The 56,895-nt window shown below is 54.7% G+C and carries 53 protein-coding genes (1 of these 53 only partly in view); 34 read left to right on the forward strand and 19 right to left on the reverse strand.

Translation table 11 applies throughout. The annotated features are described in order from the left end of the window. The 3 genes from celB to LH23_RS15100 form a co-directional block, all read right to left on the reverse strand. Positions 1-378, reverse strand: partial view of a PTS cellobiose transporter subunit IIC gene (celB, locus tag LH23_RS15090; protein WP_039292684.1) — the 5' end (the start) only. 990 nt of this gene lie to the left of the window's left edge; 378 of the gene's 1,368 nt are visible here — the first part of the coding sequence; it begins with the start codon at positions 376-378; its stop codon lies off the left edge, out of view. A gap of 91 nt (positions 379-469) precedes the next feature. Continuing rightward, entirely contained in the window at positions 470-1,771 is a 1,302-nt protein-coding gene (locus LH23_RS15095; RefSeq protein ID WP_039292686.1) for a 6-phospho-beta-glucosidase, read from the reverse strand. Positions 1,772-1,787: 16 nt separating this feature from the next. Beyond that, a complete protein-coding gene (locus tag LH23_RS15100; RefSeq protein WP_039292689.1) occupies positions 1,788-2,093 on the reverse strand; it encodes a PTS sugar transporter subunit IIB in 306 nt (101 codons plus the stop codon). Positions 2,094-2,342: 249 nt separating this feature from the next. Here LH23_RS15100 and LH23_RS15105 point away from each other — a divergent pair, with 249 nt between their 5' ends. Further along, entirely contained in the window at positions 2,343-3,458 is a 1,116-nt protein-coding gene (locus LH23_RS15105) for a MurR/RpiR family transcriptional regulator (RefSeq protein ID WP_052050251.1), read from the forward strand. An 88-nt stretch (positions 3,459-3,546) separates the two neighbouring features. Beyond that, the gene (locus LH23_RS15110) at positions 3,547-4,215 is read left to right on the forward strand and encodes a DUF3313 domain-containing protein (RefSeq protein ID WP_039292692.1); all 669 of its coding nucleotides are present in this window, start codon (positions 3,547-3,549) and stop codon (positions 4,213-4,215) included. A 53-nt stretch (positions 4,216-4,268) separates the two neighbouring features. On the opposite strand, the gene LH23_RS15115 is transcribed toward LH23_RS15110, so the two are convergent. Further along, positions 4,269-5,168: a DMT family transporter gene (locus LH23_RS15115; protein WP_039292695.1), complete on the reverse strand. Its 900-nt coding sequence runs from the start codon at positions 5,166-5,168 to the stop codon at positions 4,269-4,271. A gap of 172 nt (positions 5,169-5,340) precedes the next feature. Between LH23_RS15115 and LH23_RS15120 the strand changes: the two genes are divergently transcribed. Continuing rightward, a complete protein-coding gene (locus LH23_RS15120) occupies positions 5,341-6,213 on the forward strand; it encodes a helix-turn-helix domain-containing protein (protein WP_039292698.1) in 873 nt (290 codons plus the stop codon). On the opposite strand, the gene LH23_RS15125 is transcribed toward LH23_RS15120, so the two are convergent. Further along, complete coding sequence (locus tag LH23_RS15125) at positions 6,193-7,359, reverse strand: benzoate/H(+) symporter BenE family transporter (RefSeq protein WP_039292702.1); 1,167 nt, start codon at positions 7,357-7,359, stop codon at positions 6,193-6,195. The genes LH23_RS15120 and LH23_RS15125 overlap by 21 nt on opposite strands. Positions 7,360-7,453: 94 nt before the next feature. Here LH23_RS15125 and LH23_RS15130 point away from each other — a divergent pair, with 94 nt between their 5' ends. The 11 genes from LH23_RS15130 (at position 7,454) to LH23_RS15180 (ending at position 18,661) form a co-directional block, all read left to right on the forward strand. Next, positions 7,454-7,993 carry a helix-turn-helix domain-containing protein gene (locus tag LH23_RS15130; protein WP_039292707.1) on the forward strand — a complete coding sequence of 180 codons (540 nt, stop codon included), beginning with the start codon at positions 7,454-7,456 and terminating at the stop codon, positions 7,991-7,993. Between the two features lie 71 nt (positions 7,994-8,064). Further along, the gene (locus tag LH23_RS15135) at positions 8,065-10,029 is read left to right on the forward strand and encodes a peptidase U32 family protein (RefSeq protein WP_039292710.1); all 1,965 of its coding nucleotides are present in this window, start codon (positions 8,065-8,067) and stop codon (positions 10,027-10,029) included. A 372-nt stretch (positions 10,030-10,401) separates the two neighbouring features. Beyond that, complete coding sequence (gene arnB, locus LH23_RS15140) at positions 10,402-11,541, forward strand: UDP-4-amino-4-deoxy-L-arabinose aminotransferase (protein ID WP_039292712.1); 1,140 nt, start codon at positions 10,402-10,404, stop codon at positions 11,539-11,541. Between the two features lies 1 nt (position 11,542). Continuing rightward, positions 11,543-12,523, forward strand: coding sequence for an undecaprenyl-phosphate 4-deoxy-4-formamido-L-arabinose transferase (arnC, locus tag LH23_RS15145; protein ID WP_039292715.1), 981 nt, complete (start codon positions 11,543-11,545; stop codon positions 12,521-12,523). Then, positions 12,523-14,505: a bifunctional UDP-4-amino-4-deoxy-L-arabinose formyltransferase/UDP-glucuronic acid oxidase ArnA gene (gene arnA / locus LH23_RS15150; RefSeq protein ID WP_039292718.1), complete on the forward strand. Its 1,983-nt coding sequence runs from the start codon at positions 12,523-12,525 to the stop codon at positions 14,503-14,505. The genes arnC and arnA overlap by 1 nt, the downstream gene beginning before the upstream one ends. Next, positions 14,502-15,398 (forward strand): 4-deoxy-4-formamido-L-arabinose-phosphoundecaprenol deformylase, encoded by an 897-nt coding sequence (arnD, locus tag LH23_RS15155; protein WP_039292721.1) that lies wholly within the window; start codon positions 14,502-14,504, stop codon positions 15,396-15,398. The genes arnA and arnD overlap by 4 nt, the downstream gene beginning before the upstream one ends. 4 nt (positions 15,399-15,402) lie before the next feature. Then, positions 15,403-17,064: a lipid IV(A) 4-amino-4-deoxy-L-arabinosyltransferase gene (gene arnT / locus LH23_RS15160; protein ID WP_039292724.1), complete on the forward strand. Its 1,662-nt coding sequence runs from the start codon at positions 15,403-15,405 to the stop codon at positions 17,062-17,064. Further along, positions 17,061-17,384 carry a 4-amino-4-deoxy-L-arabinose-phosphoundecaprenol flippase subunit ArnE gene (arnE, locus tag LH23_RS15165; protein WP_039292726.1) on the forward strand — a complete coding sequence of 108 codons (324 nt, stop codon included), beginning with the start codon at positions 17,061-17,063 and terminating at the stop codon, positions 17,382-17,384. The genes arnT and arnE overlap by 4 nt, the downstream gene beginning before the upstream one ends. Continuing rightward, entirely contained in the window at positions 17,384-17,779 is a 396-nt protein-coding gene (gene arnF, locus LH23_RS15170; protein ID WP_039292729.1) for a 4-amino-4-deoxy-L-arabinose-phosphoundecaprenol flippase subunit ArnF, read from the forward strand. Before arnE ends, arnF begins: the two co-directional genes overlap by 1 nt. 55 nt (positions 17,780-17,834) lie before the next feature. Beyond that, positions 17,835-18,419, forward strand: a complete 585-nt coding sequence (locus tag LH23_RS15175) for a flavin reductase family protein (RefSeq protein WP_039292732.1) — start codon at positions 17,835-17,837, stop codon at positions 18,417-18,419. After that, on the forward strand, positions 18,419-18,661 hold the full coding sequence (locus LH23_RS15180; RefSeq protein WP_039292735.1) for a DUF2164 domain-containing protein: 243 nt from the start codon (positions 18,419-18,421) through the stop codon (positions 18,659-18,661). Before LH23_RS15175 ends, LH23_RS15180 begins: the two co-directional genes overlap by 1 nt. A gap of 31 nt (positions 18,662-18,692) precedes the next feature. On the opposite strand, the gene LH23_RS15185 is transcribed toward LH23_RS15180, so the two are convergent. Beyond that, complete coding sequence (locus LH23_RS15185) at positions 18,693-19,619, reverse strand: LysR substrate-binding domain-containing protein (RefSeq protein WP_197062487.1); 927 nt, start codon at positions 19,617-19,619, stop codon at positions 18,693-18,695. A gap of 142 nt (positions 19,620-19,761) precedes the next feature. Between LH23_RS15185 and LH23_RS15190 the strand changes: the two genes are divergently transcribed. Genes LH23_RS15190 through LH23_RS15200 form a run of 3 tightly spaced genes read left to right on the forward strand, consistent with a single transcriptional unit; the run spans position 19,762 to position 22,892 of the window. Next, positions 19,762-21,297 carry an MFS transporter gene (locus LH23_RS15190; protein ID WP_231560132.1) on the forward strand — a complete coding sequence of 512 codons (1,536 nt, stop codon included), beginning with the start codon at positions 19,762-19,764 and terminating at the stop codon, positions 21,295-21,297. Positions 21,298-21,327: 30 nt separating this feature from the next. Continuing rightward, on the forward strand, positions 21,328-22,446 hold the full coding sequence (locus LH23_RS15195; RefSeq protein ID WP_156108044.1) for an alkene reductase: 1,119 nt from the start codon (positions 21,328-21,330) through the stop codon (positions 22,444-22,446). A 17-nt stretch (positions 22,447-22,463) separates the two neighbouring features. Continuing rightward, the gene (locus tag LH23_RS15200; protein WP_039292746.1) at positions 22,464-22,892 is read left to right on the forward strand and encodes a hypothetical protein; all 429 of its coding nucleotides are present in this window, start codon (positions 22,464-22,466) and stop codon (positions 22,890-22,892) included. 33 nt (positions 22,893-22,925) lie between these two features. On the opposite strand, the gene LH23_RS15205 is transcribed toward LH23_RS15200, so the two are convergent. The 3 genes from LH23_RS15205 to LH23_RS15215 form a co-directional block, all read right to left on the reverse strand. Next, entirely contained in the window at positions 22,926-23,741 is an 816-nt protein-coding gene (locus LH23_RS15205) for a MetQ/NlpA family ABC transporter substrate-binding protein (RefSeq protein ID WP_039292750.1), read from the reverse strand. Positions 23,742-23,836: 95 nt separating this feature from the next. After that, positions 23,837-24,505 carry a methionine ABC transporter permease gene (locus LH23_RS15210; protein ID WP_039292753.1) on the reverse strand — a complete coding sequence of 223 codons (669 nt, stop codon included), beginning with the start codon at positions 24,503-24,505 and terminating at the stop codon, positions 23,837-23,839. After that, the gene (locus LH23_RS15215; protein WP_039292757.1) at positions 24,498-25,520 is read right to left on the reverse strand and encodes a methionine ABC transporter ATP-binding protein; all 1,023 of its coding nucleotides are present in this window, start codon (positions 25,518-25,520) and stop codon (positions 24,498-24,500) included. Before LH23_RS15215 ends, LH23_RS15210 begins: the two co-directional genes overlap by 8 nt. Before the next feature lie 503 nt (positions 25,521-26,023). Here LH23_RS15215 and LH23_RS15220 point away from each other — a divergent pair. Together LH23_RS15220 and btsR are read left to right on the forward strand one after the other, a co-directional pair. Then, positions 26,024-27,712, forward strand: a complete 1,689-nt coding sequence (locus LH23_RS15220; protein ID WP_039292760.1) for a sensor histidine kinase — start codon at positions 26,024-26,026, stop codon at positions 27,710-27,712. Further along, positions 27,706-28,425, forward strand: a complete 720-nt coding sequence (btsR, locus tag LH23_RS15225; RefSeq protein ID WP_039292764.1) for a two-component system response regulator BtsR — start codon at positions 27,706-27,708, stop codon at positions 28,423-28,425. The genes LH23_RS15220 and btsR overlap by 7 nt, the downstream gene beginning before the upstream one ends. A gap of 10 nt (positions 28,426-28,435) precedes the next feature. On the opposite strand, the gene yjiA is transcribed toward btsR, so the two are convergent. The 3 genes from yjiA to LH23_RS15240 are packed head-to-tail and all read right to left on the reverse strand — an operon-like array spanning position 28,436 to position 31,828. After that, positions 28,436-29,401, reverse strand: a complete 966-nt coding sequence (yjiA, locus tag LH23_RS15230) for a GTPase (protein ID WP_039292767.1) — start codon at positions 29,399-29,401, stop codon at positions 28,436-28,438. 13 nt (positions 29,402-29,414) lie between these two features. Then, the gene (locus LH23_RS15235) at positions 29,415-29,618 is read right to left on the reverse strand and encodes a YbdD/YjiX family protein (protein WP_008460696.1); all 204 of its coding nucleotides are present in this window, start codon (positions 29,616-29,618) and stop codon (positions 29,415-29,417) included. A gap of 56 nt (positions 29,619-29,674) precedes the next feature. Further along, entirely contained in the window at positions 29,675-31,828 is a 2,154-nt protein-coding gene (locus LH23_RS15240) for a carbon starvation CstA family protein (protein ID WP_039292770.1), read from the reverse strand. A gap of 697 nt (positions 31,829-32,525) precedes the next feature. Here LH23_RS15240 and LH23_RS15245 point away from each other — a divergent pair. From LH23_RS15245 to cueP, 5 genes are all read left to right on the forward strand, one after another. After that, complete coding sequence (locus LH23_RS15245) at positions 32,526-33,311, forward strand: hypothetical protein (protein ID WP_052050494.1); 786 nt, start codon at positions 32,526-32,528, stop codon at positions 33,309-33,311. Positions 33,312-33,354: 43 nt separating this feature from the next. Further along, positions 33,355-33,840: a CS1 type fimbrial major subunit gene (locus tag LH23_RS15250; RefSeq protein ID WP_039292776.1), complete on the forward strand. Its 486-nt coding sequence runs from the start codon at positions 33,355-33,357 to the stop codon at positions 33,838-33,840. A gap of 120 nt (positions 33,841-33,960) precedes the next feature. Further along, positions 33,961-36,453, forward strand: coding sequence for a CS1-pili formation C-terminal domain-containing protein (locus LH23_RS15255; RefSeq protein WP_231560133.1), 2,493 nt, complete (start codon positions 33,961-33,963; stop codon positions 36,451-36,453). After that, positions 36,453-37,727 (forward strand): hypothetical protein, encoded by a 1,275-nt coding sequence (locus LH23_RS15260; RefSeq protein ID WP_039292779.1) that lies wholly within the window; start codon positions 36,453-36,455, stop codon positions 37,725-37,727. Before LH23_RS15255 ends, LH23_RS15260 begins: the two co-directional genes overlap by 1 nt. 153 nt (positions 37,728-37,880) lie before the next feature. Further along, positions 37,881-38,429, forward strand: a complete 549-nt coding sequence (cueP, locus tag LH23_RS15265) for a copper-binding periplasmic metallochaperone CueP (protein WP_039292782.1) — start codon at positions 37,881-37,883, stop codon at positions 38,427-38,429. A gap of 42 nt (positions 38,430-38,471) precedes the next feature. Here cueP and LH23_RS15270 read toward each other — a convergent pair whose 3' ends face one another. Next, complete coding sequence (locus LH23_RS15270) at positions 38,472-39,020, reverse strand: helix-turn-helix transcriptional regulator (RefSeq protein WP_231560134.1); 549 nt, start codon at positions 39,018-39,020, stop codon at positions 38,472-38,474. Positions 39,021-39,737: 717 nt separating this feature from the next. On the opposite strand from LH23_RS15270, the gene pgaA reads away from it, so the two are divergent. Genes pgaA through pgaD form a run of 4 tightly spaced genes read left to right on the forward strand, consistent with a single transcriptional unit; the run spans position 39,738 to position 45,979 of the window. Further along, the gene (gene pgaA, locus LH23_RS15275; protein ID WP_039292788.1) at positions 39,738-42,179 is read left to right on the forward strand and encodes a poly-beta-1,6 N-acetyl-D-glucosamine export porin PgaA; all 2,442 of its coding nucleotides are present in this window, start codon (positions 39,738-39,740) and stop codon (positions 42,177-42,179) included. Positions 42,180-42,187: 8 nt separating this feature from the next. Continuing rightward, positions 42,188-44,203 (forward strand): poly-beta-1,6-N-acetyl-D-glucosamine N-deacetylase PgaB, encoded by a 2,016-nt coding sequence (gene pgaB, locus LH23_RS15280; RefSeq protein WP_039292791.1) that lies wholly within the window; start codon positions 42,188-42,190, stop codon positions 44,201-44,203. Continuing rightward, positions 44,196-45,524, forward strand: a complete 1,329-nt coding sequence (gene pgaC, locus LH23_RS15285; protein ID WP_039292794.1) for a poly-beta-1,6-N-acetyl-D-glucosamine synthase — start codon at positions 44,196-44,198, stop codon at positions 45,522-45,524. The genes pgaB and pgaC overlap by 8 nt, the downstream gene beginning before the upstream one ends. Next, a complete protein-coding gene (gene pgaD / locus LH23_RS15290) occupies positions 45,524-45,979 on the forward strand; it encodes a poly-beta-1,6-N-acetyl-D-glucosamine biosynthesis protein PgaD (protein WP_039292796.1) in 456 nt (151 codons plus the stop codon). Before pgaC ends, pgaD begins: the two co-directional genes overlap by 1 nt. 43 nt (positions 45,980-46,022) lie before the next feature. Here pgaD and LH23_RS15295 read toward each other — a convergent pair whose 3' ends face one another. Then, on the reverse strand, positions 46,023-46,928 hold the full coding sequence (locus tag LH23_RS15295; RefSeq protein WP_039292799.1) for a LysR substrate-binding domain-containing protein: 906 nt from the start codon (positions 46,926-46,928) through the stop codon (positions 46,023-46,025). Between the two features lie 119 nt (positions 46,929-47,047). On the opposite strand from LH23_RS15295, the gene LH23_RS15300 reads away from it, so the two are divergent. After that, a complete protein-coding gene (locus tag LH23_RS15300; RefSeq protein ID WP_039292802.1) occupies positions 47,048-47,674 on the forward strand; it encodes a LysE family translocator in 627 nt (208 codons plus the stop codon). 4 nt (positions 47,675-47,678) lie between these two features. On the opposite strand, the gene LH23_RS15305 is transcribed toward LH23_RS15300, so the two are convergent. Together LH23_RS15305 and LH23_RS15310 are read right to left on the reverse strand one after the other, a co-directional pair. Next, positions 47,679-47,993 (reverse strand): hypothetical protein, encoded by a 315-nt coding sequence (locus LH23_RS15305; protein WP_039292804.1) that lies wholly within the window; start codon positions 47,991-47,993, stop codon positions 47,679-47,681. A 2-nt stretch (positions 47,994-47,995) separates the two neighbouring features. After that, positions 47,996-49,084, reverse strand: coding sequence for an AbrB family transcriptional regulator (locus tag LH23_RS15310; RefSeq protein ID WP_039292807.1), 1,089 nt, complete (start codon positions 49,082-49,084; stop codon positions 47,996-47,998). Positions 49,085-49,275: 191 nt separating this feature from the next. Here LH23_RS15310 and LH23_RS15315 point away from each other — a divergent pair, with 191 nt between their 5' ends. Continuing rightward, positions 49,276-49,887: a TetR/AcrR family transcriptional regulator gene (locus tag LH23_RS15315; protein WP_039292811.1), complete on the forward strand. Its 612-nt coding sequence runs from the start codon at positions 49,276-49,278 to the stop codon at positions 49,885-49,887. 7 nt (positions 49,888-49,894) lie between these two features. Here LH23_RS15315 and LH23_RS15320 read toward each other — a convergent pair whose 3' ends face one another. Further along, on the reverse strand, positions 49,895-51,034 hold the full coding sequence (locus LH23_RS15320; RefSeq protein WP_039292814.1) for a DSD1 family PLP-dependent enzyme: 1,140 nt from the start codon (positions 51,032-51,034) through the stop codon (positions 49,895-49,897). A 93-nt stretch (positions 51,035-51,127) separates the two neighbouring features. Here LH23_RS15320 and LH23_RS15325 point away from each other — a divergent pair, with 93 nt between their 5' ends. After that, positions 51,128-52,033, forward strand: a complete 906-nt coding sequence (locus LH23_RS15325) for a LysR family transcriptional regulator (RefSeq protein WP_039292816.1) — start codon at positions 51,128-51,130, stop codon at positions 52,031-52,033. 2 nt (positions 52,034-52,035) lie between these two features. On the opposite strand, the gene LH23_RS15330 is transcribed toward LH23_RS15325, so the two are convergent. Further along, a complete protein-coding gene (locus tag LH23_RS15330) occupies positions 52,036-52,887 on the reverse strand; it encodes an MBL fold metallo-hydrolase (protein WP_039292819.1) in 852 nt (283 codons plus the stop codon). Positions 52,888-53,123: 236 nt separating this feature from the next. On the opposite strand from LH23_RS15330, the gene LH23_RS15335 reads away from it, so the two are divergent. The 3 genes from LH23_RS15335 to LH23_RS15345 all read left to right on the forward strand — a co-directional run bounded on the left by LH23_RS15335 (position 53,124) and on the right by LH23_RS15345 (position 56,169). Further along, on the forward strand, positions 53,124-54,026 hold the full coding sequence (locus LH23_RS15335) for a LysR substrate-binding domain-containing protein (protein ID WP_039292822.1): 903 nt from the start codon (positions 53,124-53,126) through the stop codon (positions 54,024-54,026). 455 nt (positions 54,027-54,481) lie between these two features. After that, complete coding sequence (locus tag LH23_RS15340; RefSeq protein ID WP_231560135.1) at positions 54,482-54,976, forward strand: GIY-YIG nuclease family protein; 495 nt, start codon at positions 54,482-54,484, stop codon at positions 54,974-54,976. 710 nt (positions 54,977-55,686) lie between these two features. After that, positions 55,687-56,169, forward strand: a complete 483-nt coding sequence (locus LH23_RS15345; RefSeq protein ID WP_039292824.1) for a glutathione peroxidase — start codon at positions 55,687-55,689, stop codon at positions 56,167-56,169. 287 nt (positions 56,170-56,456) lie between these two features. Here LH23_RS15345 and LH23_RS15350 read toward each other — a convergent pair whose 3' ends face one another. Next, positions 56,457-56,750: a YciI family protein gene (locus LH23_RS15350; RefSeq protein WP_039292827.1), complete on the reverse strand. Its 294-nt coding sequence runs from the start codon at positions 56,748-56,750 to the stop codon at positions 56,457-56,459. Positions 56,751-56,895 lie beyond the last annotated feature (145 nt).

The following is a 56,895-nucleotide window of genomic DNA, read 5'->3' on the forward strand; positions in this document are numbered from 1 at the left end:
GGTAAACATAATGTTCTGCGGGATGGTCATGATAAAGGCGACCAGCGACACGGCCCCGGCGGTAAGCGGGTCGATGGTGCGGTATTTTTCGGCCAGACGATAGGCGATCCCGAAACTCGAAATAATTGCCATGATGTCATAGGTCGCTTTGACCGGATAAAGCAGCTTGGTCTGCCACGTGGCACCAAACAGATCGGTCATTAGCTGGGGGTAACCCGGCACCGGCAGATAAGCGAAAATCAGGAAGAACGAGCCAATCAGCATGAACGGCATGTTCAGAATGATCCCGTCGCGGACGGAAAGCACGTGCTTTTGCCCGGCGATTTTCAGCGCCACCGGAAGCACATATTTTTCAAGAAACGATTTCTTTGCGGACACGGTTACCCCTGTCCCGGCGCATGGCCGGGCATTATTGTTATTGATTTCTGTTGTGGGGTGGGCGTACAGCGTCACCCACCGGTAAGCGGCGCTAATTAAACTGCGGCAGCCACGCCTTGTTGCTTGCAAGCACTTCGTCGAGCAACGCCTGAGCGATATTCACGTCAGCCACCAGCGGGTTCGCTATCAGCGCCAGGAGCGCCTGCTGCTTATCGCCGTGAACCGCTGCTTCAATCGTTAGCCGTTCAAAGTCTTTCACCTGCTGGGTCAGGCCATTCATCAGGGGAGGAAGTTTGCCGAAGGCCAGCGGATGCGCCCCCAGCGCATCGATCACGCAGTTGGTTTCGATCACCGCGTCGTCCGGCAGTCCCTGAATAGCGCCGTTGTTGGCGGTATTCACCACCATCTGTTTGCCGAGGTTGTTGTGCAGGGCGTCGATAAGTTCCAGGGCCACTTCCGAATAGAACGAGCCGCCGCGCTGGCTCAACTGCTCTGGCTTTTTGTCGAGCTGTGGGTTGGCATACAGTTCAAACAATTCGGCCTCGACTTTCATCACCTGTTCAGCGCGGGTGCCTTTCCCGTTAGCCGCATCCGCCAGCTCGTCTTTGAGCATGGTGCGGGTTTGCCAGAAGTAACGATGGTACGGGCAAGGGATTGCTTTCAGGGCACGCAGCAGGGCCGGCGGCCACGGAATCGCTTTAATGTTGTTCATCGACAACTGCTCGCCGTCGCACAACATCTCAATGACTTCGGCGGTCGCGTCACGGCCATCGGCAATCACTTCGTGCACCCATACCATGTGGTTGAGTCCGGCGAAGCGCAGCGTAACTTTGTCGTAAGGCAGCTGTAGCATGTCAGCGATGGTGTGGTGCATGGTCACCGGCACGTTGCACAGGCCAACAATGTTGGCGCTGCTGTAGCGGGAAACCGCCTCGGTGACGATCCCTGCCGGGTTGGTGAAATTAATAATCCACGCGTTCGGGGCCAGGCGCTCAACGCGTTTAGCGATGTCCAGCATCACCGGAATAGTCCGCAGTGCTTTGGCAAAACCGCCGACGCCGGTGGTCTCCTGGCCCAGCAGCTCGTGGCTTAGGCCCAGGCGTTCGTCGGCGGCACGTGCGGGCAGTTGCCCCACGCGAAGCTGGGTCAGCACGAAGCTGGAACCCGCAATCGCGGCGTCTGGTTCGTAATGCACCGTCACTTTGACCTGCTCCAGCCCTTTGCTGTCGAACATGCGGCGAGCCAGCGCGGCGATGATTTCAACCTTCTGGCGGCCCGCTTCTACATCCACCAGCGCCAGCTCCGTCATTGGCAGGGCGGCATGGCGCAGAATCAGGCCTTCAATCAGTTCCGGGGTGTAGCTGCTTCCCCCGCCCACAACGGTAATTTTCATTGGTTTCTCCCGGTTGTCAGGCCATCAGAGTCATGGCTTTATCCAGTACGCGGTCGCCGCGCATGGTGCCGTAATCCATCATGTCGATCACCGCGACTGGTTTGCCGAGCGGGGCTGAAAGCTCGGAAAGGCGTGCCAGTTCGAACTGCACCTGAGGGCCGAGCAGCACCACGTCGGCGCTCTGGAGGTGGCTTTCAATTTCGGCCACAGAGACAGCGTCAATTTGAACGTCCAGGGCGCGTTTCGTGGCCTCGGCGCGCATTTTCTGCACCAGCATGCTGGTGGACATTCCCGCGGCACAACACAACATGATCTTTTTCATTACCTTTATCCTTCAAATTGAAAACGTGTTTCAAACAACAGCGCGTTTATTCAGCATGTATGAAAATTATTTTCATGACCGTGATCTGCGTTGGATTATTGGTTTCCCGAATGTTAAAGGAATAACAAGGCTTTTACGGAAGGGGACGAAACTGCGGCAAGGCAACGCGGCAAAGTTAATTGAAAAATAATTTCAACGCATTATGATGATTTATCCGCCTGCGACGCAGACACAAGGAACCTTTCAGCGATGGATATTGTTTACCACCTGGTCCATGGGTTAGCCGACTCTTCTCCCCAGGAAACGCGGCTGGCCCGCTTTTTTCTGGAGAATTTCTTCCAGCTACCGGATGCCACCATGGAGCAGCTGGCGGCGCGCGCGGGTGTCAGTCAGGCTACGCTCCAGCAGTTCGCGCGCACTATTGGCTGCAGCGATATGAATGATTTCCTCGGCCAGGTTCGCCACCAGCAGCACGACAGCCGGGTACAGGATTTGCTGGCAGCGCCGTCCCAAATGTTGGGAGATGCCGCCTGGGTGGATAACGACACGCTGCAGTTTCTCGCCAACCGGGGCGGCGTGGCTAAAGATGTTCTGGAGCGTTTTTCTCATTCCATCGGACGGGAGACTGAGGGCGACATTATCAGCCGGATCCGTCAGCGGCTGGCGGAGTTCAGTCAGCAGGAAGCGAGAGTTGCGCAGGCTATTTTGCAAGATCCGGGCTTTGCGTCGTCGGCAACAATCGACCAGCTTGCCCAGGCTGCGGGCGTCAGTCCGGCTACCATCACACGCTTTGCCAGAGCCGCAGGCTGCGACGATATTCGCGATTTACGCATGAAGCTGGCGCAGGCCAGCACCGCCATACCGGGCAGTGAGCTGCCTGCTGCCTGGCAGCAGCGGTTAACCGGCATTCAGCAGGCGCTAACTCAGCAACTGGAAACGCTTCCGGAAGCCAATGTTTCGCGCGCCGTTTCGCTGTTGAAGCAAGCGAAAGCGATTCATATTTTCAGCGCAGGCACGGCAGACACGCCTTTTGCCAGCCTTTTGCAGTACCGGCTGCTGACGCAGGGGCAGCCCGCCAGCGTCTGTTATGACCCGGCACTGATGAGCTTCACCGCCTCCATGTTGAATAGCGAGCAGGCGATGATCGTCTTTGCCAGCTCGACGCCGGACAGCGCGCTGCTGGCGGCGGTGCGGCAGGCCCGGCGGCAGGGCGCAGCCATCATTATGGTGACGAAAGATCCCGCCAGCGTTGCCCATACCGGAGATGTCTGGCTGCCACCCGGTGAAGGGCATTATGGCGCGTTATTGATTGTTGACCTGCTTTGCGATGGGCTTACCGCCCCCGGCGATGAGCGCAAGATCTGAGTTTTGACATCAAGGCGGCTTAACCCCCACACAATGTATCGTTTTTTGCTATACCTGAATGGCTTATACCCACAAACAGGATCAAACGATGCGTAGCAAAACGTATTTTAAAGTGGCTTGTCTGGCAGGTTTATTAGCGCTGGCGGGGTGTGCTTCTAAAACCACCGCGCCGGAAAAATACTCTGGTTTTTTAAAAGATTATTCCGGTCTGCAGGAGACAAAATCGGCAACCGGTAAAACAGTCATGCGCTGGGTTGACCCGAACTTCAAACCCGACAATTACGACAGCCTGGTCTACAACCCGGTGGTCTACTATCCGACGCCAAGGCCCACGACCCAAATAGGCCAGAACACGCTGGATGGCCTGCTCACGTACACTAATACAAAGCTAAAAGCCGCGGCGGCGCAGCGTAAACCGCTGGTCACGACGCCAGGCCCGCACAGCCTTATTTTCCGGGGCGCGATAACCGGCGTGGACAGCACCAAAGAAGGGCTGCAGTTCTATGAGGTGATCCCGATTGCGATGGTCGTTGCGGGCACGCAAATGGCCACCGGCCACCGCACAATGAATACCGATCTCTATTTCGAAGGCGAACTGATTGATGCGGCGACCAATAAGCCCGTTTTACGCGTGGTGCGTAAGGGCGAAGGGAAAGCGCTCAGCAACGAAAATGCCAAAGTTACTGTCGATACGCTGAAACAAGTAGTGGATGATTTGGCCACCGACGCCACGATGTTTGACGTGCCGAATAAATAACGCTTTTTTTGCAAAAACAAAAACCGCAGCCCTGAACAAGCTGCGGTTTTTTATTATGCAAGCTTTCTCCGCCACGGCAGCCACTGTTCTGGCTTAGCGAACATCACCAGGTTGCCCAGCAGGATCATCACCAGCCCCAGCACGGCGTTAGCGTGCCAGACATACCCTTCGTAGAGCGTCGACAGCGTTAGCGCCACCAATGGGAAGAGTAGCGTACTGTAGGCAGCCTGGCTCGCGCCGATGCGGCCTACCAGCGTGAAATAGGCGCCAAAGGCTATCACCGAACCAAAAATCGCCAGGTAAAGCAGGGAACCAATGTAGCGCGCGGTGAAATCCGGCATAAACGACTCGCCGCTTGCCAGCGCCACGATGCCCATAATCGCGGTGCCGTAAAACATCGCATAAGTATTGGTCGATAGCGTTTCCAGGCCACGGCTTTGATGGCGGGCGCTGATCATATTCCCAAGCGAAAAACCAAAGGTGCCAAGCGCGCTAAGGCCGATGCCGATAAGTAGTGAAGGTGCCATTTGCGTGGCCGCAAGGTCGTGCCAGAATAAGGCCACGATGCCGGCAATACCCAGCGCTGCGGCGGGCAGTACGCGGGGAGAGGGCTTCTTGCGGAAGAACAGAAAATTGTTGAAGGCGTTGAACAGCACCGCCATCGAGAAAATCACCGACTCCAGGCCGGAGCTGATATAGGCCGCCGCGTGGTAGAAGCAGAAAAAGTTGAAGCCGAAAACGCAGGCACCCTGCAGGACGCAAAACAGGTGGTCTTTGAGTCCGATGCGCTTCAGGCGGCCCAGCGCGAGCAGCACCACGAGCATCACCACCGCTGCCACGGCAAAGCGCCAGAAAATAGACACTGGGACGGAAACGACTCCCTGTTGCATGTAAATGGCTATCCAGGTCGTCCCCCAAATCACCACCACCAGAATATAAAGCAAAGCGTTCATTGTTGTTCTCGTCAGTCAAAACCAGATGACGAGTCTCCTTTTTTTCCGACTCTGCGGCTTTCATCCGGGCCAGCGACTTGCATATTCTTGCGGTTTTTTTTCACGGCGGCAGTGGCGACGGCGGCGCGCAGTCCTTACACTAGCCATTATGTTCCAGAAGCCGACTCCCGCTATGACCGCGCCATACCACGCCTTTGAAAACCTGCAGCAGCACAAAGCCCGCCTGAACGGCAGCGTTCAGCTTGGTTCAGGGATTCAACTTGCCGCCTGGTCCAACGGAAATGACTGCATTACCCAGCGCTGCGATCACCACACGCTGAGTCTGTACGTGACCGAAGGGTACGAAACGTACCAAAAGACGGCGTCAGGCTGGCGCAACGGCGGCGGGCCGGATCGCTTCTGCATTATGCCGGAAGACAGCGAATCAACCTGGGACGTTCGGGATGACTTCTCGTTTGTGCACCTGTACTGCACTGACGAGCATCTGAAAGAGATTGCCGCGCAGATTTGGGACCGCAGCCCGGCGGCCATCAACCTTGATGAAAAAACCTTTGCCGACGACCCGCGCATAACCCAGCTTTATCGCCACTTCCTGCTGAGCAGCGATTGGCAGCAGCGAGCGAATCACCTGACGTTGAGCACGGCTTCTACGCTGCTGTTGACGCATCTGGTGCAGCATTACAGTAGCGTACAGTGGAAACTGCCGACGGTGCGCGGCGGGCTGGCCCCTGCGGTACTGCGCAATACACAGGCGTATATCGAACAGAACCTTAGCGAGGCGCTGACTCTGGGCGAACTTGCCCGGCTGGCGGATCTCAGCGAATACCACTTTGCACGTATGTTTAAACAGTCCACCGGCCTGGCGCCACACCAGTACGTGATGCAGCGCAGAATGGCGAAGGCGGAAACCCTGGTGCGTCAGGGGAAACTGCCGCTGACGGAGATCGCGATGGCCTGCGGGTTTAGCTCGCCCAGCCACTTCAGCACCCGCTTTAAAAGCGTCTTCGGCGCTACGCCGTCACAGCTACGCGCGCTTCAGCCTTAAAAGCGCGGTGTAGCAAATCCCCCCGGCGATCACGCCCCAAAATGCAGAGCTGACGCCCAGCAGATTGACCCCGGATGCGGTGACCAAAAACGTCACAATGGCGGCGTCCCTGTCGCGCTCGTGGTTCAATGCCTGGTGCAGGCTTCCGGCAATGGTGCCCAACAGGGCAAGTCCGGCAAGAGTATGGATCCAGGCGAGCGGCAGCGCCGTCAGCAGCGTCGAAATCGCTCCGCCAAACGCCCCTGCGAGTAAATAAAACACCCCTGCAGCCGCGGCGGCAAGCCAGCGTTTGTCTTTGTCCGGATGGGCTTCGGCGCTCTGGCAAATGGCGGCGGTAATGGCGGCAATGCAAACCGAAAACACCCCGAACGGTGCCAGTAGCAGGGCGATTAACGCCGTGACGACAATCAGCGGTGAAACCGGGATGTTGTAGCCGGAGGCCGCCAGCGTGGCGACGCCGGGGGCATTTTGCGAGGCCATCGTCACCAGGAAGAAGGGCACGCCGATGCCCAGCAGGCTGGCGAGACTAAACGAGGGGGCTATAAATTCAGGCACAACGACAGCAACCGGGACGCTCCCGACGTGAAGTTCGCCGCTGATAAAGCAAATCAACAGGCCAACCAGCATGGCGACAACCACGGCATAGCGCGGCGCAAATACTTTTGCCAGCAGCCAGCCGGCCAGCATACTGATGCACAGCAAAAAGTGACCCTGTAACGATGTAAAGGTGTCGAGGCCAAACCGCAGCAAAACCCCGGCCAGCATGGCGGCGGAGAGCGTAGGGGGGATCAGGCGCATCAGCCTGGCGAACAGTCCGGTGACGCCGCAAATCAGGATCAGCAGCGAAGCGAAAATAAAAATGCCTACCGCCTCGTTCAGGCTGTAGCCTGGCAGGCTGGTGGCCAGCAGCGCCGCGCCCGGCGTTGACCAGGCCGTCAGGATAGGCGCGCGATACCACAGCGTTAATCCCAGGGTGCTGATCCCCATGGCGATACCCAACATCGTCAGCCAGCCAGCGATTTGGTGCGGGTTAGCGCCTGCGGCATCTGCCGCCTGCCAGATAATGGCGGCGGAACTGGCATAGCCGACCAGGACGGCAACAAAACCGGCCAGAACGGCGGGAAACGGCGGAAGATAAAGGCGCATGGTTGACTCGCTGTGCGTTATAACGTCCGGGGAATATAGCATCGTGCGTTATAGCGCACAAGGCGCTATACTGCGCCCTCAACGGGAGGAGAGAATGGACATAGCGCAACATCTGGCGAACACTCTGAAAAGCCTACGTCAGGCCAGAGGCTGGAGCCTGACCTTCGCGGCGGAACAAACCGGCGTGTCGAAAGCGATGCTCGGGCAGATCGAACGCAACGAATCCAGCCCGACCGTCGCCACATTATGGAAAATTGCCACCGGCTTTAACGTGCCGTTTTCGGTGTTTCTTGAAGCCGGTTCTGCGCCCGTTCGCCCGGTCTTTGACCCGCAGCACAGGGAAATGGTGGTGGTGCCGATTTTTCCTTACGATCCGCTCCTGCGGTTTGACCACTTTTCTATTCATCTGGCCGCTGGCGCGCTCAGCGAGTCGTCGGCGCACGACAGCGGCGTTATCGAGCATGTGGTGGTGATAAGCGGCGTGCTGGATATGAATGTTGACGGAGAATGGCAGACGTTGCAGGCCGGAGAAGGCTTAAAATTTCACGGCGATCGTCCCCACGCTTACCGTAATTCAGGCACCGATGAGACGCATTTTCATTCGCTGATTCACTATCCGGCGACGACGGCATAATCCCTCTATTTTTGCGCGGGGGAAGTGACTACAATAGCCGCCTTTCGCCATTACAGAACACGACAAATTTTATGCGCCTGCACGCAAATCAACTTGAATTACTCAGCCCTGCCCGTGATACCGCCATCGCCCGCGAAGCCATTCTCCATGGCGCGGATGCGGTTTACATCGGTGGGCCTGGCTTTGGCGCTCGCCATAACGCCGGTAACAGCCTGCAAGACCTGGCCGAACTGGTGCCGTTTGCCCACCGCTACGGGGCGAAGATTTTTGTTACCCTGAACACCATTCTGCATGATGACGAACTGGAGCCCGCGCGCTCGATGATCGTCGACCTGTACGAAGCCGGGGTTGATGCGCTGATCGTGCAGGATATGGGCGTGCTGGAAATGGACCTGCCGCCGATTGAGCTGCACGCCAGTACCCAGTGCGACATTCGCAGCGTCGAAAAAGCGAAGTTTCTGTCCGATGCGGGTTTCTCGCAAATCGTGCTGGCGCGCGAGCTGAACCTGCAGCAAATTGCCGCTATTCACCAGAATGTTGATGCGACGATTGAGTTCTTTATTCACGGCGCGCTGTGCGTGGCCTATTCCGGGCAGTGTAATATTTCCCACGCCCAGACCGGGCGTAGCGCTAACCGCGGCGACTGCTCTCAGGCCTGCCGCCTGCCGTACACGCTGAAAGACGACCAGGGCCGCGTCGTGGCCTATGAAAAACACCTGCTGTCGATGAAAGACAACGATCAGAGCGCCAACCTGGCGGCGCTGGTCGAGGCGGGCGTGCGCTCCTTCAAAATTGAAGGGCGTTACAAAGACATGAGCTACGTGAAAAACATCACCGCGTACTACCGCCAACTGCTGGACGAGCTGATGGAAGGGCGCAGCGATCTGACCCGCGCATCTTCCGGCGTAACATCGCACTACTTTATTCCGTCCCCGGATAAAACGTTCCACCGCGGCAGCACTGATTATTTCGTGAACGAGCGCAAAATAGACATCGGTGCGTTTGACTCGCCGAAATTCGTTGGTCTGCCGGTGGGTGAAGTGCTGAAGGTGAGCAAAGATCACCTCGACGTCACCACCACCGACACGTTGACTAACGGTGACGGCCTGAACGTGCTGATCAAGCGTGAAATTGTCGGTTTCCGCGCCAATACCGTAGAAAAAACCGGGAAAAATCAGTATCGCGTTTGGCCAAACGAAATGCCGGAAACGCTGAAAAAGGTGCGCCCTAACCACCCGCTGAACCGGAACCTCGACCACAACTGGCAGCAGGCGCTGCTGAAAACCTCCAGTGAACGTCGCGTGGCGGTGGATATCGAACTTACCGGCAGTCAGCAGCAACTGGTGATGAAAGCCACCAGCGAAGAGGGCGTCAGCGTCAGTCAAACGCTGGTCGGCCAGTTTGATGTCGCCAATAATCCGCAGAAAGCCTTCGACAGCCTGCGTGACGGCCTGACCAAACTGGGCCAGACCATGTACTCCGCGCGGAAAGTGAACATTTTGCTGGAAGAGGCGCTGTTCGTGCCAAACGCCCAGCTTAACCAGCTGCGCCGTGATGCCATTGAGGCCCTGACGGAAGCACGCCTGCAAAACTACCAGCGTGGAACCCGTAAAGCGGTCAGCGTGCCGCCGCCGGTCTACCCGGACAGCCATTTAAGCTTCCTGGCGAACGTTTATAACCATAAAGCTCGTGAGTTTTATCACCGCTACGGCGTGCAGCTGATTGATGCTGCCTATGAAGCGCATGAAGAGAAGGGCGAAGTGCCAGTGATGATCACCAAACACTGCCTGCGCTTTGCGTTCAACCTTTGCCCGAAACAGGCGAAAGGGAACATCAAGAGCTGGAAAGCGACCCCGATGCAGCTGGTGCACGGCGACGAGGTGTTGACGCTGAAATTTGACTGCCGACCTTGCGAAATGCACGTCATCGGCAAAATGAAGAACCACATTCTGAAGATGCCGCTGCCGGGAAGCGTGGTCGCGTCCATCAGCCCGGATGATTTGATGAAAACGCTGCCGGGCAGAGCGAAGCGTTAATTTCCCTGCTTATTATTTAAAACCGTCTATCGCAGGCGGTTTTTTTTTAATCACTGGTAAGGGATTAATTATTATTTGTCACATACGGAATTATTCCGCTATTAAACAAAAAAAAGATTAAAGCGTGACATTCAGGTGACAAATTTTGTCCTTGTCAGCCATTTTTTCAGCCAGTGATGCTTAACTTCACGATTTTTCGTTATATCTCATTTTCTTAATACTGTTCTAAGATTTCTTTGTTAAATTCTTTTCATTGATAAGTTGTTTAGCTAAACAGGCCGTACTTCCTGAGTGTTGTGCTTTTATTTAATTAGCCTGATTCATTATCCCGTCAGCTTTTGGCGTTTAGCGATTTAATAAGGAATCCACGTAATGAGTGATTTTCTGCCTTTTTCACGCCCGGCGTTAGGTGCGGAAGAAATTGCAGCGGTAACGGAAGTCATGCAATCCGGCTGGATCACCACCGGGCCGAAAAACCAGGCGCTTGAGAAGGCATTTTGTGACTTAACCGGCAACAAACACGCGATTGCGGTAAGTTCCGCAACGGGTGGGATGCACGTTACCCTGATGGCACTGGGGCTGCAGGCAGGTGATGAGGTGATTACACCTTCACTGACGTGGGTTTCCACGCTCAATATGATTGTGCTGTTGGGCGCCGAACCGGTGATGATTGATGTCGATCGTGACACGCTGATGGTCACGCCAGAAGCCATTGAAGCGGCCATTACCCCACGAACTAAAGCCATTATCCCGGTGCATTACGCGGGTGCTCCTGCTGACATCGACGCTATCCGTGCTATCGGCGAACGTCACGGTATTCCGGTGATTGAAGATGCTGCTCATGCGGCCGGCACCGAATATAAGGGCAAGCACGTTGGCGGCAAGGGGACGGCTATCTTCTCATTCCACGCCATCAAGAACATGACCTGCGCCGAAGGCGGCCTGATCGTTACCGACGACGATCAGTTTGCCAACCGCATTCGTAGCCTGAAATTCCACGGTTTGGGCGTAGACGCCTTTGACCGTCAGACGCATGGCCGCGCGCCGCAGGCTGAAGTTATCTCTCCGGGGTTCAAATACAACCTTGCGGACATCAACGCGGCTATTGCGCTGGTGCAGCTGGGCAAGCTGGAGCAAATCAATACCCGCCGTCAGGAAATTGCCGAACGCTATCTCAAGGAACTGGCCGACACGCCATTCCTGCCGCTTGCCACTCCGACCTGGCAGCACCGTCATGCCTGGCATCTGTTTATCATCCGCGTGGATGAAGCCACCTGCGGCATTTCCCGCAGCGGCCTGATGGAAGCGCTGAAAGAGCGTGGCATCGGCACCGGCCTGCACTTCCGCGCGGCGCACACCCAGAAATATTACCGCGAGCGCTATCCGCAGCTTCAACTGCCGAACAGCGACTGGAACAGCGAGCGCATTTGCTCCATTCCTCTGTTCCCAACCATGACCGACGATGACACTTCCCGCGTCATTACCGCTTTACGTGAAATAGCAGGACTTTAAGATGACGACCCCGGAACCGATCAAGAAAGTTTCCGTTGTGATCCCGGTGTACAACGAACAGGACAGCCTGCCTGAACTGCTGCGTCGTACCACTGAAGCTTGTCAAAAGCTGAACCGTGATTACGAAATTCTCCTCATTGATGATGGCAGCAGCGACGAGTCTGCCGCCATGCTGACCCGTGCGGCAGAAGCCCCGGACAGCCACATTGTCGCGGTATTGTTGAACCGCAACTATGGCCAGCATTCGGCAATTATGGCGGGCTTTAGCCACGTCACTGGCGACCTTATTGTCACCCTGGATGCCGACCTGCAAAACCCGCCGGAAGAGATCCCGCGCCTGGTTGAGAAGGCTGATGAAGGCTATGACGTGGTGGGCACCGTGCGCCAGAACCGTCAGGACAGTTGGTTCCGCAAACGCGCGTCAAAAATGATCAACCACCTGATCCAGCGTACCACCGGTAAAGCGATGGGCGACTACGGCTGTATGCTGCGCGCCTACCGCCGTCACATCATCGACGCGATGCTGCACTGCCACGAACGCAGCACCTTTATTCCAATTCTGGCAAACACCTTTGCCCGTCGGGCCATTGAGATCCCGGTGCACCACGACGAGCGTCAGTTTGGCGACTCGAAGTACAGCTTCATGCGCCTGATCAACCTGATGTATGACCTGATCACCTGTCTGACCACGACGCCGCTGCGTTTGCTCAGCGTCGTCGGCAGCATTATTGCACTGTCCGGCTTTGCGCTTGCGGTGCTGCTGGTGGTGTTACGTCTTGCTCTTGGCCCGCAGTGGGCGGCGGACGGGGTGTTTATGCTCTTCGCCGTTCTGTTCACCTTTATTGGTGCCCAGTTCATCGGAATGGGGCTGCTGGGTGAGTACATTGGCCGTATCTATAACGACGTGCGTGCTCGCCCTCGTTACTTTATTCAACGCGTAGTTAGCAGTGAAACCGCTTTATCTTCAGAGGAAAATCAATAATGAAAGCAGTTGTTTTCGCCTATCACGATATGGGCTGTGTGGGTGTTCGTGCCCTGGTTGAAGCAGGCTATGACATTGCAGCAATTTATACTCACCCGGATAACGCCGCTGAGAATAACTTCTTCGGTTCTGTGGCCCGCACGGCGGCAGAATTCGGCATCCCGGTTTTTGCTCCTGAAGATGTGAACCACCCGCTGTGGGTTGACCGCATTAAAGACGCGCAGCCTGAAGTGATTTTCTCCTTCTACTACCGCAACCTGCTGAGCGAAGAGATTCTGGACTGTGCTTCCGTCGGGGCATTTAACCTCCACGGTTCTCTGCTGCCTAAATTCCGTGGTCGTGCGCCGCTGAACTGGGTGCTGGTGAAAGGTGAAACTGAAACCGGCGTTACCCTGCATCGCATGGTGAAACGCGCGGACGCGGGCGACATCGTTGCTCAGGAACGCGTGGCAATTGCCGCAGAAGATACTGCCCTGACTCTGCACCACAAACTGTGCGAAACCGCGAAGTCCCTGCTGGCGAAAAGCCTGCCGGTAATCAAAACCGGTCACTTCCCGCAGACCGCTCAGGATGAATCCAAAGCGACCTATTTCGGCGGCCGTTCACCTAAAGATGGTGCGATCAACTGGGAAGGCACTGCAGCAGAAGCTAACAACCTGGTACGTGCGGTTTCCGAACCGTGGCCAGGTGCGTTCAGCTACGTGGGCGGCGGCAAATTCATTATCTGGAAAAGCCGCGTGCTGGAAAGCAACAACGGCGCGAAAGCCGGGACCGTGCTCTCCGTTAATCCGCTGGTGATTGCTTGTGGTACCGGTGCTCTGGAAGTGGTCACCGGCCAGGCTGAAAACGGTGTGTACATGCAGGGCTCCCAGCTCGCGCAGTCCCTGGGCCTGGTCAGCGGCGCGATTCTGAGCAGCAAACCGGTTTCCGCTATCAAGCGTCGTACCCGCGTGCTTATCTTGGGCGTGAACGGTTTCATCGGTAACCACCTGACTGAACGCCTGCTGCGTGATGACAACTTCGAAATCTTCGGCCTGGACATCGGTTCCGACGCGATTTCTCGCTTCATCGGCAACGAGCGTTTCCACTTTGTCGAAGGTGATATCAGCATTCACTCCGAGTGGATCGAATACCACATTAAGAAGTGTGACGTAGTGCTGCCGCTGGTAGCCATCGCGACGCCAATCGAATACACCCGTAACCCGCTGCGCGTGTTCGAACTCGACTTCGAAGAGAACCTGAAGATCATCCGCGACTGCGTGAAATACAAAAAACGCATTATCTTCCCGTCCACCTCCGAAGTTTACGGCATGTGCACCGACAAGTCGTTTGACGAAGATAACTCCCCGCTGATCGTTGGGCCAATCAACAAACAGCGCTGGATCTACTCCGTGTCCAAGCAGCTGCTTGACCGTGTTATCTGGGCTTACGGCGAAAAAGAAGGGCTGCGCTTCACGCTGTTCCGTCCGTTTAACTGGATGGGCCCTCGTCTGGACAACCTGAACGCCGCGCGTATCGGTAGCTCCCGTGCAATTACTCAGCTGATCCTCAACCTGGTAGAAGGTTCCCCGATCAAGCTTATCGACGGCGGCAAGCAGAAGCGCTGCTTCACCGACATCGGCGACGGTATCGAAGCGCTGTTCCGCATTATTGAAAACAAAAACAATAACTGCGACGGCCAGATCATCAACATCGGTAACCCGGACAACGAAGCAAGCATCAAACAGCTGGCAGAAATGCTGCTGGAAAGCTTTGAGCGTCATCCGCTGCGCAACCAGTTCCCTCCGTTTGCCGGTTTCCGCGAAGTGGAAAGCAGCGCGTACTACGGCAAAGGCTATCAGGACGTTGAGCACCGTAAGCCAAGTATCCGCAACGCCCAGCGCCTGCTGGACTGGACGCCTGAAGTCCACATGGAGAAAACCATCGATGAAACGCTGGACTTCTTCCTGAAAACCGTTGAGCTGACGGACCCTGCTTCATGAGAAAAGTCGGCCTGCGTATTGATGTCGACACCTGGCGAGGCACCCGTGAAGGGGTGCCAAACCTTCTGGAGACGCTGAGTTTACACTCGACTCAGGCAACCTTTTTCTTCAGCGTTGGGCCGGACAATATGGGGCGCCACCTGTGGCGCCTGATCAAGCCTAAATTCCTGTGGAAGATGCTGCGTTCCAACGCAGCATCGCTGTATGGCTGGGATATTCTGCTGGCGGGTACCGCGTGGCCGGGACGCGTGATTGGCGCAGGCAACGCAGAGGTTATCGCGGCGGCGGCGGACCACCATGAGGTGGGCCTCCACGCCTGGGATCACCATGCCTGGCAGGCCTGGGCAGGCGTCTGGGAACAGGACAAGCTCGAACACCAGATTCGCCTCGGCCAGGATGCGCTGCAGAAAATTGTGGGTCAACCTGTTAGCTGCTCAGCGGTAGCGGGCTGGCGAGCAGACCAGCGCGTGGTGAAAGCGAAAGCCGCTTTCCCGTTCCAGTACAACAGCGACTGCCGTGGTACCACGCCATTTATCCCTGTGCTGTCTGGCGGTCGCGAAGCGGCGGTGCAAATTCCCGTGACGCTACCCACCTGGGACGAGGTAATTGGGACCGAAGTTAGTAAAGAGAACTTTAACCGCTTTATCCTGGATAAAATTCACCAGGACAGCGGCACACCGGTTTACACCATCCATGCCGAAGTTGAAGGGATGGTGATGCGAGATTCCTTTAGTGAATTGCTGGCGATGGCCGCAGCCGAGGGGGTTCAGTTCTGCCCGCTAAGCGAGCTTCTGCCGGACGATTTATCCACGCTGCCGAGAGGCAAAATTGTGCGCGGGACAATTCCAGGCCGCGAAGGCTGGCTGGGTTGCCAACAACTTATAGAGTCGTGAACCGATGAAATCTGCAAAATATGGAATGACCCTTCTGGTCTGTTTTGCCTTGCTTTACCTTGTACCCTTGGAGTTTCGTCACCTGTGGCAGCCGGATGAAACGCGCTATGCGGAAATCAGCCGCGAAATGCTGCTGTCTGGCAACTGGATCGTTCCTCATTTCCTTGACCTGCGCTATTTCGAAAAGCCGGTGGCGGGGTACTGGATCAACAACATCAGCCAGTTCATTTTCGGTCATAACAATTTTGCCGTGCGTTTTGGTTCCGTATTTTCAGTGACCCTGAGTGCGCTGCTGACTGCCTGGCTGGCGTTCCGTCTGTGGCGCGATAAAACCATCGCGGTGCTGTCTGGGGTTATCTTCCTTACCTGCCTGCTGGTCTACGGCATTGGCACGTATTCCGTGCTCGACCCGATGATCACCCTGTGGCTGACGGCGGCGATGTGCAGCTTCTGGCTGGCCAGTACCGCGCAAACCACCGGCGGTAAAATCGGCGGTTACGTGCTGCTGGGTCTGGCCTGCGGTATGGGCGTGATGACCAAAGGGTTCCTGGCACTGGCGGTGCCGGTGATTGGCGTGCTGCCGTGGGTGATTGCGCAGAAACGTTGGAAAGAGGTGTTGCTGTTTGGGCCGCTGGCGGTGTTGAGTGCCGTGCTGATTACGCTGCCGTGGGCGATTGCGATCGCCAAAGCCGAGCCTGACTTCTGGCACTATTTCTTCTGGGTGGAGCATATTCAGCGCTTCGCCGAGAAAGACGCGCAGCACAAAGCTCCATTCTGGTACTACATTCCGTTCCTGATTGCAGGTTCTCTGCCATGGCTTGCTCTGCTGCCGGGCGCGCTTAAGAGCGGCTGGAAAAGCCGGGGCGAGCAGGGCGGTGCGTTCTACCTGCTGGGCTGGGTTGTGATGCCGTTGCTGTTCTTTAGCATCGCCAAAGGCAAACTGCCGACCTACATTCTGCCTTGCTTTGCACCGCTGGCGATCCTGATGGCGCGCCACGCCGTTGAACTGGCGAAAAGCGGCTCAGCTGTTTTACGCGCCAACGGCTGGATTAACCTGCTGTTTGGGTCGGTCTGCGTGATTACTGTGGCCTTTTTCCTGGCGCCGTGGGGCCTGGCAAGACATCCGGTCTATGCCGCCAATGAAACGCTGAAAGTGGTGCTGGCGTGCGTGGCCTTTGCCGTCTGGGGGCTGTTCGGTCTTTTGACCCTGAGCCAGGCCGCGAAGCGCTGGTACTGGGCGGCGCTGTGTCCGCTGGGTCTGGCGCTGCTGGTGGGCGTAGTCATTCCATCGAAAGTGGAAAATTCCAAGCAGCCGCAGGCATTCATCCATGAGATGCGTCCGCAGCTGGAAGACAGTCGCTACATCTTCACCAACAACGTTGGCATTGCCGCCGGGGTGGCGTGGGAGCTGAAGCGGAGCGATATCAATCTTTATAATCAGGCGGGCGAGCTGCGCTACGGCCTTGATTACCCGGATGTGTCTAACCGCTACGTGAATGGCACTGACTTCGAATCCTGGCTGGCGGAACACCGCAAGCAGGGCAAAGTGTCGCTGATGCTGCTGGTGTCGAATAACACCGATCTCAATGACCTGAAGCTGCCGGAGCCGGATCACCGGGCCAACAGCGGGCGCTTCGTGCTGTTTGAGTACGACGCGCAGCCATGAATATTGCGCTGATTATTCTGGCCAGTTTGCTTAGCTGCGGCGGGCAGCTGTGCCAGAAGCAGGCGGCTCAGGGGGCGGGGCGCCGCCACCTGATGCTGTGGCTTGGGCTAAGCGTGATGCTATTAGGGCTGGGGATGCTCGTCTGGCTGCTGGTGCTCCAGCACGTCGAGGTGAGCATCGCTTACCCCATGCTGAGCCTGAACTTTATCTTTATCACCCTTGCCGCGCGCTGGATCTGGAAAGAGCGGATTTCAGCGCACCACTGGCTGGGCGTGATACTAATCATTCTGGGTATTATCGCGCTGGGAGGGCACGCCTGATGGGGTATCTCTGGGCGTTAATGAGCGTGCTGCTGGTCAGCGGGGCACAGCTCAGCATGAAATGGGCGATGATTCAGTTTCCTCCCGCAGCAGTGAGCCTTGAATTTATCAAGGCGGTGCTGTTCGGCGGCTACGGGCTATTGGCGCTGATTGGCGGGCTGGCGGCCTATGCATTTTCCATGGGCTGCTGGTACATGGCGCTGAAGCGCATTCCGCTCAGTAAAGCGTATCCGCTTTTAAGCCTGAGCTATGTGCTGGTGTGGTTCGCTGCCATTAACCTGCCGTGGCTTAACGAAGAGTTCAGTCCGGGCAAGCTTCTCGGCGTGGCGGCGATTTTCGTCGGCCTGGTGCTGATTTGCCTGCCTCATCAGCTACGTCACAAAAAGGAAAAGTAATGCGCTAGTTGTTCAGGCAAACTGACGGCAACCTGATGAAAACCGGATGTGAAGTATGAACCCACATATCATTGAAGTGCCGTTAGAAAAGTCTTATCGCCTGATCAACCACGGTCCAACCGTGCTGGTGTCTGCCCACCACAATGGTGTGGACGACGTGATGACCGCCGCCTGGGCCTGTGCGCTGGATTTTACCCCGTCCAAACTGATGGTTGTGCTGGATAAAATCACCGCCACCCGCACGCTTATCGAAAACAGCGGCACCTTTGTCATTCAGGTGCCCTGCGCCGCTCAGCTCAAAATGACCCATTTTCTGGGTACTCACAGCCTGAAAGAGATGCCCGACAAGCTTGAGCAATCCGGCGTGGAATTGTTCCGCGCTCCTGGCTACAGCGTGCCGCTGGTCGCAGGCTGCACGGCCTGGATGGTGTGCAAACTTATCCCCGAGCCGCATAATCATCAGGCCCACGATCTGTTTATCGGTGAAATTATTGCTGCCTGGGCTGACGACCGTGTGTTCCAGAACGGCCACTGGTCGTTTGAATCGTCCCCGCCGGAATACCGCAGCCTGCACTACATTGCCGGCGGTCAGTTCTACGCCATCGGCGAATCGCTGGTGGTGCCGGACGTGGAGGCATAATGAAAAAGATTGAGCTTCCCGCAGAGGAGTACCGCCAACTGAGTGATTTCATCACCGACTGGCTGGACGACAAGCACGACCTGCAAATAGGGCAGTTTGAAGCTGAATTCTTCCTGGATGAGCTGGTGAAAAAAATGGCACCCGTGCTCTACAATAAAGGACTGGAGGATGCGCTGGCAGTAGCCCAAAGCAACATGCTAACGCTGGAAGAGTTGCTGGATCTGGAAAAGATCGTCGATTAGTTTTACCAGGGGCAGGTGAGGCCTTTCTGCTCTACCTGCCGTTTTCTGTAAGGTTGTTTTGCCGCTGTGCCAGAATAAAATCGCTGATAAAGTCGACAAAAACGCGGATCTTCGACGAAAGCTGTTTCCCCGAAGTCCAGACCATCTGGAATTGCCCTGGCGCCTTCAAATACTCACCCAGCAGCGGGTGCACAACACCGCTCGCCAACTGGGGTTCAATCATAAAATCAGGTACGGCTCCGACACCCAGGCCATTAATAATCGCGCTGCGCACCATCTCCATGTTGTTCGAACTGAACACGGTGCGGGTGCGAACGTCCGCCAGTTCCGATAAGTCGCGCAGCGGCCAGGGCTGCAGCTTGCCGGTGTTCACATAGCGGAAACGAATTCCGCAATGCCCCTCCAGTTCCCGGGGCGATTGCGGCACGCCATGCCGGGCAAGATAGGCCGGGGAAGCGCAGAGAATAAGCTGCAAAGAGGGCAGCGCGCGACGCATCAAGCGAGAATCCGGGAGTTCGCCGGTTCGGATAGCAATATCCACGTCCTCGTCAATCAAGTTCACCAGCCTGTCGCTGAAATCCAGATCGAGATCGATGTCCGGATAACGGCGAACGAAAGCGATAATGGCTGCTTCAAACAGGATGTGGCTGGCGGCGGGCAGGCTAACTCGCAGGCGGCCTCTGGGTGTTTCACTGGCATGGGAGAGCAGGGCATCCGCCTCATCCAAATCCTGCAAAATGCGCCGGCAGCGTTCAAAGTAAACCCTGCCTTCGGACGTCATCTGCAGGCTGCGGGTGGTGCGGTGAAAAAGCCGCACCCCAAGTTGTTCTTCAAGTCTCGTAATCCCTTTTCCTACCGCCGAAGCGGAAAGCCCCAGAGCTTGCCCGGCTCGGACAAAACTGCCCAACTCTGCGGTGCGGACAAAATAGGTCAGGCTGGACAGGCGATCCATAGTCATACCTCTATTCGAGCGTTTTATTCCGTAATGTTCGGACGTTTTATCATTTTTGTCACTGAAAAACACCCGCTACTCTGCACGCTATCCCACCTGCTTACTGCAGGCCCAGTTTTGAGATTGTAACTTTCCGCTGAGGATATGAATGATGGCCGTTACCCGTTCTCACCCGTCGCAAGAACAGCTCCTGACGCTGGTTGCCGTGTGTCTTGCTTCGATCACTATGCCTTTTAATTTTACCGCCGCTGCCGTGGCCTTACCCGCTATCGGGCAGACGTTCCACGGCTCTGCTATGGCGGTGAACTGGGTGGCTAATGCATTTATGTTGACCTTTGGCAGTTGCCTGATGCTGGCGGGCGCACTTGCCGACAGCTACGGGCGTAAGCGGATGTTTGCCGGAGGGATTGCGGCCTTTGCGTTACTGTCAGCCGCGCTGCTTGCTGCGCCAAACTTGTTTGTTTTCGACCTGCTGCGTGGGGCACAAGGCATTGCCGCCGCTATCGCGTTTTCCGGCGGGATGTCGGCATTAGCGCAGGTTTTTGACGGAACCGACAGGATGCGTGCTTTCAGCTTCGTCGGCTGTAGTTTCGGTATTGGCCTGGCTTTTGGCCCCGTGGCTGCGGCGGTAATGATCGATCTCTTCAATTGGTCAATTGTCTTTATTTTACTGACGCTGGTGGCAGGCATTGCCTGTTTTCTGTCCTGCCGCTATATGCCCGAATCCCGCAATCCAGCGGCAAACGGTATCGACTGGGCCGGAGCCGTGGTGTTTACGTGGACGCTGGGTGTTTTCACTTATGCCGTGCTGCGCGTGCCGGAGGTGGGTTGGGGGAATGCCTTTAATCTGGCACTGTTTGTGGTGGCCACGATTTCACTGCTGGTATTTATTCGCATTGAACTGCGCGTTCAGCAGCCGATGCTCGACCTGACTTTATTCAAGTTTCCCCGGTTTGTTGGCGTTCAGCTCCTCGCGGCTGCCCCGGCCTATTCCTTTGTTGTTCTGCTTCTGCTCTTACCGCTGCGCTTTGTTGGCGTGGAGGGGATGCCGGTGCTTGAGGCCGGACGGTTAATGATTGCGCTCTCTGCCCCGCTGTTGTTCATGCCGATTATTGCCGGTTCCCTGACTCGCTGGTTCTCTGCTTCCGTCCTGTGCGGGGTTGGGTTGCTGGTTTGTGCGGTCGGATTATTGTGGCTCAGCCGCATTCCGGGCGGGGCATCTGCGTGGCAGTTTGCCTTACCGATGTGGACGATCGGCTGCGGGATAAGCCTGCCCTGGGGATTGATGGATGGCCTGGCGGTGAGCGTGGTGCCCCGCGAAAGGGCTGGCATGGCAACGGGTATTTTCAGTACCACGCGGGTGGCTGGGGAAGGGATTGCGATGGCTATTGTGAGCGCGCTGCTCTCTTCACTGATGGCAAATAACCTGCACCAGGTGGTGTCCGGCAGCCCTCAGCGGCTGGCACATGCCGCGCAAAGCGTTGTTACCGGTGATGTCGCCACCGCAACCACCTCGCTGCAGGGCGTGACGTATAAGACGATTGCTGCCAGCTACGACGCGGCATTCAGCGACCTGTTGCTGCTGTTGATGAGCATCACATTGCTGGTCGCACTGGTGGTGTTTTTATTTCTGGACAAAGGACAAACCGGGGATGAAACCCGGCCACAAGCGACGGCGAGTTGATCGCCATTTTAAGCCAAGAGTGAGAGTGTAATGATGACCACACATGTCAAAGATCTGTTCAGCCCGCTGCGGGCAGGCAGGCTCAGTTTACAACATCGGGTAGTGATGGCGCCGCTAACCAGAATGCGTGCATCCGGGTCAGAAGGCGCGCCTGACGCGCTTAACGCCGAATACTACGGCCAGCGTGCCAGCGAAGGCGGCCTGATTATTACCGAGGCGACGAATATTTCGCTGCAGGGGAAAGGTTTTCCGCAAACGCCGGGCATCTATAGCGATAGTCAGCAGGCAGGCTGGAAGCAGGTTGTGGAAGCCGTGCATCAAAAGGGCGGCGCTATTTACCTCCAGCTCTGGCACACGGGGCGCATTTCTCATCAGAGTCATCACCCTGAAACCCCGTCGATTGCTCCCTCGGCTATTCGTCCTGCGGGTGAAGCTCTGGATGCTAACTTTACATCTCAGCCGTTTGCCACACCGGCAGCCCTTGAACTCTCGGCCATTCCTGCGGTGATTGAGGAGTATCGCGAGGCGGCACGGCGAGCGAAGGCTGCGGGTTTCGACGGCGTGGAGTTGCATGCGGCGAACGGTTTTCTCATTGATCAGTTTTTGCAGGACAAAACTAACCAGCGCACGGACGAATATGGCGGCAGCATAGCAAACCGAATGCGTTTCATGCGCGAAGCGCTTGCGGCGCTGCGTGAGGTTTACTCCGCTGGGGAAATCGGCGTCAGGCTTTCCCCGTTCGGCAAGCTGGGAGACATTGGCGACAGTAACCCGATGGCGCTGTTTACGGACGTTGCCAGCTGGCTTTCAGAACAGCAGATTGGCTACCTGCATCTGGTGGAGCCGCGAGTCAACACCGGGCTAAATGAAGAGCAGGATATGACGCAGCCAGCTTCTGTTGCCGCATTGCTACGGCCTTATTTTGACGGCGCTATTATTGCCTCAGGGGGTTTTACCCGCGAATCAGCAAATGCGCTTATTGCCGCAGGAAATGCGGATGCCGTGGCCTTCGGGCGAGCATTTATTGCTAACCCCGATCTGCCGTATCGGCTGTCCGTAAATGCGCCTTTAAACGCCTATGACCGTTCAACGTTTTACGCCGGGGATGCCCGCGGTTATACCGACTACCCGACCTTGCCACGCCACTGACCTTTCAGGAGAGTTCTATGTTATTTAACGACACCGCATCCCCCGTTCTTGATGTACAGGGGCCGCCACCCTGGCTGGCTATCCTTGCTGATGAGGCGAGCCTGCAAGGCGTGGTGCTGAAAGCGCCGGTTCACGGCAAAACGGCGATTCTGGAGATCCTGAAAGCGGCCATTCCGCTGTATGACTTCCAGCGCTTTACTTACCGGGATTATGTCAACGAACGGTTTTTTATGGAGTCTTACCGCGCAAGCGTGGACGGCGTGGCCGTGGAGTGCGCAGTGTGGGTGCATATCAATGAGCAAGGGCAGGCAAATTCGCTGATGATTCACCATCATCCGCTGCCTGCGGCGCTCTATTTTTCCCAGCGGATGTGGCAGCAGGTTGATGAAAAGTATCGTGAACTTTACCTCAGCCCGGAGGAATATGCGGCGCTAACTCGTGGGTAAGAAGAGGGGCGCACAGCGCCCCTTTTTTTCGTATTACTGATTAACCGGCACAACCGCGCCGTGATATTTCTCGTTGATCCAGTCCTGAATCTGCTTAGAGTGCAGGACTTTCACCAGTTCGACGATGTCATGTTTTTTCACGTCGGCGCTGTGAACCGTGATGATGTTGGCATACGGGTTGCCTTCGGTGCTTTCGACGGCAATCGGATCTTTGATTGGGTTCAGACCTGCATCAAGCGCGTAGTTGGCGTTGATCACCACCGCATCACCTTCGTTGTTGGCGTACATTTGCGGCAGCAGGGCGGCTTCAATGTCCGCTTTGAACTGCAGATTTTTCGGGTTGCTGGCGATGTCGCTGATACGTGCGTTAACCGGCTTCACGCCTGGCTTCAGAGTGATCACACCTTCGCGCTGGAAGATGGCCAGAATGCGGCCTTCTTCGGCCACCGAGTCACGCAGAATGATTTTGCCGTTCTGTGGCAGATCTTTCAGGCTTTTATACTTCTTCGAGTAGATGCCGATAGGCTCCACGTGGATAGCCCCGGCGCTGACGAAATCGTAGTTTTTATCGCCTTTATGATCCTGCAGGACTGAATCCAGATAGGGCTGATGCTGGAAGTAGTTGGCGTCAATCTCATGCTCGGCCAGCGCCGTATTCGGCAGGATATAATCCTGGAAGGTTTTAATCTCAAGATCGATGCCTTCTTTCGCCAGAATCGGCTTCGCCTGCTCGAGAATTTCCGCGTGTGGCACGTTGGAGGCGCCCACAATCAGTTTTTCAGCGGCGTTGGCGTGAAGACTTAACGCAGTTAAAGAAGCCAGAGCTAACATCATAAACTGTTTTTTCATTATTTCGTCCAGTCGTGATCGGTGATTAAAAGTGCATTGCCGTGGAATTCCAGGCGGCAGAGTGCGTCTCTGTCGCCCGAAATATGTTGAAATCGTTAGCGCTTATCGAGCAGGTTGGTGATGCGGTCGCCGATAAACTGAATAATGAAAACGATCGCTAAGATAGTGGCCGTGGCCACCAGCGTGACGTCGTTATGGTTACGCTGGAACCCTTCCAGGTAGGCGAGGTTGCCTAAACCGCCTGCGCCGATAACCCCGGCCATGGCGCTGTAGCTCACTAGCGCAATCAAAGTCACGGTCATCCCGGAGACCAGTGCAGGGGAGGATTCAGGCAGCAGCACGCGGAAAATCAGCGTGTGGGTTTTGGCCCCCATCGAACGCGTGGCTTCGATGACCCCTTTATCGACTTCGCGCAGTGCAATTTCCACCAGGCGAGCGTAGAAAGGTGCCGCCCCGACGATCAGCGCCGGCAGCGCGGCATTGGTACCCAAAATAGTGCCGACCAGCGTCTTCGTGAACGGGATCAGCAGGACGATCAGAATGATGAACGGAATCGAGCGGAAGACGTTGACCAGCACGGTCACCACCGAATACACCAGACGATTCTGCAGCAGCTGGCCACGAGAGGTGAGAAACAGCAGCACGCCGAGAGCGATACCGAACACGAACGTTGCCACTCCCGACCAGGCCGTCATGTAGAGCGTTTCACCCGTGGCAGCCCACAGTTTGTCGAGTTTTAAATGCGGGAAGTATTGCTCAAGCATGTCGAATAACCTCAGTCTCTACCCGCTTTTGATTCAGGTATTGCACAATATTTTCTAGCTGGCTGGCGTCATCCATATGGACATACAGCTCGCCAAACGCACCGTCTACCGTCTGGGTGATGTTGCCGTGCAGGATATTCAGCGCGACGTTGAAATGCTGAATGACATCGGCAATCACCGGCTGCCTGGCTTCTCCGCCGGGGAAAATCAGCTTCAGAATGCTGCCGCTGATGCCCTGAACCCAGAGCGGATTAAACGGTTCGCTGGGCGTATTCTGCCCCGCAATCTGACGCACAAATGTTTGCGTAATGGGTTGCTTCGGGTGAGTGAAAATATCCAGTACCGGGCCTTCTTCAACGATTCTGCCGTTTTCCATCACCGCCACGCGCTGGCAAATTTTGCGTACCACATGCATCTCATGGGTGATGAGGACGATGGTTAAATTGAGCTGGCGGTTAATGTCGAGCAACAGATCGAGAATCGCGTCGGTCGTTTGTGGATCCAGCGCCGAGGTGGCTTCGTCACACAGTAAAACGTCCGGATTATTGGCCAGCGCGCGGGCAATGCCGACTCGCTGCTTTTGGCCGCCGCTAAGCTGAGCAGGCCAGGCATTTTCGCGCCCCTCCAGCCCCACGAGCTTAATAAGTTCGTCAACGCGTTGCTGAATCTGGCGTTTATTTACACCGGCAATTTGCAGGGGGAAGGCAATATTCTCGGCAACGGTTCGGGACCACAGCAGATTAAAGTGCTGAAAGACCATGCTGACTTTTAGACGAGCCTGACGGAGCTGTTCTCCTTTGGCCTGGGCAATATCCTGGCCTGCGACAACGATCGAGCCAGAAGTGGGTTTTTCAAGCCCATTTAATAATCTGATTAATGTGCTTTTACCCGCGCCGCTGTAACCAATAATGCCGTAAATCTGCCCTTTATTGACGCTGATATTAATATTGTCTACGGCGGTAATTGCGCCATGCTTGCTGGCAAATATTTTTGATACGCCCGAAAGAACGATCATTATCCTGGTCCTTAACTGCTGAAAATTTTCACAACGTAACAGCATGATATGCTGCTGGTTAGCGCGTACATGCGGTGTTATGGCGTTGGGCCATTATTATTTGGCTGATACTACCTGCTAATGGCGCTGGTCAGAAGAATATAAAAATATGACTTATAGCCATAAGAAATATAAATAAGTGATGGCAGTTTTTTGCTCGAAATTAATACTCTTTAGCAAAAATATGGCATTGCTTATGTTTAAATTGGTTAATTAAGTACGTTGAAATAACCATCAGCATCGAAGTGGATGATAAATAATTGACGGGTTATTGAGGGTCTTTATTAATGCCCATGCTCTGGTTGATAATTGTGCACCTTGGTTTTTTTAGTTTTAAATCTGAGCTTCTGGGGCTGTTCTGGCTCTTATTTTTCTTCCCAAATTTAACAAATCTGCGCCATGCCCCGGAAATTTTATTCTCATCACGGTATCTTTCCCGCCTCGAGAGCGGAGATTGTCTGAAGATGTACGAATTCAATTTAGTCTTGCTGCTACTGCAGCAGATGTGCGTGTTCCTGGTCATAGCCTGGTTAATGAGTAAAACTCGACTGTTTATCCCCCTGATGCAGGTGACCGTGCGCTTACCCCACAAGCTGCTGTGCTACATCACCTTCTCGGTTTTCTGCATTATGGGTACCTATTTTGGCTTGCATATCGAAGGGTCCATTGCCAATACGCGTGCCATCGGTGCCGTGATGGGCGGCCTGTTAGGTGGGCCAGTGGTGGGCGGGCTGGTTGGGCTGACTGGTGGGCTGCATCGCTACTCTCTCGGCGGGATGACGGCGCTGAGTTGTATGATTTCCACCATTGCGGAAGGGCTGATTGGCGGCTTAATCCACAGCGTTTTAATCCGGCGAGGCAGAACGGACAAATTGTTCAGCCCGCTGGTCGCCGGAGCGACGAGTTTTGTCGCCGAACTGGTGCAGATGATCATTATCTTGCTTATCGCCAGGCCTTTTGAGGACGCGCTCCACCTGGTGGAGAGCATCGCTGCGCCGATGATGGTCACCAACACATTAGGGGCCGCCATGTTTATGCGTATTCTGCTGGATAAACGCGCGATGTTTGAGAAATATACTTCCGCGTTCTCTGCCACCGCGCTGAAGGTCGCGGCCTCGACCGAAGGGATTCTCCGGCAAGGATTTAACGAACAAAACAGTCTGAAAGTGGCGAAGGTACTGCACCAGGAACTGGATATCAGCGCCGTGGCGATCACCGACCGGGAAAGGCTGCTGGCGTTTATCGGCACCGGGGCCGACCATCACCTGGCGGGCAAGCCTATTTCGTCCGGTTACACCTGGCAGGCCATCGAAAATAACGAAGTGGTTTACGCTGACGGCAATGAGGTGCCTTATCGCTGCTCGCTCCATCCGAACTGCAAGCTGGGGTCGACGCTGGTTATCCCGCTGCGGGGTGAAAATCAGCGGGTGATCGGCACCATAAAACTCTATGAGGCGCGCAACCGGCTGTTTAGCTCGATCAACCGCACGCTCGGCGAAGGGATTGCGCAACTGCTGTCGGCGCAAATCCTGGCCGGGAAATTTGAGCAACAAAAAGCGCTGCTGGCCCAGTCCGAGATCAAGCTGCTGCATGCGCAGGTAAACCCGCACTTCTTATTTAACGCGCTGAACACGCTTAAGGCGGTTATCCGCCACGATGGCGACAAAGCCGGGCAACTGGTGCAGTATCTCTCGACGTTTTTCCGCAAAAATCTCAAGCGCCCCTCTGAAATCGTCACGCTTTCCGATGAAATTGAGCATGTGAATGCCTATCTGCAAATTGAGCTGGCGCGTTTCCAGACGCAGTTGGCGGTGGAGTGGCAGGTGCCAGACGAGTTGGCAAATCAGCGTTTACCGGCCTTCACGCTACAGCCGATTGTGGAAAACGCCATTAAACACGGCACCTCCCAGCAATTAGGCCACGGAATGATTACTATTCGTGCCCGTACCGAGGGACAAGACGTGCTGGTGGATGTTGAGGATAACGCCGGGTTGTACCGGCCAAAAGAGAACGGTAACGGACTGGGAATGAATCTGGTAGACAAGCGGCTGCGGGCGAAGTTTGGCGAGGATTATGGCCTGGATGTGAGCTGTGAACCCGATCGTTTTACCTGTATCACCGTGCGTCTGCCCGCCGAGGAGTTGGTATGTTGAGAGTATTGATTGTGGATGATGAACCGCTGGCGCGTGAGAACCTGCGCGTCCTGCTTGAGAACGATAGTGAGATTGAGATAGTCGGGGAATGCGCTAATGCGATAGAGGCGATTAGCGCGGTGAACAAGCTGCGCCCGGACGTGCTGTTTCTCGATATCCAGATGCCGCGCATCAGCGGGCTGGAAATGGTAGGTATGCTCGACGAACGCCACCGCCCGCGCATTGTGTTTCTCACCGCTTTTGATGAATACGCGGTGCAGGCTTTTGAGGAATGTGCTTTTGACTACCTGCTAAAACCTATCGAGGCGCAGCGGCTACAAAAAACGCTGGCTCGCCTGCATCAGGAGGCCGAAGCACAGGATGTTTCCCGCCTGCCGGAAAGCCAACAGCCGCTGAAATTTATCCCGTGCAGCGGCCACAGCCGCATCTGGCTGTTGCAGATGGAAGAAGTGGCCTATGTCAGTAGCCGGCTGAGCGGGGTGTATGTCACCAGCCGCGATGGCAAAGAAGGTTTTACCGAATTAACGCTGCGTACGTTGGAAAGCCGCACGCCGCTGCTGCGCTGCCACCGACAATATCTGGTGAACATGAATTATTTGCAGGAGATCCGCCTGGAGGATAACAGCCAGGCGGAACTGCTGCTGCGGGATGGCCGCACCGTGCCGGTGAGCCGCCGCTATTTGAAGTCGCTGAAAGAGGCGGTGGGGCTTTAAGGTTAGTCCTCTACGCGGCAGGCTTTAATCCGGCAAAAGCGTCGCGGATTTCAGCCTCCGGCAGAGAAATGCCAATAAAGACCAGCGTACTTTCCGGCGTCTCATCCGGCTGCCACTCTCGGTCCCAGTCGGCGCTGTAAAGGCGCTGCACGCCCTGGAACAGCAGGCGACAGGGCTGGTCTTCAATCCACAGCATCCCTTTGTAGCGAAGCAGGTTGTTGGCAAAGCCGGAAAGCAGGTTCTCCATCACGGCAGACACGGCGGACAGCGCAACCGGGTAGTCCAGCGTTACCACAATGGATGAAACCTCATTTTGCTGCGGAGCAATGCGGTGGAAGCGAGGCTTAGTCGCCACAACGTTTTCTTCCAGCATAAAGCCGCGGGTGTTAAACAGCAGCGCAAGGTCGATATTGCCGTGCAGAATAGGGTAAACCGGCGCGCGTGCGTTAATGCGCTGCAGGCGTTCGATCAATGCAGCAGATTCACCGGCCACATCGGTTTTGGTCAGTAAAATGCGGTCGGCGTAGCCGATTTGCGACTGGGCGAGCGGGAACTGATCCAGCTGGGAGTCGGCATGTACCGCGTCAACCAGGGTGATTACGCCATCGAGCAGGTAACGTTCGCAGATGATTTCATGGGCGAAAAAGGCCTGCAGGATAGGGCCAGGGTCAGCCATTCCCGTGCATTCGACGATGAGCCTGTCGAAGTGAATTTCACCTTTGTCCCGGCTCTCTAGCAGATCCAGAAGCGCATCTTCCAGCTCGCTCGACCGCGTGCAGCAGATGCAGCCGTTGCTCAGGGTGGTGATGCGGGTGGCGCGGTCACCAATCAGCTGACTGTCGATAGGCGTTTCGCCAAACTCATTTTCAATAACGGCAATCTTCTCGTCCTGTTGGGTATGCAGGATATGACGCAACAGGGTGGTTTTCCCTGCGCCCAAAAAGCCAGTTAATACGGTTACTGCAATCGGTGTCATCGCGTCCTTCCTGTTAACAGCAGCGCATGCCGCCTTTACCGTCTCCGCCGTAGCGCGCCTGCTGGCGTTCGCGGAAGAATTCTTTGTAGGTCATGGGCGGCTGATCCGGGTGGTTCGTCTGCATATGCAGCACATAGGTATCGTAGTCCGGAATGCCAACGAGCATTCTTGCCGCCTGGCCGAGGTACTTTTTTGCAGCCCCTAAGTTATCAAACATTAGTCGCTCCTTTAGTGATTTAAGCCCCGCTAATGCGGGGCTGTCGTATGAAGCGATCAGTGGCCGGAAGAAATCTTAATGCCTTCCTTCGGTACCGGCTGATAAGGCGTTTCTTTGTCCGTTGGCTGGTCGGATTTACGCGCCTCTTTCCAGGCCTTAATGCCGTAGAAAATGATGCTGTAAACCACCACCAGGAACAGAATACTCAGGCCCGCGTTGGTGTAGTTATTGACGACGATGTGGTTCATGTTGGCGATTTCTTGCGCCGTCAGATCCGCACCACCGGCGGCGATTCGCGCCTTATACTGGTTGGCCATGAAGAAGAAGCCTTCCATCTGTGGGTTGCTGCTGAACAGCTTCAGGCCCAGCGCCCAGGTGGTGCAGATAAGCAGCCAGACCGCAGGTACCACGGTGACCCAAATGTACTGGGTACGCTTCATCTTCACCAGGACCACGGTGGCCAGCACTAATGCCACGGCCGCCAGCATCTGGTTGGAGATGCCAAACAGCGGCCACAGGCTCTTCACGCCGCCAAGCGGATCGACCACGCCCTGATATAGCAGGTAGCCCCAAAGCCCAACGCAGCCTGCGGTACCGATGATACCGGCTACCAGCGAGTCGGTTTTCTTCAGGAACGGGATAAAGTTACCCAGCAGATCCTGCAGCATAAAGCGGCCTGAACGGGTCCCGGCATCCAGCGCGGTAAGAATAAACAGCGCTTCAAACAGGATCCCGAAGTGGTACCAGAACCCCATGTCGGCGACAGGCACAATTTTGTGGAACACATGCGCAATCCCGACGGCAAGCGTAGGTGCGCCACCTGCGCGGTTAAGCACGGAAGGTTCACCGATGTCTTTCGCCGTTTGCAGGATTTGTTCCGGAGAAATCACGAAGCCCCAGGAACTGACGGTGGCGGCCGCGTGCGCGGTCACTTCTTTCAACTGCGCCATAATCATCGGGGCGTTTTCCCCGCCCAGCTCGTGCAGGTTTGGCATGGTAAAGCCCAGACCCGCCGGTGGCGTATTCATGGCAAAGTACAGACCCGGCTCAATGATGGACGCCGCCACCAGGGCCATAACGGCCACAAATGACTCCATCAGCATGGCGCCGTAGCCGATAAAGCGAGCATCGGTTTCACAGGCCAGCAGTTTTGGCGTGGTGCCGGACGCGATAAGCGCGTGGAAACCGGATACGGCGCCGCAGGCGATGGTGATAAACAGGAACGGGAACAATGCGCCTTTCCACAGCGGGCCGGTACCATCCACGTACTGAGTAATGGCCGGCATTTTCAGCTCTGGGTTGAGGATAACGATGCCAATCGCCAGACCGACGATAACGCCGATTTTCAGGAAGGTTGCCAGGTAATCACGTGGCGCGAGGATCAGCCAGACCGGCAGCAGGGCAGAAACAAAGGCATAGCCGATAAGCGTAAAGGTAATGGTGGTGTCTTTAAAGGTCAGCGCCGGGCCCCAGTACGGGTCGTGGGCAATCACGCCGCCAAAGTAAATCGAAGCGACCAGCAGCACAATCCCGATCACGGACACTTCACCAACCCGACCCGGGCGAATAAAGCGCATATAAATGCCCATAAACAGGGCAATCGGCACCGTCGAGCAAACGGTAAAGACGCCCCACGGGCTTTCGGCCAGCGCTTTCACCACGATAAGCGCCAGCACGGCCAGGATAATAATCATGATCAGGAAGCAGCCGAACAGGGCAATAGTGCCCGGCACCGGCCCCATCTCTTCTTTGATCATCTCGCCAAGGGAAGCTCCGTTTCGGCGCGAGGAGATAAACAGCACCATAAAGTCCTGCACCGCCCCGGCCAGCACAACGCCCGCCAGCAGCCAGAGTACGCCGGGCAAATAGCCCATCTGTGCCGCCAGAACCGGGCCGACCAGCGGCCCCGCACCGGCTATCGCCGCGAAGTGGTGGCCAAACAGAACGTTACGGTTGGTTGGGACATAGTTCAGGCCGTCGTTATTGATGACGGCCGGTGTGGCACGCGTAGGATCCAGCTTCATCACCTTCTGGGCGATGTAGAGGCTGTAGTAGCGGTAAGCCACCAGATAGACCGACACCGAGGCGACGACGATCCACAGGGCGCTGATGTGTTCCCCCCGTCGCAGGGCGACGACGGCCAGACAGCAGGCCCCGATGATACCCAGAATCACCCAGGGTATATGTTTGAGAAATTTATTTTTATTCATAATTCATCCGTTTGTCAGCCCCGGCGTCATGCCTGATTACCGCCTTGCTGAACCTGGTTGGTGTAAAAGAAGGGCATAAAAATAGGCCAGCTATAGCGTGACGATTTTTACGGCAAGAGAGGGAAAAGAGTGGCCGAATGGTCGTATTCAGGGCTAAGCGGTTGTGGGACAGGCTAAGCGGTTTTAGCTTGTCGCTAACTCACTGAAAATTGTGATTTAGATCCCATGATAAGCAGAGGTGATTTAATGATATAGCCGGTCTGGTTTCAATTAGGCTGAGAGTAAACTTCGTTACGGGCATTGAAATAAATGACAGGGTAGCGTTTACAGGAACTATTGAGCGTAACGTTTTATTACGACTGAATTAAGATTTCATTTTATGCGCATTATCAATACATGGGGTCATGTTAAGCGTTTGGTCTTTTGTTTGACCGTTTTATTGCAAAGACGAGGTGTGGTATTTCAGGATGGCGGGAGTAAGCGTGTTGTCTATATTAAACTCATGTATGCCAGTGCTTTATTAATAAGGGGGTTTTATTATTAACCTTTTAAAACATAGACTTACATGATCCTTTATTGTTGTATGTTAATTGATAATGTTTGTTATTTGTTTCTTAATTAAGGCGTTTTGCGTTGTGCAAATCGTGCTGGCAGGCATAATTCGCAGCGGTTGAAGTTTATTTATGGCGATACCTTTATGTCTTTATCAGAAAAAAATACGGCTACAACAGAAAGAAGTGCGATATCCACACTCTTGCCTTTGACTGTGTTAATGGCTCTGGCTATGCCGGCAGTCGCTGGCCCGATGATCAATGTGGGGCCGTTAAATGAGTATGTTTATTCCGGTAAAAACACCCTGGCTAAACGTATTTACAACTCCGGGGATGCCACCGCATTTGTTCGCGTTGAGGTTAGTGAAATTATTTATAACGAACATAATACGGCAAAGGAGACTCCGCTTGATAATGAGGCCATTATTAACGGGCAAGGCGCCGGGATTATCTCGTCACCGCCACGATTAATTATCCCTGCGGGCGGAATGCAAACCAATAGATTGGTCTATACCGGCTCTCGGGATAAAGAGTCTTATTATCGCGTGCGTTATATTCCCGTCGTGCCGAAGAACATGGATGAATTTACGCTCAGCAATGATGAAGTTAAAAAATACCAGGACGCCATTAACGCCAGCGTCAGCGTGCTCACCGGGTTTGGCACCATAGTGACCGTTCATCCCGATAATGTTCGCTTCGATACGCACATTACGGATAAAGGTAAAAAACTGCGGATCAGTAACAAGGGTAATGCCTCTGTAGTTATCAGCGATCTGAAATCCTGCGATGCACAACTTAAAGATTGTAGTCCACCCGTCAATATTCAATTAAGGCCCGGTCGGAGCCTGGAGCGGGGCATTGTGCCGCAAAAAATCTGGCACTACACGCTGAATGAAGGCAGTCAAAAAAAGGCGCTGAAATCAGGTTCGTAATTTGAAGTAACACTGTTCTATTTATTATCAAAAGGAATGATATATGTACGCAAAAAAAATGACTTTACTGGGTGCCCTTCTGGCGACCGCATCGTCGGTTAACGCAGCCCCTCAGCAGGTTGATTTCAACGTAGAGGCGGTGATCCCGGCGACTGATTTCTTCGTCACGCCGGTTAACGGCTGGAATGCTCAGACGCAAAAAATGGCATGGAATGCCGCGACCGGCTCTCTGGATGGATTTTCTCAGCAGCTGCAAATGAAAAATTCCGGCGGGAGTATCAAAGCCTATCTGTCCGGACAGCCGGTACTCAGCTCGGCCAGCGGCACGGATACCATCGATCTTCTTGTGAATATTGCTGGCCAGACTTTGCCGATTGACGCCGCGTCAGCGGTAACACTGTACAGCGCTTCCGAAGCCGCAGCAGAGAAAACGGCCACCCTGACGGTGAGCCAGAAATCTGGTACTAAACCTACGGCCGGGACTTATATCGGGGCTGTGACCATGATGTTTGATACCGAAACGCCTTAATTTTAGTGACGGCAGTATTGATGGTTTGCTCGGTGAATGATCAATCGTGAACTGAGGAGAAAAGAGAGAGGGATTTCTCTTTTCTTTCATCCGAAAAGATAATTTCAGGCGTTTAACATTATGGGATTCTTGCGTCCATTAACAGGGTCGTTATTTCTGATTATCAGTAGTGCGAATACGTGGGCGCAGACTGAGCCGCTTGCCAGCCAGGCCGCCGCTATGCCGGATGATTTTCAGGCGCATTTCTTTAATGCCCCGCTTTCAGCCCGCATCATGGTAGATAACAGGGTCCTCGGCGATGCCATGATCATGGTGACGGCAGATAACCGGGCCAGGATTATTCATTTTACCGATAACGGCGACAGTGAATTTAGCGAGGCCGAACGCCAGCGCTGGTTAAAGGCGTTCACTGACTTTGTTACGCTGGGAAAATGCAGTGACCATGTCTGTCCGCCGGGATTGCTGGCGGCGGATTACAGCCTGAGTGATGCCCGTCTTGTTTTACTCACACAGCAACCGGGGAGCGAGGCGAGTAAGTACTGGTATACCTTACCTGAGGATGGGGATTCGGGCCTGCTGTTGAATAACCAGCTTAACCTCAGCGGCAGTGAACAACAGTCCAGCCTGAGCTGGAACGGGGGCCTGGAGGCCGCGCTCGGGACCTGGACATTAATGAGCCAGTTTCAGCATGACCAGACCCGTAGCAACAGTATGGGCAGCACTTCCCGCCATGCAATGACGTCTCTTTACGTTCAGCGTGAGTTTCAGCAACACTTTCTCCGTACCGGGCTATTTACGCCGAACAGCCAGGGCCTTTTACGTCAGCCTTATACGCCAGGGGGGAGAGTCAGCACGCTAGCGGGAATAATGGCGGGCAGCGGCGATGCATTACTTAAGGGCGCGGATATTCCGGCGCTTTATCCCGTCTACGTCTCCGCCAACCGGGAAGGTGTGGCTGAAATTTACCGCGACGGCACCCTGATAAATTCTCAACCTGTTGAACCCGGCCTGCAAATGTTAGATACCGTCCCGCTGCCTGCCGGTATCTATGAAGTTGAAATTCGCCTCATTGAAGACGGCCGTGAGAGCAGTAGGGTCACTGAAACTATTAATAAACCCACCCGCTGGAAAACGCCGGGCCAGCGCCTGCGCTACAACGTGTTCGCCGGGCAGCAACAGACGCTGTGGAACAGTGACAAAAGTGAAGATAACGGGGAATTTGCGGCCGGGGCCAGCGTGAATTACCTGCTGCATCCGCTGGCGACGGTCGGCGTGGCCCTGCAGAAAACGGGGGAAGAGCATCAGGCCGGGGTTTCACTCGACTGGCAGGCGGCAAAGCCAGTGCAGCTCTACGGCAATGTCTGGCGCAGCAACATCACGGGCTACGGGTTTGATACCCAGGGGATATGGACACATGCGCAGGGCAACGTGGCCCTGAGCCACAGCCGCAGCTGGTATCGCAGTGAGGATGAACCCTACAGGTACAGTACCCGGGCGTCGATCGATCACAGCAGCACACTCTCTACTACCTGGCGCTTTAACAGCGAAAACAGTCTTAACGCACGGCTGACGCACAGAAGTCGCAATAACGGCATCGGGGCAGACGTGGGCTTTAACACCCGCACCGTACTTGCCGGGAACGCCATTAACTGGCGACTTGCCGCCTTTGACCGGCCTTACGGCAATACCAGCTCTCTGCGTAATCGGGGCGTGAGCCTTTCCGCCAGCTTCGCGCTCGGCGGGCAGAAACGCAGCGGCAATATCAGCCTCGGCAGCCGAACGGATACCAACGGCAGCCGGGATCTCTATACCTCCGCCTCGGTCAATCAGACCTGGGACAAAGGCCCCGTGAAGATGACGACGGCGACGCTGACGGCGGACCGCCACGGCGCAGGGTTCAGCACTTACAACCAGTTTGATACGCCGATGATGGCGGGCACTTTCTGGGGGCAGAGTTCAACGCTGGACGGCAGGCTGTCTGGCGGCATTAACACCGGCAGCCTGGTGGCGGTGGGAGGCGGTCGGGCCACGATATCAAAACAGGCGGCACATTATCAGGGCGGGGGCATGATAGTGGATGTGTCATCAGATGATAAACAGGCTGAACTGGTGGCACTCTACCCGGGCGGTACAGTGCCGCTCAAACCGGGCAGGAACTTTATTCCGGTAGATGTCTGGAAACCGGGCACGGTGCAGATTGACTTCCCCGGCACGGAAGCACCGGCCCTGAAAGTCGAGCCTGAGTACCTGAGCTACCAGCATGTGCGTGGGGGCGTCAGTGCGCATTCAGTGAAAGTGATGAAGACGGTGACGGTGATGGGGCGCCTGGTCGACGGTGACGGACATGCTCTGGGTGGTGCCCACGTGGTGAATCATGCGGGCAGAACGGTCTCCGAGTCAGACGGGGTGTTCACCCTGGAAGTCCATGAGAATAACCCGGTGCTGGCGGTCGAGCACCGGTCGATATCTCAGTGCGAAATCCGGCTGAATCCCACCACGCAGAAAACGGCCGATGAGATTATTTTCCTCGGCAATCTCACCTGCGACGGATTACCGCTGGCGGGGAACACTGGGAATGCTGCCCGTAAAGCAGCAAAGAATAAGGACATATAATGTATATCCGGCCGAAAGATAGTTTCATATCTATAATTTCATTTATATTCCATACATTAAAATTAATATCTTTATCCGCTCTGCTTACCCTGACCATGCTGTCAGTCGCCAGGGCAGCAACGGTGGATGTGACTACTGAATTTATTGCTGACCTGTCGAAACCGCAGAATAATAGTTTTGTGAATACCACACCTGTTTCGGGGTTTTGTAATATTCCCACCGTTACTTGTAGTTCGGGAGAGTTTAGTATTTTAATTCCCGGGTTAGATGGGGTGAAATACTTTGATTATACGTCCAAAGATTTTTTACGTAATCACCCTTCAGGCTCATTTGATGGAACGGGAAAAGATGTGATACTAACCGAAGTGAATACGAGACAGAAAATCCAGGGGCAATTTCGCTTTACAAATTTTGGTGTTAAATATGTTCGAATGGATGAAAACAGTGGTCACCTGAGTAATGCACTTGTTACGATGGGTCCTGTTGTAGGGAATTGTACGAGACGAGCAGCTGGGGGGGGCGGGGGAGGCATAGCCTATTGGGGATTGAAAATACCTAAAGAGCGAGTTACTTGCTATCAGGCGCTTAGTAGTGGGTCGTTAGGTCTATTTCAAGGGGATATTCGTCTTGAAGAGATCAGTTTTGGCTATACGTTGGATGTGCCTAATCCACTGGGCATTTATTCCGGGGAATATGAAGGCGAAGTGGTTTATTCCGTTGGTGACGGCGGAGATATTGACTTTAATGCTGAAACAACCTCCGACACTGAAATTAGAATAAAAATAAAGGCTACCGTTCGGCATGCTTTTCAGCTCAAATTCCCGTCAGAAGGTGATATCAAGGTAAGTCTTGCGCCCAGAGGTGGCTGGAGCCAGTGGGTGAACGGTGGTCGTGTCCCGGACTCGCTGAGCCAAGAAGTCCCATTCACCTTGTCGTCGACTTCTGGTTTCACCGTTAATATGCGCTGTGAATATGACTCGGGGACTGGATGTGCGCTACGGGAAACAACATCCCCCACAGGAGAAAAAATACCGCTGGAGGTTTCTCTCACATTACCGGGTTATAAGACGGAAAACGGAACAGAAGCCAGAAATCTGCTGTTGAATTCGTTACCGGCTGGCCATGTTATTTTACCTCCCGGCGAGTTTGTTATTCATCGTCGCTCACAGATTGACTTCAGGGTACCGAAACCCGGTGTTGAAATGATGGTGAAATCCCCGGGCTCAACCTGGCAGGGAGCCGTGACGCTAGTGTTTGATACTCAGGTGGACTAGCAATGTCGAAAATAGCTGATTAAGATCAATTAAAACTTTATAAAGTCATAGCCTTACCTTTCTTTACCGTCACACCTTTGACCTTCCCCTTGGGGGAAGGTGTATCGTCCGCGCCAGTCATTTCAGAAACCTCCCTTTCTAAAAGGAAACAGAATGAAAACACGTATCATGACGGCGTTACTGGCGCTAACCCTTAGCGGTTCTGCACTGGCAGCAACCCCTGAAGCCAATGCCTTTCTGGCGAAACATGGGCTGGCGGGAAAAACCGTTGAGCAGATGGTGGAGGCTATCGACCAGTCTCCGCAAACGCGTCCGCTGGGTTACAGCGCTGGCATTACCAGCCGTGCGCTGGTGCTTTCGGACGGGCAGCAGAAGTTTAGCTATCCGCTGGGCGACAAATTCTATCTGTCGTTTGCGCCATATCTACAGCAAACGCACCCTTGTTTTAACCACAGTCTTTCTGGCTGCCAGGGTGAGCTGGCCAATACGGCTTTCGACGTCAAAATTACTGACAAAGCGGGCAAAGTCCTCCTGAACAAAACGCTGACCAGCCAGCAGAACGGCTTCATCGGCGTGTGGCTGCCGCGCAATACCGAAGGGACGGTCAGTGTCAGCTACCAGGGGCGTTCCGCGCATTCCGCTTTTGCTACCTTTAATGACAGTCAGACCTGCATGACCACATTGCCGTTGCAGTCATCCTGAGTCAGAAGGGCGGCGGCTACGCCAGCGCTGCCGCCGCCTGAATCACGGATAGTTGTTTTCTTCATCAGTATAAATAAGCAGACAGGCCTCGTTAAAATTCGTCAGGCCCAGTCTTTCGTAAAGCTCATTCCGCCTGCGATAAAGGCTTTTTAGTGAGGTATTAAGTTTTTCCGCCACGGTTTCCATGGGCAAGCCCCGTCTGAGCCATGCCATCATCAGTCGCTCTTCCTGAGTCAGTCGCATGCCATAAAACCATTCCCCCGCCTGACGGTCGAGCTTCACTTTTTGCAGCACCCAGAACAGCGCTTCAACCTCCCGATGCGGCATCGACATATCGAAGCTCCACTTTTGCCTGAGCGGAAAAAGTTCAGTGTGGCGCATATCCAGTACGATGCAGCGCACCGGCGCCTCAGCTTTCTCTGCGCTGGTGATAATATTTTCCCACTGCACCAGCGGTAGCCGGCTATCCACCAGGATAGCGTACTCTTTGTAGCCGTAGCTGAAGCTCCTTCTGCCCACTGAGTGCAGCAGAATAATGTCCGGAAAATAACTTTGTATTCCCTGATAAAGATAGCGATCTTGTGTGATCAAAATTGTCGCATCCACCGCAGCGTATCCCTTTAATATTACTCGAATCCAAATGCCTGACCATTGATATCATGGGTCAGCGTGTACACAGCGTGTGTCTCTATTTCATGACAAATGAGCTAACTTACCTTGAGGTAAGTTAGGTGGTGTTTTTACTTATTGTTTGGCAAGGTATTGATGTCGTGGGGATATCCTTTTTATTTTTGATAATAAAAATTATAAATAAAAAGGAATGTGAGGGAAGAGTCTGGTTTTTAAATTAGGATTTTTTGCCAGGAAATCTCCTGATTAATACATTGAATTTCACCTGATCTTATCGGTAAAAACATCAATCATAATATTTCTTTATTTTTGTTTTGCTTGGTTTGTTTTTTTAATCAATGTGTTACGTGTTTTGTTTTGTATGGCAAATCGTTCATTGAAAAGCCGGTGCAGAGTATTCTTAAAAGCATGTTTTGGGCCATTAGGAAGTGTTCACAAAATTATTCATGGTGACTTATCATTCTTGCTATCAGACCTAATGTGTAATCAACGTTATTTTGAGTTTGTTCCTAATGCCTCGTGGAGGGAAAAACGTTAGGGCCAGATATGCCTGTGCAAATAAATGCTCTGGGTCTCAATAGGATTTTACCGTGTGAATTTCATCCGCTAATGCCGGTATCAGGTATTCAAAATGCGGTGGATAAACCATGCTCATTCATAATGGAATAATAGATATTTATGGAACAGCGGCTGAGTATCAATAAGTTATTCTTTTATCGTGGCGTGAAGCTTTCGGTATTTTTAATCATGCCGGGATTACTTCCAGCGCAAGGGATGGGGGCAACATCGCTCTATGACAGCCAGGTATTACAGGCGCGAAACGGAGATTATCAACCTCTGCTTGAGGCATTAAAACGTGAGGCGAAGCAAAGAGCGCTCAACCCGGAACAGGTGGCCGACTGGCTGCAGGTTGCCTCCTGGGCCGGACGCGATGATGAAGTGGTCGACGTGTGGCAGCGTTATCAGGAGCGTACTGCTATCCCGGCTCGTGGGATCGCCGCCACTGCACAATCCCTGCGTAATCTTCATCGCTGGACGGAGTCACTTTCCCTGTGGGAGCAGGCGCTTCAGCTTTCCCCCGCTAATGATGACTACCGTATAGGGCAAATCAAAACGCTGGCCGACGGGCAAAAAGCCTGGCAGGCCAGAGAGAAAGCCCTGCACCTGGTCGAGGAGAAGCCGACGCTGGCGCATTGGCAGGCGCTCTCTTATGTCTATCTTCGGCAGGGAAAAACCTGGGACCAGTTGTTAAGCGACACGCACGCCCTGGCGCTTGCCCCAGGGGATAAAACGGCGCTGCAAAACCTGATCTCCAGCCTGACCGCGAACAGGGTGAATACGCCGGCGCTGGCGTTAGCCAGGCAAGCGAACCTTCCGGCAAATGAGCGCAGAAGTCTGGAGCTGAACGCGTTGGCCGAAATGGTGCGCATGGCTGAAACCCCTCCTGGGGAGGAAAAAGCCCGCTTTACCGTCGCGCAGCGGGCGTTAGATCGCTACGACGCTTTGTTCGCCAAATGGCGCGGTAATCCTCAGGCTCAGCAGGACATCACGCGGGCGCGTATAGACCGGCTTGGCGCGCTCTATGCCCACAATGATTACCCAACGGTCATTCAGGAATATGAAGCCCTGGCCGCAGAAAACGTGGCTGTCCCGCCCTGGGCTTTACGGTGGGTTATTGCGTCTTACCTGGCAGCAAAGCAGGTAGAAAATGCGCAGGCGCTAACGCCGCAGCTGTTCAGCGGCGCGACGAATGAGAATGAGCAGGCGATGTTTTATGCCTTGCTGGACAGTGGCCAGTACGACGCCGCAGGTCGTTATCTGCAAAACCTTGCTCAGGTAACACCTTACCGCCGCTACGTGCCGGGTTTTCCGAATCCCGTACCGAACGATCGCTGGCTGGAAGCGAAAACACTCTCGCTGCAGTATCTCTTATCGACCAATGCGTTGCCGGAAGCCCAAGCTCTGTCCCAGCGGCTGGCCAGTACCGCGCCGGGCAATCAAGGGTTACGTATCGATTATGCCAGGGTTTTGCAGGCGCGCGGGTTGCCGCAGGCGGCTGAACGAGAGCTAAAAAAGGCGGAGGTGCTTGAGCCGTCCAACCTCGAGCTTGAGCGGCAGCAGGCCTATGTCGCGCAGGATCTGCACGAGTGGCGGCAAATGGATCTGTTGACCGACGATGTGATGCTGCGTGCCCCGCTGGATATTGCTTCTCAGCGGCTGAACCGAACGCGTGAGATTCACCGCATGTCCGAGCTGCGCATTAACGGCCAGCAGGGGCTCCACTCCGATACACCCGTCAGCGGCGCGCACGATTTTAGCTGGGATATGGCGATTTACGGTCCGCCCGTCGCAGACAACTGGCGACTGTTTGGTGGTAACCGCTTTAACAGCGGGCGTTTTGAAGAGGGGAAGGGATCCAGCCGCAGCGTGTTTGGGGGCGTCGAATGGCGGCCGCGCAATAGCTGGGTCGAATTTGAACTGGCGAACAATAACTTTAACGGCGGCAATAAGCCGGGCGGGCGCGTTTCGGCCTGGCACAGCTTCAGCGACAGCTGGCGAGTAGGAGGCGAGGTGGAACGTCTGGCTCGGGCAACGCCGTTGCGGGCTTTGCGCAACGGGGTAAGTGCGAATCAGGCCAACCTGTGGGTGCGCTGGCATCAAAACGAACGGCGTGAATATCAGCTCGCGACCACGACCAGCTGGTTTTCAGACCATAACCACCGCCAGGAATATGCCTTACAGGGCAAAGAACGGCTGTGGCAGACGGCGCGGATCACGCTCGATCTGCAGCCCGGCGTGGCATACAGCACCAACAGCAAGACCGACACGGTGTATTACAGCCCGAAATGGGACTTATCCGCCGCGCCGACACTCGCCGTTAATCATGTGATGTACCAGCGCTATGACACCGTCTGGAGCCAGCAGATCAGCGCCGGAGCAGGCATTTATCGGCAAAAAAATTACGGGGCGGGGGCGATGACGTCGCTCGGATATGGCCAGCGTATCCAGTGGAACAACGTCCTCGACACCGGGGCCATGTTGAACTGGGAAAAGCGGCCCTGGGATGGCAAGCGGGAGACGCATCTTGCCGTCGCTTTTGATGCGAATTTACGATTTTAAGGACAAACATGCTGACCAACAGTTTTCGCCTCGGCCTGATCGTTTTTGGCTGGTTATTGACTTTTTCTGGCCTGGGCGCGCAGGAGATTCACTTTCTGCCGCCGAAAGAACGGCCTCTGCCTGAAGCCAACCGACCCTGGCCAAAGAATCATTTTCTGGTGCTGGCTTACCATGATGTTGAAGACCGCGATCCCGATCAGCGCTATCTGGCTGTGCGCACCAGCGCCCTTAACGAGCAAATAAGCTGGCTGCTGCAAAACGGCTACCGCGCGGTCAGCGTGCAGTCGATTCTGGACGCCCATCGGGGTGGAGAGCCGCTGCCGCCAAAGGCATTTTTGCTCACCTTTGATGACGGCTACAGCAGCTTTTACACCCGCGTATGGCCGCTGCTGAAGGCTTACAATGTTCCCGCGCTCTGGGCTCCTGTCGGCAGTTGGGTCGATACCCCAACAGGGAAGAACGTTGATTTTGGCGGGCTAATGACCGCCCGCGATAAGTTTGCCACCTGGGATATGGTGCGTGAACTTAGCCAGTCCCCGCTGGTTGAGATCGGCTCTCATACCTGGGCGTCACATTACGGCATTCAGGCGAACCCCCAGGGCAGCCGTGAGCCTGCGGTGGCCAATCGGGCATGGAATAAAGTCACCGGTCAGTATGAAAGTGACGAACAGTTCACCCGACGTATTGGCGACGATGCGCGCCAAATCAGCCAAAAAATTGAGCAGGTGAGCGGGAAGGTGCCTCGTGCCTGGGTCTGGCCTTATGGCGCGGCTAACGGCACCTCACTCAGCGTGCTCAAAAAGCAGGGTTACCAGATGGCGTTCACGCTCAATGATGGCCTCGCTGACGCCCGCGATCTGGACAATATTCCGCGCGTGCTGATTTCCGGCAATCCAACGCTCAAAGCGTTCGCCAGCATGGTGAGCCGCGTCCGGGAGGCGGATCCGGTGCGCGTTATGCATGTGGATCTCGACTATGTCTACGACCCGAATCCGGTGCAGCAGGCGAAGAATATCGATGCGCTGGTGCAGCGGGTGTCTGACATGAAAATTAGCCATGTCTTTTTGCAGGCGTTCTCAGACCCGCTAGGCGACGGCAACATCAAGTCGCTCTATTTTCCCAACCGCTGGCTGCCCGTACGTGCCGACCTGTTTAACTTCGTTGCCTGGCAGCTACGTACCAGGGGTGATGCCAAAGTGTTCGCCTGGTTGCCGGTGCTCTCGTTTGATCTGAATGCCGCGCTGCCCAGGGTGCAAAGCTGGGACGCCGCCAGCGGGAAAACGCATCGGGCCACCAGTCCTTATTTACGGCTTTCCCCATGGAACCGGCAAGTTCGACATCAGATTGTCGACATCTATGAAGATCTCGCCCGGCATGCGGTGTTTGACGGCATTCTTTTCCACGACGACGCGCTGTTGACGGATTTTGAAGATGCCGGGCCGGACGCCATGACCGCTTACCGGCAGGCGGGGTTTGAGGGCAGCATCGGCGATATTCATCAAAACCCGGCTGAACTGCAGCGCTGGACACGCTTTAAAAGCCAGACGTTGATCGAATTCACGCGCACGCTGACCGATGCGGTGCGGAATATTCGTGGCCCGCAGATAAAAACTGCCCGAAATATCTTTGCGCTACCGATTCTGGAGCCGGAGAGCGAGGCGTGGTTCGCGCAAAACATTGACGATTTCCTGGCGACCTATGACTGGACGGTGCCGATGGCGATGCCGCTGATGGAGTCAGTGCCGCTGGAAGAGAGCAACAGCTGGCTGGAACGACTGATCAAAGCCGTGGCGACGAAGCCTTCAGGAATGAATAAAACCATTTTTGAGCTTCAGGCGCGTGACTGGAGCCACAAGGCGCAGCAAGGCATCGCCGATAAACAGCTGGTGGAATGGATGCAGCTGCTGCAGCTGAACGGTGTGAAGCATTACGGCTACTATCCCGACGATTTCATCAATAACCAGCCTGATATTTCACATATCAGACCTGAAATTTCCTCTTACTGGTACCCAAACAATGACTGATCGTCTTCTTTCCTTGCTGATTCTGGGCCTGGTCTTTGGGCTACCGCTTGGCATGGCGGCGGTGTTTACCGGGAAAATCCTGCTGGACTTTGTGTTCTTCTGGCCGCTGTTCATGTCGGTGCTGTGGATGACCGGCGGGCTCTATTTCTGGTTCCGGCTGGAGCGCCACTGGCCGTGGGGCAAAGATGTGCCACCGCCGCAGCTGGAAGGCAATCCGCTGGTCTCTATCCTTATCCCGTGTTTTAACGAAGGCAAAAATGCCCGCGAAACGATAGAGGCCGCGCTGGCCCAGCGCTATACCAACATTGAGGTGATCGCCATCAATGATGGTTCGCGCGATAACACCGCTGAGATCCTGAACAAACTTGCGCAGGAATACCCGAAGCTGAGGGTGATTCATCTGGCCGCTAATCAGGGCAAAGCTGTGGCCCTCAAAGCCGGTGCTGCCGCTGCGCGCGGAGATCTGCTGGTGTGCATCGATGGCGATGCCTTACTGGAGCGGGACACGGCGGCTTATCTTGTGATGCCGCTGATTCGCCACCCTAACGTGGGTGCTGTGACCGGGAACCCGCGGATCCGCACCCGCTCGAACCTGATTGGCCGGATCCAGGTCGGCGAGTTTTCTTCGATAATCGGGCTGATTAAACGTACCCAGCGTATTTATGGCCGTGTCTTTACCGTTTCCGGCGTGATCGCCGCTTTTCGCAGACAGGCGCTGGCGGATGTCGGCTACTGGAGCCCGGACATGATCACCGAAGATATTGATATCAGTTGGAAACTGCAGCTGCATCACTGGACGCTCTATTTTGAGCCGCGCGCGCTGTGTTGGATCCTGATGCCGGAAACCCTTAAAGGGCTCTGGAAGCAGCGTCTGCGCTGGGCGCAGGGAGGGGCGGAAGTGTTCCTGGTCAACCTGCGTCGCCTGTTCCGCTGGGAACACCGCCGGATGTGGCCGCTGTTTATGGAGTACGTACTCTCGACGGTCTGGGCCTTTGCCTATGCGATCACCATCCTGCTGTTTATTGCCAGCCACCTGACCACGCTGCCGGCAAACCTGGTGGTTGAAACGCTCTTTCCGCCGGAGTTTACCGGGCTGCTGCTGGGCGTGATGTGCCTGATGCAGTTCCTGGTCAGCCTGTTCATCGAGCGGCGCTATGAAAAGCGAATAGCCGGATCGCTGTTCTGGATTGTCTGGTTCCCGCTGATGTACTGGATGATCGGCCTGTTTACCACCCTGGTGTCGTTCCCGAAAGTGATGCTTAAACGCCGCCGCGCTCGCGCGCGCTGGGTAAGTCCTGACCGTGGAAAAGGAAGAATATGATGCAGACCAACACGCTGATATTGACCGAAGACCGACTAGGGCCGCGCCTGTTCGACGGTCTGATAACCGCCATTGCCTGGGCTGGTTTCCTGTACTTTGTGTGGAAAAACCTGCTGCTTCAGCTGATGTTATTGCCCGACCAGCGCGGGGAAATCGTCGCACAGTCGCTCAATTCCGTGCTGCTGTATTTACTGATTGCGGCCATAAATGGTTGGCTGCTGATCCTCTGGTATCAGTACAGCCTGCGCAGGTACAGCGACCGATACCGCGACGAGCATAGCCCGTTCCAGCTTGGCGAGCTGGCCCGCAGCTTTAACCTGTCGACGCAGCTGGTTTCCGAGATGAGCAGATATAACCAGTTAACGGTTTATCACGACCAGATTGGGCAGATAATCGAGCTTAAAAATAATCGTGTAGAAAGCGAGGCGGATTTTCCGGAGGAGGGGCCTGTGTAGACTCCCATCAGATGGGGGGCTGGAGCCCATTTGCCGGAAGATTTTAGCGCAGCAGCGTCAATGTGTCGGGCAATTGCTGAGGCGCCGCTTCTTTTAAGGCATCGCCCAGCAGCGTGATATGGGCTAAACGCGCCGAGTGCTTCGGCCAGACAAGCCAGTAGCCATCTCCGCTGGCAATCGCTTCGGCAAACGGCAGCGCGAGCTGGCCACTCTGGATTGCCGCCTGGCATAACAGCGCATCACCGATTGAAATGCCGTGGCCGCTGATGGCCGCCCGAATGCCCTGTTCCAGCGTGTCGAATACCGTGCCACGCGCAATATTAAGTTCGTTGAATTTTCCGGTGCGCTTTAGCCATCTTCGCCAGTCACGGCGATCCGGAGAGGGATGAATCAGCTCGCAGCGAGACATGTCCATGCGAGCCTGTTCAACCTGGGCTGGCGAGCACACTGGCACCAGCCACTCCTCGAACAGCAAGCGGGACTCCGTTCCTGCACCAAACCGACCATCGCCCAACAGAATCGCGCAGTCATAAGGCTCGTGGGTAAAGTCCACGCTATCGGTATCCATCCACACGCTGGTCATTTCTATTTCCGGCTTAGCGTGCCGCTGCCGGAAGGCGCTCAGCACATCCAGCAGCCAGCGCATGGTCAGCGTCGACGGTGATTTTAAACGCAGTTTACGGTTGCCGCTGCGAAATGCATGGCAGGCCTGATCCAGCCGATGAAAGCCCTCCGAGAGCTGCATCGCGAGCGCGTTACCGGCGGCAGTAACCTCGACTTTGGGGCCGTTACGGTGAAACAGCTCGCATTCGAACCAGGCTTCAAGCGTGCGGATATGCCTGCTGATTGCGCCGGGCGTGACGTTTAGCTGCGCGGCGGCTTTGCTGAACGAACCTGACCGGGCGGCAACCTCAAACGCACGCAGCGCATAAAGTGGGGGGAGCGTCATAACAGAGCGCCTCTATTGTGAGTATTACTCACATTGAATCGCAGTTTTTTCCGTTTTTCAACGCCTGAAGTAGAGCGTTTAATGCATCACAATGAAAACGATTGTGAGAATTTAACACTATGAATATTCCCCTGCTGGGTGCCTACACGCTCGCTGTCTTTATGTTGATCCTGACCCCCGGCCCGGTTGTTGCCCTGGTGACCGGCACGGCGGCGCGGCACGGCAGCAGGAAAGCGTTTCTGACCGTCATCGGCACCAACAGTGCTTCGCTGGTGCTGATTGCCTTTGCGGCCATGGTGCTGGCGGGCATTGTTTCTCTCTCGCCGCTGCACCTGTCTTTGTTAGGCCTGGCGGGCTCGGTGTTCATTGGTTGGGGGGCTATCGTCAGCCTGCAAAGCAGGCATGAAGGAAGTGTTGCAAGAACGGCAATAAGCGACGGGGGAGGACTCTTAAAAGGCTTTGTGGTTGGCGTCTCTAACCCAAAAGACATTCTGTTTTTTGTCTCTTTTTTCCCTCAGTTTATGGCGGTTACCCAGAATTTTAGCACCAGTATTATGACGCTATCCCTGGTGTGGATTGTGCTTGATTTTGCGATCCTGGCGCTTTATATCCTCACCGTGCAGCGCTGGGTGCCTGAGCGGCACGGTAAATTGCTCGACCGTATCTCAGCGCTGTTTCTGCTTGCCGTGGCGTTGTTTGGCCTGGTTTACAACGCCAGCGCGCTTTTCTCGCTCTCTGAGGCGTAAAGCCTTATTTCGGGCGCTTTGAAGCCTGTTTCACCTTGCCAAAATGCACGGAAAGATAAAGCCCCATGAGCAAAAAGCCGATGGCTGCGGGGATAAGGTTATGAGGCTGGGCGAAAGACGACTCGCTTTTGAAAATAAGCAGAAGCGCAATAAGGGCATTCAATGTGCCCCAAATAAAATTGATCAGCGGCGAAGAAAGACCCACGCCTCGGGGTTTGGCAAACGGCGTTGGGAAGCGTTCTCCCGTCAGACCGCAAACCAAATGTGGCACGCTGTTGCACAGCAGTGCGCCGATAAACAAATCCATCACAATATGCATTTTTACCTCGTAGCCTGCCGCTTCATGATATTGCCGATGATCGGCCCGAAGGCGACCAGAATAATAAAGCGGGTCATCTGCATCGACATCACAAAGGCGATGTCGATATGCTTGCTGGAGGCGGCGATAATCGCCACGGAATCCGCGCCACCGGGGCTCATGGCTAAATAAGCAGTGAGCGGATCGATATCGGCCACGACCACCAAAAATGCCGCCATCACCCCGCAAAGAGCAATCAAAATCACAATGCTGACCGCAATACGCGGCAGCACCTGGGCGGCATGTTTTAACAGCGGGCGTGTGAATTTTAGCCCAATGCGCCAGCCGACAATGGTGTAGGCCAGCACCAGCACCCACTGCGGCAGCGCGATCTCTATCCAGTTATTCTGCGAGAGCACCACGCCCACTACCAGGGTGATCAACAGTGCGCCGGCAGGCAGACGCAGCAGTTTGGCCGCAATGCAGCCGAAGGCAATAAGCCCGAAAGTTTCAGCCATCGCAACGTAAGAGCCGTGTGCAAAAAGATCGATCGTTGCCGATGTGGCAGGGACGTGCTCACCTGAGACTTTCATCAGCACGGAAGCGACGCTAGCCACCATAATCACCCGCAGATATTGCATGGCGGCGACAAGCTGCGTATCTGCGCCGTTGGCTTCGGCCATCAGCGTCATGGCGGTGGCGGCACCGGGGCTTAATCCCCATAGCGCGGTGGTACCAGGCAGGATGCGCATACGGGTCATTATCCAGCCGAGCAGCATACAGATAAAAATCACCGAAAAGACGCAGACAATAAACAGCAGCCAGTGAGAGCCGAAGGTGTCGGCGAGGCTGCGGGGCATTTTGCTGGCAATCATACAGCCGATGACGCCCTGGGCGATGAGAAACAGCGTACCGTTTGGCTGGATTTTTGCACCGTTGAGGGAGACAACGATCCCGGCGGCCATCGGCCCCAGCAGCAGGGCGGCCGGAATATTCAGCCAGGTGAGTAGCCCCCCGAAAAGCGCGGTGGCAGCAATCAGCGTGCTCCACTGCATGCGCTGGGGTGACAGCAGGCGATAACCTTTAGGTGTGGCAGGATCTTGTTTCTTCATCGTTGTATAGCCGCCCGCAGTGCGGAAGAATATTTGGTTTAAGCTGGCTCACGCCTGAGTCGTGGCTTAAACTCAGGGAGAGTAAAGTTATGCGAGGCCACCCTCGCATAAAATAGATTCTAGAGGATGCCCTCGCATATCTCAATGGGCGTTATGCGAATAAATGTTAGCGGATTGATACGAAATATTTTATGACGAAACCAGCGCCCTTAGCGGCAAACCAGCCTAAACGCCTGCGCGGCCATCTCCGCGTGGCGGCAATAACCGAAGCGGCCACCCGACTCTTCGGCGAGAAGGGCTTTGACGCCGTGACCATGACCGAGATTGCCGCCAGTTCTGGCACTGCCATTGGCTCACTGTACCGGTTTTTCCCCAACAAAGAGTCGCTGGCCGACGCGCTGCTACTGGAGTACACCCGCGAAGTGATCGACCGGCTGGAAGCGCTGGAGGCAAGCGTTACCGGGGTGGACATCCCCACCGCAGCGGACCTGTTTACTCGTTTTGTGCTTTCGCTACAGTCACAGCGAACCTTTGCCCTGAGGCTGGTGGAGGAGCGTGGCGAGCATGAAGCGGCCCGCCTCCAGTTCAGGGACGCCATGCGCGGTGGGTTTTCCACCGCACTTCAGATAGTGCTCCCTGGTTTATCCCCCGAACGCGCCAGCCTGATGACCATTGTTATCCTGCAAATGCTCAAAGGCGCGGCGGCGGCGAATCTGCAAAATGATGCAGAACGCAAAGCGGTACTCGCTGAAGCACAAGGGCTGCTGGAGCTGTACCTTTCAACAGAACAGGCGAAGAAATAGCGGCAGGTTACCAGCCGACGATCCGTTGCCAGACCTCGTGCCCCTCGCCATCTTCGCTCAGAACCTGATAGTGCTGATGCATGGCGGCGGTGGCGCAGGCGTGGTTGGGCAGAATACGCACCCGGCTGCCGACGGGGAAATCATCGACGGTAAAGGCTGACGCTTCCGGCAAGGTAATGATGCCGTGCTCCTGGTTGGTCGTGGTGACCAGCAGGTTTTCTAAGGGATTGCCGTTCAGGCTGCACACCTGGCCGTAGCCGTAGTCCTGACTTTGCGCCGCAGTGCCCCTGTCGCGGGAAAGCGCCATCCACCCGGCATCGATAAATACCCAGCCTTTCTCCCTGTTGTGGCCGATCACCGTGGCGACGACGCTAATCGCAATATCCTCCAGGCGGCAGACACCGACGTTTTTCATCACCAGGTCAAAGGTGGTAAACACCCCGGCTCTGACTTCGCTGATGCCGGTGAGATTGTCTGCAAAATGGGCTGTCGGCGTGGCACCTACGCTTAATATGGGGCAAGCATAGCCCTGCGAGCGCAGACGGTTTCCGGCGGTTTTAATGGCGGTACATTCGGCTCTGGCGGCCGCGAGAATAGCGTCGTCCGTGCGGCAGCTATAGGATTCCCCGGCGTGAGCCAGCAGCCCGGTCAACGTCGAGCCGCTTGTTTCAATGAGGCGGGCCAGCGTCAAAAGTTCGTCGCTGTGCGGCGGCAAACCGCCCCGGTGACCGTCGCAATCCACTTCAATAAAAACCGAAAACGCCAGATTGTGCGCCCGGCTGTATTCAGCCACGGCGATAGCCTGTGGTTCACTGTCGAGCAGGATATGCAGGTTCACGCCTTTAGCTATCAGCGCCGCCACGCGGGGAAGTTTGTGGGGCGCGATACCGACGGCGTAAAGCAGGTTGGTGTAACCAGCGGCGGCAAAGGCTTCCGCCTCGGCGAGCGTGGAAACCGTAGCCGGGGAATCACTTTGTTCAAGCAGGTAGCGGGCGGCCTCGATGGAACGCAGCGTTTTCAGATGCGGCCGGACTTCGCTGCCCAGGGCGTGAACGCGGGAATAGAGCCGCTCAATGTTGCGCAGGTATTTGCTTTTCTCGATCAGCAAAAAGGGGGTATCACGGGTGGTGAGCCATTCGGCGGACATAGCGGATCTCCTGTTGGATGAGAGGCCATGTTGCCATTCGGTTCATTAGGTATAAATTAATATAAAAGCAATGAATAATTAGGTTTAGACTTAATGATAAACAGCGACGATCTGGCTTTCTTCCGCACTATTTCCACCCACAGCACGCTGGCTGCCGCCGCAAGGGCGATGAACGTCACGCCGCCTTCCGTTACGCAGCGGCTGCGCGGGCTGGAACAAAAGCTTGGCGTCGACCTTATTCTGCGGCCTTCGCGGCAGGTTTCACTGACCGATGAAGGTTCGCTGCTGCTTAGCCGGGCAGAAAAAATACTCACCGAGCTGGCTGGCCTGCAAACTGCGCTGGATGACCGGCGACAGCAGGTCAGAGGGAAGCTGCGTGTGCTGGCCCCGCTGGGGTTTGGCAACGATTATATTGCGCCGTTGCTGGGGGAATACGCCGCGCAGCATGAAAGCCTTGAAGTGGAGTTGACGCTCTCCGACGACCCGCATTGGGCCACGCTACACAAGTGGGATTTGGTTGTCTTCATCGGCGAGTTGCGCGACTCCAGCATGTACTGCATTAAGCTTGCGCCCAACCAACGCTTTATCTGCGCTTCACCGGAATACCTGAACCTAAAAGGCACGCCGCTAACGCCGGAACAGCTGGTGGAGCACGACTGCATCGCGCTGCGGGAAAACAGCGAAGATGTGACGCTGTGGCGTTTTTCTGGCCCACAAGGAAACTGCCCGCAGCGGATCTCGCCTAAATTGTCGAGCAACGAAGGACGAGTGGTAAAAGAGTGGGCGCTGGCGGGCAGGGGGATCATCATGCGCTCCGAATGGGATGTGCTGCCGCAAATTAACAGTGGCGAGCTGGTGAGACTTCTGCCGGACTATACGCTGCCGGATGCCGACATTGTGGCGCTGAGCGGTGCCCCGCAGGCAGAACGAAGCCCCAGGGCGCAAAAGTTTATCGAACTGCTCAAGGCGCGGCTGGCGGGCAGGCCCTGGGGGAAATAGGCTCATGCGATTGGCGCCAGGCCATAGGAAATAGCATCCCCATTATCAACCATGCCAAGGATAGCAAAGCCTGTCCGGTCCAGATGCATGCCTGCAATCAGCAGTTTTTCCCTTGCGGCTTGTTTCAGCACGTTTTTCCGCGTTTGTTCAGCTTGCACCGGATCAACGTCAAAGAGAATAGAGGCGCCAGGCAGCGCAGATTGAATGTGGGGATAATGAACGATGTCCCCCCATATGAGTAAGCTTTTATCATCCGCATCAATGCGAAAGCCGGTGTGGCCCGGCGTGTGACCCGGTAACCAAACCGGGAGGATACCCGCAGTGATTTCACATTGGCTAAAAAAATGCAGGTTCTGTGCATAGGCCTCTAATGTTTGACGTGCCAGCCTGAAGTTAAGCTTGCCCCGTTCATTGGCGTCTCTTTGTTTTTCATCATCCCGCCAGTATTCTGCTTCCAGAGGGTGCAAATGAAGTTCCGCTCGTCTATAGACAGGGTTTCCTTCAGCATCCAGCAGGCCGCCAATATGGTCAGGATGACAATGACTCAACAAAACCATGTCCACGTCATCAGGCCCGACACCCAGGGCGGCAAGATTTGTTCTCAATTGCCCGCCAACGTTATTCCGTCCCCCTGTACCTGTATCCACCAGCAGGGTTAGACCCTGCCCGCGAATCAGGTAAGCGTTAATGTGAATATTACCGGGCTCAGCCAGGCCTGCGCTCTGCTGGATGGCTTCTGCTTCAGCGATGTCGATGCCAGAGAGTAAATCCAGGCTAGCGGGCATAGAGCCATCACTTAAGGCGGTAACCAGAAAATCGCCAATCTGACAGGACGGAAAAGATGAATAATTCATAAAGACCTCAGAGGGAGCTCAGGAGATAGACGCGATTTTTATGCCTGACGGCGGTGGCGCAAAATCATTCGACGCTTGCTCAATTCCAGAGACCTACATCGACTAATCTCCGCAGACGCAAATCAGCTTAATGATTTTTTGTCATGCTACTGGCTATACTTTGGCAAATGAATCGATAATATTTCATTGATCAGTGATATTTAGTCACTGATTGTTCATTGTCTGCCTGGAGGCGTATGCGCAGAAAAATTCCCAGCAGTACATCCCTGCAGGCTTTTGAAGCGGCGGCCAGGCACGGTAACTTTGCCCGGGCAGCCGAGGAGCTTTCGCTGACGGAAGGGGCCATTAGTCGCCAGATTGCACGCCTTGAATCGTTACTGGGTTGTCGATTATTTGACCGGACAGGCAGCCGCGTGAAACTCAACCCTGTCGGGACGCGTTATGCCTTTCATGTTCGTGAAACGCTTAAGCGAATGGAAAGAGATACTCAGTACATCATGGGGATGCCCAGGGACAGCAGGAGTCTGGATATTGCCGCGCCGCCGACATTTTCTAGCCGGTGGCTTATCCCCCGGCTGAGCAGTTTTGCCGCTATGCATCCGGACATCACGTTAAATATTGCCGCCAGAACCGATCCTTTCGTTTTGAGCGGAAGCGGTTTTGATGCCGTAGTGCATTTTGAACATGCCGCGTGGGCCGGGATGCGCGTGCAATTCCTCTTTGAGGAAAAACTGGTTCCCGTATGCCACCCGGGTTTGTTAACAGATCATAAGGGAAGGGGGCAGTTGAAGGATTTACCAAGAATTCACCGACGACTGAACCCGGATGCATGGCATCACTACGCCCGTGCAACGGGCATAAGCCTTGATAATCTGGCGCAGGGGGTTCGGTACGATCTTCATGAAATGGCCATTGCTGCCGCACTGGCTGGGCAAGGCGTTGCCCTGGTACCACGTATGTACGTTGCACAAGAACTCGATAGCGGAAGGCTGGTCGCTCCCTGGCCGGAATCAGACTCGTTGAGTAAAAAATTCTGTTTAGTTAAACCAGTTGAAACGGGAATCAACGAATCCGCATTAAGCGATTTTGAGTGCTGGTTACTGGCCGAAATAAATACGCAAACAGGGACATTCCGCTAATATAGTGACGCAGCCGGAGGCGCGGTCTGCCGGGTTCCCGGTGCCGGAAAATTGTGAACAGTTTTTTGCTACATCCGATATTGTCACCGTGCACCAGCGTTTAGTGGCACAAACGGAAGGTAATATTCCCACTTCAGGCCTTCGATAGCGTGCTCCAGCATGGAGCTGAGCGGTGCGTCCCTGGCAGAAAGAAGCCCGAGGGCGCAAAAGTTCATTGAACTGCTGAAGGCGCGATTGGCGGGGAAGTCCTGGGGTGAGTATTAATATTGGTAGATTAAAAAGTGAATCGTTAAGCCAGCTGAAGTGGCATAATTCAGCGCTGACACAAGCCACGTAATGCAATACCTCATAAAAGGATTTATGGATGACTAAAGTATCGATGCTGGTCATGCTCGCAATAATGCTTTCAGGATGCGCGCTATTAGCCCCTAAAGATTGTATAAAAAAGAGTGCGCTTGATTAACTTTAAAAATACGGCTCGCAAATTCATCCGCTATGGCGAAAGTATTCAAAACGAATTGGTTGTTAGCGCTATCTCTCCGATGCGGCTGACGTTCGGCGAATTTCCAGGTTACCGCAACGTTGTGCTGGACAGAAACAGTATCGGCGCAATTCTCAGGCTTAATCTACAATCCTGGCGCACAGCACTATCCGTGGTTAAAGGCATCTATGTATTAACCGATCGAGATGGGGGCAAACCCTATGTCGGGAAAGCTGATGGAAATGAGGGAATTTGGGGACGATGGAAATATTATTTTGGTTCCGGTCATGGTGGCAATTTAGGGCTAAAAGAAGCTTTCGTAACTGGCGATGAAAACCGGCTACAGAATATCTCTTTCGCGATACTTGAAGTCATGGATCCCAATGCCGAAGAAGGTGAAATTTATCGCCGCGAAACACACTGGAAACAAATCCTACTGTCGCGGGAGTTTGGTCATAACCGGAACTAAGGAGCCTGCGAAAGAGCTCATCCGATATTCTATGGCTATGCTTTTTTCAGAGTTGATCGAACAGACGGTCACTGTTCTTTTAGCCGTCCGCTCATAGCTAAAACAGCCTGAGATGTCTCGAGGCAGTTTCGTGCCAAGAGCGTATATTATAAATGATAACGGAGCAGGTCATCGGGGAAAGCAATGGCACGTCGAGTTGAGCTGAGAGGCATAGCCAATGCTCTGAATGAGAGCTTTGTAAGCCGTAACAACGATTTCAAAGGATTCTGGACTATTGGCCAGTTAAAGTTATTGGCCATTAATAACAACCTCAGCACTATGATTTTTTCCTTTACTCCTCCTAAGAGTGCCCCCCGCTGTAATTTGAGACATTATGTTACATTTCACTATGCAGCCATGCTCGCGCATTTATTAAGAAAGCAGCTAATCCCCGATTTTTGGATAAGTGAAGCTAGCATTACGATCGACTTTAACGTTAATGCTGAACACGAACATTTGAATGAATGCTCAACATCAGGTGAGCCTTTTAAGTGCCGTTGCCAGATAATTGATGATATGGGCCGCAGTTACTCTTCCGTCGTTTATGGCAGGTGCCATGCCCACTCATCTGTGAAAGAATTAAAATCGACACGAAAAGCGTGGCTAAGTTAGCGATAGAAGAATTACGGCCCGCGCTGCGTGGTCATTTGACGTGCACTGAGGAACCCAACATGCAGCCCTTTCATCAACTGACGGCCACCAGCCTGACTGGCCAGCAGATCCCTATGTCCGATTACGCCGGTAAGCTGGTACTGGTGGTGAATACCGCCAGCCAGTGCGGCTTTACGCCGCAGTACGCAGGCCTTGAGGCTCTCTATAAGAAATATGCCGCGCAGGGGCTGGTGGTGCTTGGTTTCCCCTGCAACCAGTTTGGTAAGCAGGAACCCGGTGACGCCGATGAAATCTCGCGGACCTGCCATATTAACTACGGCGTGAGCTTCCCGATGTTCGCAAAAGTCGAGGTTAACGGCACCGCAGCGCATCCAGTGTTTCGTTATCTGAAAAATGAGTTGCCAGGCGTGCTGGGGGGCCGCATCAAGTGGAACTTCACAAAGTTCCTGATTGGCCGGGACGGAAAACCGCTGAAGCGTTTTGCGCCGTTCACTACCCCGGAGAAAATGGAAGCCGCAATCGTGGCGGCACTTAAAACGTGAGCGCGCCCGTCATTGGAAAAATAATGCCATCTATTTGATGTGAAAGGGCTAAGCGAAGAACAAGACGAAGAGTAAAACCTGTCGATCTTTCAATCCAGTAAGCTTTTATCGGTTATATCGATGTGAAAGCCGGTGTGGTTGGGCGTTGCCCTGGTGTCGCCCACGCTGTTTTTATTGAAAGCATCAAGCAAAACTGCTTTCTAGAATACGCCGTCCTGAACTCTTCATCAGGCGAGGCGTGTGTAGCCGCATAACTTGAATCTAACTAATGCTGATTCGGGCTCAACTTAAAAAACAGCGTCCAGTAGCTGTGTTTTCATTGTGGCTTCAAAGGGCAGAATTTCAGCTTTAGCAATGTTGAGTTTCTGGAATGGATCCTGGCTAAGGCGGGCTTCCAGAGATTCAATGCTGTCACATTTTGCAAGAATAACTCCGCCATTACGGGGAATTCGTCTTCCTGACGCCAGAAATACTCCCTCGGCATAACCTTTCTTTAGCCACTCAACATGAGCAGGAATTTGAGCGTCAACTTCTTCTAATGGTTTTATATAAGTCAGAACAACAACGTAAATGATGCTCATCATAAGATCCTGGCGGTTTTATGAATCATTAATAGACAGACCTGCGAATGCATAACCCGGCAGGCTGCTCGTTTTAATCTGTGAGAGTAGAAGCTACCAAACGGAATAAAAAAACCTGGCGATCTCTCAATCGCCAGGCTGGCTA

The sequence above is a fragment of the Cedecea neteri genome (genome assembly GCF_000758305.1).
Taxonomy (GTDB): Bacteria; Pseudomonadota; Gammaproteobacteria; order Enterobacterales; family Enterobacteriaceae; genus Cedecea; species Cedecea neteri_C.

Excerpts from the sequence above, each read along its gene's own strand:
- arnA (WP_039292718.1), top strand. The coding sequence starts at position 12,523 with ATGAAAGCAGTTGTTTTCGCCTATCACGATATGGGCTGTGTGGGTGTT.
- LH23_RS15320 (WP_039292814.1), bottom strand. The coding sequence starts at position 51,034 with ATGTCCGCCGAATGGCTCACCACCCGTGATACCCCCTTTTTGCTGATC.
- LH23_RS15200 (WP_039292746.1), top strand. The coding sequence starts at position 22,464 with ATGTTATTTAACGACACCGCATCCCCCGTTCTTGATGTACAGGGGCCG.
- LH23_RS15130 (WP_039292707.1), top strand. The coding sequence starts at position 7,454 with ATGGACATAGCGCAACATCTGGCGAACACTCTGAAAAGCCTACGTCAG.
- LH23_RS15190 (WP_231560132.1), top strand. The coding sequence starts at position 19,762 with ATGATGGCCGTTACCCGTTCTCACCCGTCGCAAGAACAGCTCCTGACG.
- LH23_RS15240 (WP_039292770.1), bottom strand. The coding sequence starts at position 31,828 with ATGAATAAAAATAAATTTCTCAAACATATACCCTGGGTGATTCTGGGT.
- LH23_RS15100 (WP_039292689.1), bottom strand. The coding sequence starts at position 2,093 with ATGAAAAAGATCATGTTGTGTTGTGCCGCGGGAATGTCCACCAGCATG.
- arnC (WP_039292715.1), top strand. The coding sequence starts at position 11,543 with ATGACGACCCCGGAACCGATCAAGAAAGTTTCCGTTGTGATCCCGGTG.
- LH23_RS15125 (WP_039292702.1), bottom strand. The coding sequence starts at position 7,359 with ATGCGCCTTTATCTTCCGCCGTTTCCCGCCGTTCTGGCCGGTTTTGTT.
- pgaC (WP_039292794.1), top strand. The coding sequence starts at position 44,196 with ATGACTGATCGTCTTCTTTCCTTGCTGATTCTGGGCCTGGTCTTTGGG.
- arnE (WP_039292726.1), top strand. The coding sequence starts at position 17,061 with ATGAATATTGCGCTGATTATTCTGGCCAGTTTGCTTAGCTGCGGCGGG.
- LH23_RS15295 (WP_039292799.1), bottom strand. The coding sequence starts at position 46,928 with ATGACGCTCCCCCCACTTTATGCGCTGCGTGCGTTTGAGGTTGCCGCC.
- cueP (WP_039292782.1), top strand. The coding sequence starts at position 37,881 with ATGAAAACACGTATCATGACGGCGTTACTGGCGCTAACCCTTAGCGGT.
- arnT (WP_039292724.1), top strand. The coding sequence starts at position 15,403 with ATGAAATCTGCAAAATATGGAATGACCCTTCTGGTCTGTTTTGCCTTG.
- LH23_RS15115 (WP_039292695.1), bottom strand. The coding sequence starts at position 5,168 with ATGAACGCTTTGCTTTATATTCTGGTGGTGGTGATTTGGGGGACGACC.
- LH23_RS15300 (WP_039292802.1), top strand. The coding sequence starts at position 47,048 with ATGAATATTCCCCTGCTGGGTGCCTACACGCTCGCTGTCTTTATGTTG.
- LH23_RS15105 (WP_052050251.1), top strand. The coding sequence starts at position 2,343 with ATGGATATTGTTTACCACCTGGTCCATGGGTTAGCCGACTCTTCTCCC.
- LH23_RS15120 (WP_039292698.1), top strand. The coding sequence starts at position 5,341 with ATGACCGCGCCATACCACGCCTTTGAAAACCTGCAGCAGCACAAAGCC.
- LH23_RS15195 (WP_156108044.1), top strand. The coding sequence starts at position 21,328 with ATGATGACCACACATGTCAAAGATCTGTTCAGCCCGCTGCGGGCAGGC.
- LH23_RS15180 (WP_039292735.1), top strand. The coding sequence starts at position 18,419 with ATGAAAAAGATTGAGCTTCCCGCAGAGGAGTACCGCCAACTGAGTGAT.
- LH23_RS15215 (WP_039292757.1), bottom strand. The coding sequence starts at position 25,520 with ATGATCGTTCTTTCGGGCGTATCAAAAATATTTGCCAGCAAGCATGGC.
- LH23_RS15210 (WP_039292753.1), bottom strand. The coding sequence starts at position 24,505 with ATGCTTGAGCAATACTTCCCGCATTTAAAACTCGACAAACTGTGGGCT.
- LH23_RS15205 (WP_039292750.1), bottom strand. The coding sequence starts at position 23,741 with ATGAAAAAACAGTTTATGATGTTAGCTCTGGCTTCTTTAACTGCGTTA.
- LH23_RS15260 (WP_039292779.1), top strand. The coding sequence starts at position 36,453 with ATGTATATCCGGCCGAAAGATAGTTTCATATCTATAATTTCATTTATA.
- LH23_RS15245 (WP_052050494.1), top strand. The coding sequence starts at position 32,526 with ATGTCTTTATCAGAAAAAAATACGGCTACAACAGAAAGAAGTGCGATA.
- LH23_RS15250 (WP_039292776.1), top strand. The coding sequence starts at position 33,355 with ATGTACGCAAAAAAAATGACTTTACTGGGTGCCCTTCTGGCGACCGCA.
- LH23_RS15110 (WP_039292692.1), top strand. The coding sequence starts at position 3,547 with ATGCGTAGCAAAACGTATTTTAAAGTGGCTTGTCTGGCAGGTTTATTA.
- LH23_RS15175 (WP_039292732.1), top strand. The coding sequence starts at position 17,835 with ATGAACCCACATATCATTGAAGTGCCGTTAGAAAAGTCTTATCGCCTG.
- LH23_RS15135 (WP_039292710.1), top strand. The coding sequence starts at position 8,065 with ATGCGCCTGCACGCAAATCAACTTGAATTACTCAGCCCTGCCCGTGAT.
- pgaD (WP_039292796.1), top strand. The coding sequence starts at position 45,524 with ATGCAGACCAACACGCTGATATTGACCGAAGACCGACTAGGGCCGCGC.
- LH23_RS15305 (WP_039292804.1), bottom strand. The coding sequence starts at position 47,993 with ATGCATATTGTGATGGATTTGTTTATCGGCGCACTGCTGTGCAACAGC.
- pgaA (WP_039292788.1), top strand. The coding sequence starts at position 39,738 with ATGGAACAGCGGCTGAGTATCAATAAGTTATTCTTTTATCGTGGCGTG.
- yjiA (WP_039292767.1), bottom strand. The coding sequence starts at position 29,401 with ATGACACCGATTGCAGTAACCGTATTAACTGGCTTTTTGGGCGCAGGG.
- LH23_RS15335 (WP_039292822.1), top strand. The coding sequence starts at position 53,124 with ATGCGCAGAAAAATTCCCAGCAGTACATCCCTGCAGGCTTTTGAAGCG.
- LH23_RS15350 (WP_039292827.1), bottom strand. The coding sequence starts at position 56,750 with ATGAGCATCATTTACGTTGTTGTTCTGACTTATATAAAACCATTAGAA.
- LH23_RS15185 (WP_197062487.1), bottom strand. The coding sequence starts at position 19,619 with ATGACTATGGATCGCCTGTCCAGCCTGACCTATTTTGTCCGCACCGCA.
- arnD (WP_039292721.1), top strand. The coding sequence starts at position 14,502 with ATGAGAAAAGTCGGCCTGCGTATTGATGTCGACACCTGGCGAGGCACC.
- LH23_RS15310 (WP_039292807.1), bottom strand. The coding sequence starts at position 49,084 with ATGAAGAAACAAGATCCTGCCACACCTAAAGGTTATCGCCTGCTGTCA.
- LH23_RS15235 (WP_008460696.1), bottom strand. The coding sequence starts at position 29,618 with ATGTTTGATAACTTAGGGGCTGCAAAAAAGTACCTCGGCCAGGCGGCA.
- LH23_RS15095 (WP_039292686.1), bottom strand. The coding sequence starts at position 1,771 with ATGAAAATTACCGTTGTGGGCGGGGGAAGCAGCTACACCCCGGAACTG.
- btsR (WP_039292764.1), top strand. The coding sequence starts at position 27,706 with ATGTTGAGAGTATTGATTGTGGATGATGAACCGCTGGCGCGTGAGAAC.
- LH23_RS15315 (WP_039292811.1), top strand. The coding sequence starts at position 49,276 with ATGACGAAACCAGCGCCCTTAGCGGCAAACCAGCCTAAACGCCTGCGC.
- LH23_RS15330 (WP_039292819.1), bottom strand. The coding sequence starts at position 52,887 with ATGAATTATTCATCTTTTCCGTCCTGTCAGATTGGCGATTTTCTGGTT.
- arnF (WP_039292729.1), top strand. The coding sequence starts at position 17,384 with ATGGGGTATCTCTGGGCGTTAATGAGCGTGCTGCTGGTCAGCGGGGCA.
- pgaB (WP_039292791.1), top strand. The coding sequence starts at position 42,188 with ATGCTGACCAACAGTTTTCGCCTCGGCCTGATCGTTTTTGGCTGGTTA.
- LH23_RS15345 (WP_039292824.1), top strand. The coding sequence starts at position 55,687 with ATGCAGCCCTTTCATCAACTGACGGCCACCAGCCTGACTGGCCAGCAG.
- LH23_RS15325 (WP_039292816.1), top strand. The coding sequence starts at position 51,128 with ATGATAAACAGCGACGATCTGGCTTTCTTCCGCACTATTTCCACCCAC.
- LH23_RS15220 (WP_039292760.1), top strand. The coding sequence starts at position 26,024 with ATGTACGAATTCAATTTAGTCTTGCTGCTACTGCAGCAGATGTGCGTG.
- arnB (WP_039292712.1), top strand. The coding sequence starts at position 10,402 with ATGAGTGATTTTCTGCCTTTTTCACGCCCGGCGTTAGGTGCGGAAGAA.
- LH23_RS15255 (WP_231560133.1), top strand. The coding sequence starts at position 33,961 with ATGGGATTCTTGCGTCCATTAACAGGGTCGTTATTTCTGATTATCAGT.